Raw genomic sequence first — 54,265 nt, 5'->3', positions numbered from 1 at the left:
TGAACTTTTGTTTTGCCACGTGATATCGCTGCAGGATCAGGAGTGTGGTGATCTGATCCTGACTACGGCCAAAAGTTCGATTTATTCAACAAAGCCGGTTGCTGAACAACTTCGGCAGATCGACATGTTATCGCATAACATCATTTTGGAACCGGTAGGGCGTAACACCGCTCCGGCGATAGCCTTGGCCGCACTGAATGCCATTGCCCAGGGCAATGACCCTATCATGTTGGTGTTGGCGGCCGACCACATTATCAATGATGTCGAAGCATTCCATCGTGCCATTGACCTGGCACTGCCACATGCGGCTGCAAAGAGTTTGGTCACTTTTGGTATCGTCCCCACCGGGCCTGAAACGGGTTACGGGTATATTCAACGTGGGGAATGTAAGAATGGATCGGTGGCTGCGCCTGTTCAACGGTTTGTAGAGAAGCCTGACAGCGAGACGGCACAAAGCTATATCGAGACTGGTGAATACTACTGGAATAGCGGCATGTTCATGTTTCGTGCCAAGCGCTATCTGGAAGAGCTGGAAAAATTCCGCCCAGATATCCTTGCGGCTTGCCGTGATGCGCTTGATAACACCGAATGCGATAAAAACTTTATCAATGTTGATCGCGATGCGTTTTCTGCCTGCCCGGATGACTCGGTTGACTATGCGGTAATGGAGAAGACTCACGATGCGGTGGTCATTCCTCTAGATGCTGGTTGGAGTGACGTCGGATCTTGGTCGGCGTTGTGGGAAGTAAGCAAGAAAGACTCGGCGGGTAATGCGCTAACCGGGGATACTTTCCTCTATGACTCCCGTGACTGCTACATCAACACTGACGAGAAGCTTGTCGCTGCTGTAGGTGTTGAAAACCTGGTGATTGTTAACACCAAAGATGCCGTTCTGGTAGTAGATAGATCCAAGGTTCAGGATGTTAAAAAGATTGTTGAACATCTGAAGAAGAACAAGCGTAGTGAATACCGTCGGCATCGTGAGGTGTATCGTCCATGGGGGCGCAGCGATATTTTGGTTGCCGAAAAACGCTTTAATGTGAATCGTATTATTGTGAATCCGGGAGAGGCCTTCTCTCTGCAAATGCATCATCATCGCGCAGAGCACTGGGTCGTTCTTTCAGGCACAGCAAAGGTAACAACCGGAGATAAAACGTTCTTGCTTACTGAAAATCAGTCAACGTTCATTCCTATCGGGATCATTCACCGTTTAGAAAACCCAGGGAATATCCCCTTGGAGCTGATCGAAATCCAATCAGGCTCTTATTTAGGGGATGATGACATTATCCGTATTAAAGATCATTACGGTCGTTGCTAATTCTTGAGGTTTTAATGAGTACCTTAACTTGTTTTAAAGCATATGATATTCGTGGGCAGCTTGGTGAAGAGCTGAATGAAGACATTGCCTACCGTATCGGTCGCGCTTATGGCGAATACCTGAAACCTCAGCGCGTGATTGTGGGTGGGGACATACGCCTGACGAGCGAGGCGCTCAAGCTGGCTTTGGCTAATGGGCTTCAGGATGCCGGTGCCGATGTATACGATATTGGCATGAGTGGAACAGAAGAAGTGTATTTCGCCACTTTCCATCTGGGTATGGATGGTGGTATTGAGGTTACGGCTAGCCATAACCCAATGAATTACAATGGAATGAAGTTAGTTAAAGCCAATGCTCAACCGATTAGCGGTGATACGGGGCTATTGACGATTAAGCAACTGGCGGAAGATAACAACTTCGCACCGGTTGATGAAAGCCAGCGCGGCAGCTACCAGACTCTTTCTATCCTGGAAGAGTATGTGGACCATTTGCTGAGCTATATTGATGCGGCTGAGTTGAAGCCTATGAAGCTGGTCATCAACTCCGGTAATGGCGCGGCTGGCCACGTTATCGATGAGATTGAGCGTCGATTCAAGCGCGATAATATCCCGGTATCTTTCGTCAAGGTCCACCACCAACCTGATGGCCATTTCCCTAATGGCATTCCTAACCCGCTATTGCCAGAATGCCGAGCCGACACAGCTAAAGCGGTAGTTGATCATCGGGCAGATATGGGTATCGCTTTCGACGGCGATTTTGACCGTTGTTTCCTGTTTGATGAAAAAGCAACCTTCATTGAGGGCTACTACATCGTTGGACTGCTTGCTGAAGCCTTCCTTCAGACTAACCCAGGTGCCAAGATCATTCACGATCCTCGTCTATCCTGGAACACGATTGATATTGTCAATCAAGCTGGCGGTGTACCGGTTATGTCGAAAACCGGGCATGCCTTTATCAAAGAACGCATGCGTAAAGAAGACGCTATCTACGGTGGCGAGATGAGCGCACATCATTACTTCCGTGATTTCGCTTATTGCGACAGCGGTATGATCCCATGGCTTTTGGTCGCCAGCCTGCTCTCAGCCAAAGGCAAAGCTCTGAGTCAATTGGTGAAGGATCGCATGTGTGCTTATCCGGCATCTGGCGAGATTAACCGCAAGCTTCTTGATGCCAAAACTGCCATTGAGTGCGTCTTGAACGTCTATAAAAATGATGCTCTGGTTTTCGATATGACTGATGGCATTAGTCTTGAGTTTGATGAATGGCGTTTTAATTTACGCACCTCAAATACTGAGCCTGTCGTGCGTTTGAACGTTGAATCAAAGGGGAACGTTGAACTGATGCAGCAGAAAACTAAAGAGATTCTGGCACTCTTAGGCGGAGAGTAACAATGAAAGAGATGTTATTAGCCATCTACGGTTATCGGGGTTTCATTTGGAGCAGTATTAAACGGGACTTTCAGTCCCGTTATCAGACCAGCATGCTGGGTGCGCTATGGTTGGTATTGCAGCCGTTGGCCATGATTTTGGTTTATACGCTGGTGTTCTCCGAGGTGATGAAAGCCAGGATGCCTGATAATTCAGGGCCTTTTGCTTACAGTATTTATCTTTGTTCTGGGGTGCTGACATGGGGGTTATTTACTGAGATTCTGGATAAGAGTCAAAGTGTATTTATCACTAATGCCAATTTAATCAAAAAACTCAGTTTCCCTAAAATATGTTTGCCGGTTATTGTTACTGCATCTGCTATTTTAAATTTCTGCATCATATTCAGCTTGTTTTTGATCTTCCTTATTTTTACTGGCAACTTCCCAGGCGTCTTATTTTTTTCCGTGTTGCCGGTTTTGGCATTGCAAGTCCTGTTCACCGTTGGACTGGGGATGACATTGGGGGTGATGAACGTTTTCTTCCGCGACGTCGGGCAGTTCGTTGGTGTATTGTTGCAATTCTGGTTCTGGTTTACACCTATCGTTTACGTCTTGAATTCGCTGCCGGAATGGGCAAGAAAATCACTGATGTACAACCCAATGGCTCGGGTAATGCAGTCATACCAATCGATATTTGCCTATCATCAGCAACCTAACTGGTACTCTTTATGGCCGGTGTTGGTACTGGCCATAATATTTTGCGCGTTTGGTATGAGACTGTTCAGGAAGCATGCTGCAGATATGGTGGACGAGTTATAATGAGTTATATCAAAGTACATAATGTTGGCAAGGCATACAAGCAGTACTCGTCTAAAACCGGGCGACTGCTTGAATGGATTTCGCCATTTAATACCGTCAAACATAAACTGAAATGGATCCTGCAGGATATAAGTTTTAACGTTGACCCTGGCGAAGCGTTGGGGATTATTGGTATCAACGGCGCGGGTAAAAGCACATTATTGAAATTGATTACCGGCACTGCCAAACCAACCTGTGGTGACATTGCTCTTTCTGGCCGTGTTGCCGCATTGCTGGAACTTGGTATGGGCTTCCACTCTGATTTTACTGGTCGCCAAAATGTTTATATGTCCGGGCAATTGCTGGGTATTCCCGTCGAAAAGATTACGGAACTGATGCCGGAAATCGAGGAGTTTGCTGAAATCGGCGATTATATCGATCAGCCAGTCCGGGTTTATTCAAGCGGCATGCAGGTGCGGCTGGCATTCAGCGTAGCAACAGCGATCCGACCGGATATTCTGATTGTCGATGAAGCATTGTCTGTTGGTGACGCCTATTTCCAGCATAAAAGTTTCGAACGTATACGCGAGTTTCGCAAGTTAGGCACCACGCTTCTGTTGGTTTCTCACGATAAGCAAGCAATCCAAAGTATATGCGACAGGGCTATTTTGCTCAATAAGGGCAGGATAGAAATGGAAGGCGAGCCTGAATCCGTAATGGATTATTATAATGCGCTGCTCGCCGACAAACAGAATTTGTCCATTCGTCAGGTTGAAACAAACGGAAAGTTACAGACCCGTTCCGGCTCTGGTGAAGCGAGTATTATTGATATTTGTCTGCTGAACGATGAGGGTGAAAGCATCGAGGTGGTAACGGTAGGGCAGCCTGTTAATCTGCAGGTGAAAGTTCATATCAATGAGGCCCTTCCTGAGCTGGTCGTGGGGTATATGATTAAAGACCGACTAGGGCAGCCGGTTTTTGGTACCAATACCCATCACCTGGGACAGCCGTTGTTTGAGCTGAAAGCGAAAGGCTCAAGAACCTTTTCATTTGCTTTCTCAGCCAATTTGGGTGTTGGATCCTACTCGGTTGCGGTAGCTTTACATACAGCTGGAACTCACGTTGGCAAAAATTACGAATGGCGCGATTTAGCGGTTGTTTTCAACGTGGTGAATTCAGACGAGAAAGATTTTATTGGAGTTGCCTGGTTGCCTCCTAAGTTGGAGATTTTTGAATGAGTGATGATTTCTACAGAGTTTTTGAGGAAGAACACCGAGGTAGCGTACAGGACATCAAACAACGCTTATCCGTGTACCTCCCTTTCATCACGGCGTTGGCAAAAATTTACCCTTCAGCTGAGGTTGCTGATGTTGGCTGTGGGCGTGGAGAGTGGCTCGAAACCTTAAGGGATAATGCTATTCCGGCCATGGGGGTCGATCTCGATGATGGCATGCTCGAACGTGCCTTGCAGATTGGCTTGAATGTGAAGAAGATGGATTGTCTGGCCTTTCTCCAACAGCAGGCAGATGCCAGCCTGCTGGCCATCACCGGTTTTCATATTGCCGAACATCTGCCCTTTGAGGTTTTACAATCACTGGTCAAAGAGGCTCTGCGGGTGCTTAAACCTGGCGGCCTGCTGATTCTTGAGACGCCAAATCCAGAAAACGTGAGCGTTGGAACCTGTTCTTTTTACATGGATCCCACCCACAACCATCCGCTGCCCCCCGCACTTCTTGAGTTCATTCCGAACTATTATGGCTTTCTGAGAACTAAAATACTGCGCTTGCAGGAAAAAGCCGGATTGAGGGACTCAAATTCGTCGGTTTATTTGGTCGACGTGCTGAAAGGGGTTAGCCCAGATTATAGCCTGATAGCCCAAAAAGAGGCCGAGAAGTCAGTTGTCCGCGAGTTAGATCCCTATTTCGAAAAAGAATATGGGGTTACTCTCGATGGCTTGAGCGATCGCTATGACCAGCGATTGAATAGTCAGTTTAAGCGAATGGACAAGGTGCAGCGCGCACAGGAAGCGAAACTTCACGACGTGGGCAACCAATTGGAGCGTTTCCAGCGCCAGTGGGAGAAATCGCATCAGGAACTGATGGCGGTTCATGCTCACAATCAAAGCCTGCAGCAACAACTCATTGATGTGCATGCCAGTAATTCTTGGCGCGTGACCTACCCATTGCGGTGGGTTTCAGGTCAGTTACAGGCTGTTCGAGATGAAGGTATTAAAGCTCGGGGCCGCAAGGCGGTCAAAAAAGTTTTGAGGAAAACGATCAATACGGCCCTCAGTCTTTTCCATGAGCATCCAAAGTTCAAAGGCTTTGTGCTCTCCAGCGCTAGAAAGCTGGGCGTTTATCGGTTACTACAATCTGTTTTCCGACGCGTTTTGAATTCCGCGCCTAACTATCACGCCGATCTTATGGCGAATGAACGTCATGTTGTTTATCAGGATAATATGACGAGCAGAGCTATTGATATGTATGAACAGTTAAAGACCGCAAATAATAAGAAGCACGGAGAGTCATAATGCGCATTGTTATTGACCTGCAAGGGGCACAAACAGAAAGCCGCTTTCGTGGGATTGGTCGTTATACTATTTCGATCGCTAAGGCGATTATCCGCAACAACAGCCAACACGAAATTTTTATTGCTTTGTCCTCATTATTCCCGGAAACGATTGCTGACCTGAAGGCACAGTTTAGTCGCCTAGTTCCGGCTGAAAATATCGTGGTTTGGTATGCGCCTGGCCCCGTTCGAGCGATGGAGAGGCACAATGCCTGGCGGGGCGAATGCGCTGAATATGTTCGCGAAGCCTTTTTACACAATCTTGCGCCCGATATTGTTTTCATCACCAGCTTGTTTGAAGGGCATGTGGATAATGCGGTGTCCTCGATCGCCAAATTCACCCCTAAAACAAAAGTGGCGGTGTTGCATCATGATCTGATCCCATTGGTGCAATCGGACGTTTACCTTCAAGATGAAGTTTATAAAGAGTACTACCTAAAGAAAATCAATTGGCTGAAGAAAGCGGACCTGTTGCTTACCAACTCGGATTACACCTCTGCCGAGGTGATGGAGTGGTTGGATATCCCCGCAGACAAGGTGTGCACGATTTCTGCTGCGACAGAAGAGCATTTTGTTATCAGCGAGGCATCTGATAATGAATTCACCGCTTTAAAACAACGATACGACATTACCCGTGATGTCGTGTTGTATGCTCCGGGCGGTTTCGATGCTCGTAAAAACTTCAAACGTCTGATTGAAGCTTACAGCAAGTTAACGCCGGAATTGCGTGAAAAAAACCAGTTGGTCATTGTCAGCAAGCTGTCTGACAGCGATCGCAGTTACCTGAGATCGATTGCTCATAACGTTCAACTACGTGAAGACGAGATGATCCTGACCGGATATGTATCGGAACAGGATTTGGTCGTTTTTTATCAGTTGGCCAAGCTGTTTGTTTTCGCTTCGCTACATGAGGGGTTTGGCCTGCCGATTTTAGAGGCGATGACGTGCGGAGCGGCGACTATCGGCTCTAACGTAACCAGCATCCCAGAAGTGATCGGCTACGCAGATGCACTGTTTGATCCTTATTCGGTGGAGTCTATTAAAGAGAAGCTTCATCAGGCTTTGAGTGATGAGATTTTCCTCAACAAGCTGAAGCAGCACGCCATGGTTCAGGCCAGCAAGTTCTCGTGGGACAAGGCGGGAATTAGTGCCTTGAACCGTTTTGAACAGCTGGTTTCCGATACCGGGGACGTGGTGGCAGGGGGGGTATCATCATCACAATTGATCGCCGCCATTTCCAAGATCAAATGTCGCGAAGAACCCACAGATAACGATTTGCGTTCAACCGCCGAGGCGATGGATCGAAATGCCAAACGGTTGGAACTACAGGGTATCGACCTAGCTGCGTTGTCCTGGCGTGTAGAAGGGCCTTATGACAGCTCCTACAGTTTGGCTCTGGTGAATAGAGAATTCGCGCGTGCGCTCAATCGGGAGAATGTTGGGGTTCTGCTTCATTCGACGGAAGGGCCGGGCGACTTTGCCCCCAGTGAAACCTTCCTGAATGATGAGAACAATGCGGATCTGAAGGAATATCATCAACGGGTTCAGCAACGGGGCGATAGGTCGGTTAACGTATTGAGCCGCAATCTTTATCCGCCACGCGTCAGTGATATGAAGGCCGATGTGAAGCTCTTGCATTGCTATGCCTGGGAAGAAAGTGGTTTTCCACAAGGTTGGATCAACAACTTCAACCGCGAGCTGGATGCGATCCTTTGTACTTCCGAGCATGTGCGTAAAGTATTGATTGATAATGGTACCAAGGTTCCCGTGTTTAATGTAGGGAACGGTTGTGAGCATTGGGAGCGCATTCAGTCCGCGAAGCAACCGCAGCTGAACGCCAAAACATTCAGGTTCCTACATGTTTCTTCGTGCTTCCCGCGCAAGGGGGTTCAGGCGATGTTAGTGGCCTATGGGGCCGCTTTCACCGCCAAGGATGACGTTTCCCTGATTATTAAAACCTTCGCTAATCCGCACAACGAAGTGCAGGCTTGGCTGAAGGAGGCTCAGAAGCAGCATGTCAACTATCCTGACGTCATTATCATCGAACAGGATATGCCAGAGCAGGAACTGAAGGCGCTCTACGAGTATTGTGACGTGTTGGTGGCACCAAGTTGTGCCGAAGGGTTTGGCTTGCCGATTGCTGAGGCCATGCTGAGTGGCTTGCCGGCGATCACCACCGACTGGAGTGGGCAGCTTGATTTTTGTACGCAAGAAAACTCGTGGCTGGTTGATTACCGCTTTGAGCGTGCAAAGACTCACTTTGGCTTGTTCTCTTCGTCTTGGGTCAGCGTTGATGTCGAAAATCTGGCAGAGGCAATGCAACAGGCCGCTGCTACCGACAAGGCGCAGTTATCTGCTATGGCGTCAAAAGGCCGCGAACTTATTCTCCGTCAGTTTACTTGGGACGATGTCGCACGACGATCGACTGCGGCTGTCGGCGCGTTGCGTAAGCATTTTGACGTCTCGCAAGAGGGGGCTCGCATTGGCTGGCTCTCGACCTGGAATACCAAATGCGGTATTGCTACTTACTCGCAACATCTGGTGGCTGACATGCCCAGCGATCAGATCGTGATTTTTGCGCCGACAGCAAATGATCTGGTTCATGCGGATGAAAACAATGTTTTGAGGAACTGGGTGGTTGGTAAAGAGAACAACTATCTTGATACTCTGGATGCGCAGATCGAAGCTCTACGCTTGAATACTCTCGTTATCCAGTTTAACTACGGGTTCTTTAACCACCGCGAGCTATCGGCCTTTATCGAAAGGCACCATCAGGCGGGCCGGGTTATCGTTATGGCCATGCATTCTACGGTCGATCCGTTGGAAAAAGAACCGCACTGGAACTTCCGGTTGTCAGAAATGACCGACGCGCTGAAAATGTGTGATCGTTTGTTGGTGCACTCTATTACCGATATTAACCGCTTGAAACAGCTGGGTCTGGTCGATAATGTGACCCTATTCCCGCACGGGGTGATTAATTATCCCGCTAAGGAGCCGGTGGCTGCCAAACGCAATGCGCTGCCACTGGTAGCTAGTTATGGTTTCTGCTTGCCGCATAAAGGGTTGCAAGAGCTGATCGAAGCGGTGGCCCACCTTAAAAAGGTGGGTAAACCTATCCGATTAAGGTTGGTTAATGCAGAATATCCTGTCAGTGACTCTGCCGCATTAGTGCGCGAGCTTAAAGCGACGGCGGCCAACCTGAAGGTTGAAGATCTGGTCGAGATGCATAACGATTTTCTTGATGACAAAGAAAGTTTGCGTCTGCTCTCTGATGCCGATCTGCTGGTATTCGCTTATCAAAACACCGGTGAGTCAGCCAGTGGCGCGGTGCGGTACGGCATGGCGACGCATAAGCCCGTGGCAGTTACGCCACTAGCCATCTTTGACGATCTTGGCGATGCCGTCTTCAAATTTAAGGGAACTTCGGTAGCGGATGTTGCCGAGGGCATTTCTGAAATTATTTCTGATATCGCTAAAAACTCGGCGTGTGCAGTTGAAACGCAGCGACGTGCTAATGCATGGTGCGAACAGCATGATTATCATGCCGTTGCCAGAAGGCTTGAAAATATGTGTACGGGTTTGTTAAGAGCCAAGCTCTTTAAGTAGCTTCTTGGTTTTAGCCCCCTTCAATGCAGCAGGTGCAGTTTTGCCCTGCTGCATTGAACCTATTATGCTGAAAGCATAAATATTCCATGGAATATGACTCTAGATGAAAATAATTCTTTCTGTTGAGCCAATCAAATTTCCGCTGACTGGCATAGGGCGTTATACCTATGAGCTGGCGAAGGGTTTGCAAAGCAGCAACGAAATTGAAGAGCTTCATTTTTTTTCCGGCACTCACTTTTTATCAGGTATTCCCACAGCAAAAAATACCTCCGATGGGAGTCACCGGTTAAAAAATATTGTGCAGAGCAACTCGTTGGCGATTGAAGCCTATAGGTTGCTGATGCCACGGCTCAAAAAGAAGGCACTGCGTGGCTATGAGCGTTGCATTTTCCATGGCCCTAACTTTTTTCTCCCTCCTTTTGAGGGCCCCTCCGTTGCAACATTTCACGATCTGTCTCCCTTCAAATGGGAGCACTGCTTTGATCCCAAAAGGAACCGTTTTACCAAGAAAGAGATGTTAGGCGCATTATCTCGGGCCAATGGTCTCATAACGGTATCGAACTATATTCGTAATGAGATCCATGAGTATTTTGACTATCCGCTTGAAAAAATTCACACGGTCCATCTGGCAAGTTCTCCCGACTTTTATCCGCGCAAGGCCGAGCAGGTATCCAGTGTTTTAAACAAATTTGGCTTAGGCTATAAAGCCTTCACCTTATTTGTTGGTACCATTGAGCCGAGAAAAAATATCCTTTCCTTAATCCATGCCTATAGAAGCCTTCCTAGAGAGTTGCGCACTCGCTATCCGTTAGTTCTCTCAGGCTATAAGGGATGGCGCAATGATGACATCATGCAGGAAATCGAACGAGGACAGCGTGAGGGCTGGCTTAACTATCTGGGTTTTGCCGCTGCAGAGGAATTACCGCTGTTGTACTCAGCCGCCAGCCTATTTGTTTTTCCTTCGCACTATGAAGGTTTCGGGCTCCCGGTTTTGGAAGCGATGAGTTCAGGTACCCCGGTAATCTGTTCTAACAGCTCCTCTTTGCCGGAGGTCGTGGGCGATGCGGCGATGACCCATGCCCCAGAGGATATCGGTTTATTAACGGAGCTTATCACCAGAGGCCTGACTGATGAGCAGTGGCGCAAAGAGGCTGTCGAACTAGGATTGTCAAATGCAACAACGTTTTCCTGGCAAAGTTGCACTCGCCAAACTTTAGACGTTTATCAAAAACTGGCCAATAATGATTAAAGTACTCCATTTCTATAAAACGTATTATCCAGACTCTTTCGGTGGCATTGAGCAAGTGATATATCAACTTGCTGAAGGTAGCGTCGAGAAAGGCGTATCGACAGATGTTCTGTCCGTGACGCCTGCGGGTAAGGATAGCTGCGAAGTTATTTCACAGCATACCGCCCATAAGGTCAGACAAGATTTTAGCATCGCGTCTAACCCTTTCTCGTTTCGCGTGATAAAGAAGTTTAAAGAGCTCAGCGAACAAGCGGATATCATTCACTACCATTTTCCATGGCCTTACATGGACCTCGTGCACTTCCTCGCTGGGGTTAAGAAGCCGACGGTAGTAAGTTATCACTCGGATATAATTAGACAAAAAAACCTTCTGCGGCTTTATAAACCGTTGATGCATCTTTTTTTGCGCAAAATAGATTGCATTGTAGCGACGTCACCGAACTATGTGGCCACCAGTGATGTATTGGAAACCTTTAAAGACAAGGTCACCGTAATCCCGATTGGCTTGAATAAAGCGACCTATCCCATACCGGAACAGAGTCGACTTGATAAATGGCAACGGCAGATCGGTCAGCCGTTCTTCCTGTTTATCGGTACGCTGCGCTACTACAAAGGTTTGCATATCCTGCTTGAGGCAGCCATTGGCTCAGACTATCCGATCGTGATTGTGGGCGCCGGGCCGATAGAAAGTGAATTACGTGAGCAGGCCCAAAATTTGGGACTGAAAAACGTTCATTTTCTTGGTGCGTTGCCGGATGAGGATAAAACGGCATTATTGATGCTGTGCTATGGCATTGTTTTTCCTTCGCATCTGCGTTCAGAGGCGTTTGGCATATCGCTGCTGGAGGGCGCCATGTACCGAAAACCGATGATTTCCAGTGAAATCGGTACCGGCACTACTTTCATCAATATCGATAACCAGACCGGGTTGGTGATCCCTCCGTCGGATCCTTCGGCCTTGCGAAAAGCCATGGATAAGTTGTGGGCCAACCCTCAGTTGGCAGAGCAGTTCGGCAATAAGGCGTATGAACGCTACGAGGAAATGTTTACTTCCAAGCAAATGGTTGATGAGTATACGAAAATCTACAGATCTCTGTTGGGTCGCCAATAAAGAGTTTGATTGAAGTAGGCCGGGCGGCGTCTTTTGGGTCTTAATGGATGCTTGTTTTGTGAACGCTGTCAGCCAGTTACTGAAAATTTAAACGAGATATGTGACCTATCGCACCAATCACTACCCAGCGAACACAATCCTGAGTTAACATGTTGGCCACATCAAAAACCTGTTGGCCAAGAGCCGTGATACAGGTGTCATCCTCAGACAGGAGTTCCTAATGTCCAAACAGCAAATCGGCGTTGTCGGCATGGCGGTGATGGGCCGCAATCTGGCTTTGAACATCGAAAGCCGTGGCTATACCGTTTCTATCTTTAACCGTTCAGGCGATAAGACTGACGAAGTTATTGCAGAGAACCCAGGCAAAAACCTGGTGCCGCACTACACCGTCGAAGAGTTTGTTGCATCGCTGGAAACACCGCGCCGCATTTTGCTGATGGTAAAAGCGGGCGAAGCTACGGACAAGACCATTGCCTCGCTGACTCCGCACCTGGATAAAGGCGATATCCTGATCGACGGTGGTAACACCTACTATCAGGATACTATCCGTCGTAACCGCGAGCTGTCTGCTCAGGGCTTCAACTTTATTGGCACCGGCGTTTCCGGTGGCGAAGAAGGAGCGCTGAAAGGGCCTTCAATCATGCCTGGTGGCCAGAAAGAAGCTTACGAGCTGGTGGCACCCATCCTGAAGAAAATCGCCGCTGTGGCCGAAGGTGAGCCATGCGTGGCCTATATCGGTGCTGACGGTGCTGGCCACTACGTGAAGATGGTGCACAACGGTATCGAATATGGCGACATGCAGCTGATCGCAGAAGCCTACTCCTTGCTGAAGCAGGCGCTGAATCTGAACAACGAGCAGTTGGCGGAAACCTTCGCCGAGTGGAACAAGGGCGAACTGAACAGCTACCTGATCGACATCACCAAAGACATCTTCACCAAGAAAGACGAAGAGGGTAAATACCTGGTTGATGTGATCCTCGATGAAGCGGCCAACAAAGGCACCGGCAAATGGACCAGCCAGAGCTCTCTGGATCTGGGCGAACCACTGTCATTGATCACCGAGTCTGTGTTTGCACGTTACCTGTCTTCTCTGAAAGACCAGCGCGTAGCGGCTTCTAAAGTCCTGACCGGCCCGAAAGTTGCGGCCTTCAGCGGTGAGAAAGCCGAGTTTGTCGAGAAAGTTCGTCGCGCTCTGTACCTGGGTAAAATCGTTTCCTATGCGCAGGGCTTCTCTCAGTTGAAAGCGGCTTCCAAGGAAAACAACTGGGATCTGAACTACGGCGAAATTGCCAAGATTTTCCGTGCCGGTTGTATCATCCGCGCTCAGTTCCTGCAGAAGATCACCGATGCCTACGCTGAGAATGCCGACATCGCCAACCTGCTGCTGGCACCTTACTTCAAGCAAATCGCCGATGAGTATCAGCAGGCGCTGCGTGATGTGGTTTCCTATGCGGTGCAGAACGGTATCCCAACGCCAACCTTCTCTGCGGCGATCGCGTACTACGACAGCTATCGCTCTGCGGTGCTGCCTGCCAACCTGATCCAGGCGCAACGTGACTACTTCGGTGCTCATACTTATAAGCGTACCGATAAAGAAGGCGTATTCCATACCGAATGGATGGAATAATCCCGCTCGTTGAACGATAAAAAAAGCCGCCGAGGTTAACGCCCGGCGGCTTTTTTATTGCCTGCAAAACAGGATTATTTCTTCTCGTGCCGTTCGCGCAGGCGGCCAATCACCTTACTCAAATCCAGCTCCTGATCCTGCAACAGCACCAGCAGGTGGTAAATCAGGTCAGAAGCTTCATTGGTCAGTTCTTCGCGATCGTTTACCGTGGCGGCCAGGGCAGTTTCTACGCCTTCCTCGCCAACCTTCTGTGCAATGCGCTTGGTTCCGCTGGCATACAGCTTGGCAGTGTACGAGCTATCCGGGCTGGCGGTTTTACGCGAAGCCAGCAATTGTTCAAGCTGGTATAGGAAGCCCCAGTCGCTGCTTGCCGGATGGAAGCAACTGTCGTTACCCAAATGGCAGGTTGGGCCAATCGGGTTGGCCAGGATCAGCAAGGTATCGTTATCGCAGTCTGGCGTAATGCTGACCACGTTAAGGAAGTTGCCTGAGCTTTCGCCTTTGGTCCACAGGCGCTGCTTGGTCCGTGAGAAAAACGTCACCTTGCCGGTTTGCTCGGTAACGTCCAGGGCGGCCTGATCCATATAGCCCAGCATTAATACTTCGCCGGAAACGGCATGTTGTACGATTGCCGGCATCAGGTTGTCGGTTTTTGCCCAATCCAGCTTAGCTTTCTGTTGTTCTGTTAACACACGCGTATCTCCACGCCTTTCTCTGCCAGGAACCGTTTCAGTTCGCCGATATTGATGATTTGCTTATGGAATACCGAAGCCGCCAGTGCGCCGTCAACGTCGGCATCGCGGAAGGCTTCCAGGAAGTGTTCCATGGTACCGGCACCGCCGGAGGCGATCAGCGGCACCTTGCACACCTCACGTACCCGCTTCAACTGTTCCAGATCGTAACCGTTGCGTACGCCGTCCTGGTTCATCATGTTGAGCACAATCTCCCCAGCGCCACGCTTTTGCACTTCCTGCACCCAATCGAGGGTTTGCCACTCGGTGACTCGGGTGCGGCTTTCATCCCCGGTATATTGGTTGACGTGGTATTTGCCGGTTGCGGCTTCATACCAGGTGTCGATCCCGACCACGATGCACTGTACGCCAAAGCGATCGGCCAGGCGGCTGATCAGCGTTGGGTCGGCCAGCGCAGGGGAGTTGATGGAGATCTTGTCCGCCCCAAAGGAGAGGATCTGGCTGGCGTCTTCGGCACTCTTGATGCCCCCGGCCACGCAGAACGGAATATCGATCACTTCCGCAACCCGTGAAACCCAGCTTTTGTCTACCACCCGTCCATCGCTGGAGGCGGTGATATCGTAAAAGACCAGTTCGTCGGCACCTTCCTGCGCGTAGCGCTGGGCCAGTGGCACGATGTCGCCAATGATTTCGTGGTTACGGAACTGCACGCCCTTGACCACTTGCCCGTCCTTGACGTCCAGACAAGGGATTATCCGTTTTGCCAGCATGCGATAGCCTCCTCAACGCTGAATTTACCGTCCAACAGGGCGCGCCCGACGATCACCCCTTCCACACCACTGCCACGCAGCTGGGCGATATCGTCCAGATTGCCGATGCCGCCAGAAGCCTGGAAGGCGATCTGCGGATAACGTTGGCACACTTCCTGATACAGCCCCACGTTGGAGCCTTTCAGCGTACCGTCGCGTGAGATATCGGTGCACAGCACATGTTTCAGGCCAAACGGCAGATATTGCTCAACCACCTGTTCCAGCGTGGCTTCCGAGTCTTCCTGCCAGCCGCTGATAGCCACGTTCTTACGGCCTGTGGCGTCGATGCGTACGTCCAGCGCCAGCACCATGGCATCGGCACCGTAGCGTTCAAACCAACCCTGTACCATCTCGGGCTGCTTGACTGCGGTGGAGCCGACGACCACACGCTTGGCTCCGGCTTCCAGCAGTGCCGCAACGTCTTGTTCGTTACGGATACCGCCGCCAACCTGTACCGGCACGCTTACCCCGGCCAGCAGTTTACGCAACAGTGGGATCTGACGAGCCGCCGGATCTTTGGCACCGGTCAAATCAACCAGGTGTAAAACTTGCGCCCCTTGCTGCTGATAGTCTTGCAGACGCAGCAGCGGATCGTTGCCGTAGTCGCGCTGTTGGCCGTAATCGCCCTGATGCAGGCGCACTACGTTACCGTCGATCAAATCCAAAGCGGGAATAATCATGCTGCCTACATCTCCAGAAAGTTCTTCAACAGTTGCGCCCCGGCGTTGCCAGATCGCTCTGGATGAAACTGCACGCCAAAGAAGTTGTCTTTTTGTACGGCGGCGGTGAAGGGCTCGCCGTAGTTCGCCTGAGCGATGGTGCTTGAGCATATCGGCATCGCATAACTGTGAACGAAGTAAAAGTAAGCACCATCCTCGATGCCGCGGAACAGATGATCGCCGGCCTGCGCCGTAACCTGGTTCCAGCCCATATGGGGCAAAGGCAGGCCAAAATCGGTCATCTGTGTTACCGGAGTATCGATAATCCCTAGCGTTTTGATACCCCCATTTTCTTCACTGCTGGCTGCCAGCAACTGCATACCCAGGCAGATCCCCAGCACTGGCTGGGTACAGGCCTTGATCAGATCGATCAGGTCGCGCTGTTCCAACTGGTCCATTGCCGCCTGTGCAGTACCCACACCAGGCAGGAACAGTTTGTCGGCTCGCAGCACGATTTCCGGATCGCGGCTCACCTGTGGCTGATAGCCCAGGCGCTGCACCGCATAGTTGACCGAGGCGAGGTTGGCGCAGCCGGTGTCCAGGATCACCACGTTCATCACAGCACTCCTTTCGAGCTGGGCAGCGTATTGCCCTCAACGCGGATCGCCTGGCGCAGCGTGCGGCCAAACACCTTGAACAGGCTTTCGACACGGTGATGGTCGTTTTTACCTTTGGTGCGCAGGTGCAGGGTGCAGCCCATGGTGTAAGACAGCGAGCGGAAGAAGTGCTCGATCATCTCGGTGCTGAGATCGCCTACGCGCTGATAGTTGAACTCGGCTTTATATTCCAGGTGTGGGCGGCCAGAGATATCCAGTGCGCAACGGGCCAGGCATTCATCCATCGGCAATACGAAGCCGAAACGTGCGATGCCGCGTTTGTCGCCCAAGGCTTTACTCAGAGCTTCGCCCAGCGCCAATCCGGTGTCTTCTACCGTGTGGTGATCGTCGATGTACAGATCGCCGTTCACCTGAATATCCATCCGGAAGCCGCCGTGGGTGGCAATCTGATCCAGCATGTGGTCGAAGAAGCCGACGCCGGTTTTGATCTTGCTGCCGCCTTCACGATCCAGCCAGACCTTGACGTCAATCTGCGTCTCTTTGGTCACGCGGTTGACGTGCGCATAGCGATCGCGTTTGGTCAACTGTTGGGTGATGGCCTGCCAGCCCAGCGCCTGGCGCTGATACAGCAGCCCCTGAATACCCATATTGGCCGCCAGTTGAATGTCGGTTTGGCGATCGCCAATCACATAGCTGTTGGCCACGTCTATCACGCCCGGCTCCAGATAGCCTTTGACCATGGCAACCTTCGGTTTACGACAGTCGCAATGGTCTTCCGGCTTGTGCGGGCAGATCAGGATATCGTCGAATTTGACGCCCTGGGAGCTGAGGATCTGCATCATCAGGTTGTGCGGCGGATCGAAGGTTTCCTGCGGGAAGCTGGCGGTGCCCAGGCCGTCCTGATTGGTGATCATCACCAATGTGAAACCGGCTTGCTGCAAGGCCAGCAGGGCAGGGATCACCTCTGGCTCCAGCGCCAGTTTATCCAGGCGGTCGACCTGGAAATCTTCCGGGGGTTCAGCAATCAGCGTGCCGTCACGGTCAATAAAGAGATATTTTTGGCTCACGTTGGCTCCTATGCGCCGGGCAGAGTATTGAGTGCGTCAACGACGCGCTGGCATTCGTTACGGGTGCCGATGGTGATCCGCAGGCAACCGGACAGGCCAGGCTGTTTATTTTGGTCTCGCAAGATAATGCCCTGATCCCATAAGGTTTTAAAGACATGACTTGAGGCGGTAAAGCGAACCAGCAGGTAATTGCTGTCACTGGTGAAGACCTGCTCCACGCAGGCGCAGTCTTGTAACGCCTGCTGAAGCCAACTGCGGTTGGCGGCAATCTCGGTGACGCGCTGGCGCATAACGCGGATCCCCTCGGTGCTCAGCGCCTGGGCGGCGATGTCGGCCACCGGGGTCGAGAGCGGATACGGGGCAATCACTTTCAGCAGCAGGGCTATCACTTCCTCATTGGCCAGGGTGAAGCCGCAGCGCAGGCCAGCCAGGGCGAAGGCTTTGGACAGCGTGCGCAATACTACCAGGTGCGGGTAATCATTCAGCCAGCTAGCAACCGAGGCCTGCGGACAGAACTCGATATAAGCTTCATCGATGGCGACGATCGCTTTGCCTTTGGCCAGTTCCAGCAGGTTACGCAGATCGTTGGGATCGAGCAGGTTGCCAGTCGGGTTATTCGGGCTGCAGGCGTAGATCAGTTTGACGTTATCCAGGCTGGCAGCAATTGCAGGTAGATCGAGCTGCCAATCTTCTTTGGCGGCGACCGTGCGGCGCTCTACGTTAAAAGTCTCGGCGCTGACGGCGTACATGCCGTAAGTCGGTGGGCAAAACAGGATGGCGTCTTTACCTGGCTCGCAAAAAGCACGGATCAGCAGTTCGATACCTTCATCTGCGCCACGGCTGACCAACACCTGGTCTTTATTCACCCCGGCGTAGGCGGCGTAGCGCTCAATCACCAGTGCAGGTTGGCATTCCGGGTAGCGGTTAAAGGTCTGGGCGGTCAGTTGAAACTCTGGCGCAACCGGGTATTCGTTGGCATTCAACCAGACGTCACCTTTGCCACCAAGGCGGCGTGCCGACTGATACGGGGTCAGCTCGCGCACGTTTTTGCGTGCTAATTCTTCGATGCTCATGCTTGCTCCTTCAGTGCGGCGACGCGTAGGGTCACGGCGTTTTTGTGGGCGACCAACTGTTCGGCGGCTGCCAGGATCTCAATGGTTGGGGCCAGGGTCATAAAGCCTTGCGGCGTCAGTTCCTGTACCGTCATGCGCTTTTGGAAATCCGCCAGCCCCAGGCTAGAGCAGGTGGCGGTATAACCATAGGTTGGCAGCACGTGGTTGGTGCCGGAAGCATAATCACCGGCGGACTCCGGCGACCAGTCACCGAGGAACACCGAACCAGCGCTGGTAATGCTGTCCACCAGATCGCGCGCGCTGCGGGTCTGAATAATCAGGTGCTCTGGGCCGTACTGGTTGCTGATGGCGACACACTCGGCCAAATCCTTCGCCACAATCAGGCGGCTGCTGGCCAAAGCCTGGCGGGCGGTTTCTGCCCGTGGCAGCTGTGCCAGCTGTTGCTCAACCGCTACGGCGACCGCTTCGGCCATCGCGGCGTCTGGGGTTAACAGAATGACCTGTGAATCCGGGCCATGTTCGGCCTGAGACAGCAGATCGGAAGCGACAAACGCCGGGGTTGCGCCGCTGTCTGCAATCACCAGCACCTCGGAAGGGCCTGCGGGCATATCGATGGCCGCACCGTCCAGCCGTTGGCTGATCTGACGTTTGGCTTCGGTGACAAAGGCGTTGCCCGGCCCGAAGATTTTCGCTACCCGTGGCACCGAATCCGTGCCAAACGCCATGGCGGCAATCGCCTGCGCGCCACCGACCTGGAATACTTCCTGAACGCCACAGAGTTTGGCGGCATACAGGATCTCATCGGCGATCGGCGGTGGGGAACACAGCACCACGCGGCGGCAACCGGCAATGCGTGCCGGGGTAGCCAACATCAATACCGTGGAGAACAGCGGTGCGGAACCGCCAGGGATATACAGACCCACCGAATCGATTGGGCGGGTCACCTGCTGGCAACGCACGCCGGGCAGGGTTTCAACGTCTACCGCTGGCAGCTGTTGTGCATTGTGGAAGGTTTCCACGTTGGCGACGGCTACGGCCATCGCCTGTTTGATCTCGTCACCCAGACGGGCGCAGGCTTGATCAATCTGCTCTGCCGTTACGCGTAATGCTGCGACTTCGGTTTTATCAAACTTGGCGCTGTACTCACGTAGCGCGCTGTCACCGTTGGCCTTCACGTTATCGAGGATCTCGCGCACCGTACGGGTGATGCTGTCCGAAGCCGAAATGGCCGGGCGCATCAGCAACTCCGCGCGCTGTTCCGCGCTGCAATTGCCCCAATTGACGACGGTATTGAAGTTTGGCATGGCGTTACTCCATCATCTTCTCAATTGGCAGGACCAGAATGGAGCTGGCACCCAGGGCTTTGAGCTTTTCCATGGTTTCCCAGAACAGGGTCTCACTGCTGACCATGTGCATCGCTACGCGGTTCTGAGAGCCTGCCAGCGGCAGAATGGTCGGGCGTTCTGCTCCCGGCAGCAGCGCGACGATTTCGTCCAGGCGTTCGCTTGGCGCGTGCAGCATGATGTATTTGGATTCGCGCGCCTGGATCACGCCTTGGATGCGGGTCATCAGGCGGTCAATCAACTGTTGTTTGGCTTCCGGCATTTCGCCGTCACGCTGGATCAGGCAGGCTTTCGAGCGGTAAATCACTTCCACTTCACGCAGGCCGTTGGCTTCCAGGGTGGCACCGGTAGACACCAGGTCACAGATAGCGTCTGCCAAGCCTGCGCGCGGAGCCACTTCCACCGAGCCGTTCAGCAGGCAGGATTTAAAACGAACGCCTTGTTTATCGAGGTATTGCTTGAGCAGGTGCGGGTAAGAGGTTGCGATGCGGGAGTCTTGCAGGCTTTGCGGGCCAGAGTATTCGCTATCCAGCGAGGTGGCCAGCGACAGGCGGCAACCCCCAAAATCCAGGCGGCGCAGCGTGAAGTAACGCGGGTCTTCGCCCTGAGCACGGCGGTTGAGCAGTTCCTCTTCCAGCACGTTCTCACCAATGATACCCAGATCCACCACGCCATCCATCACCAAGCCTGGGATATCGTCATCACGTACGCGCAGGATATCGATCGGCATATTCTCGGCGAAGGCAATCAGGCGTTGTTGCTGCAGGTTGATCTTGATGCCGCAGCGGGCCAGCAATTCCTGAGACTCTTCGCTCAGGCGGCCTGATTTCTGCATGGCGATACGTAAACGTGTTTTGTCCAACATGATAACCTCTGTTTAATCTGTAATTTTATGAATTTGTTATTAAAATTATTTTTCTGTCTGTCCGGAGCCAAAAAAAAACCCTCGGAAGATATCTTCCGAGGGCTCTTTCTTGCGTTTAGTTCGTTCTACGCGCCACTGGAAGATTCGAGAATCGTCTTCCAGCACACATCGCCTGAAAGACTAGTCAGGATGATGGTGATGATGGTGGTTGAACTGAACGCGAGTCATGTCATTTCTCTTTAAAATTGGGTCAGCCAGTGCTGAGGTGCTAATTAAGCTAAACTATCCGTTGTATAACTTGCAACCCTTTTTTGTGGTTATGAATTTAATTTATTGAAAGCGGCTGAGTTATTAGCCGTACGCGGCTTTACCCAACCTTAAGGTTAACCGATTGTAACCACCAGCGCGGTGGCGTAGCCTAGAGGAGTATCTCACTATCGCCTGCGGTGTGGCCGGTGGCCTTCCGCAACGGTGAAGTTGGGCTTGTTAGTCGATTCTTAGGGGCATACTGATGAAAAAAGTCGCCATTGTGGGTCTGGGTTGGTTAGGGATGCCGCTGGCTTTATCGTTAATGGGCCACGGGTATGAAGTGGTTGGCAGTAAAACTACGCCGGATGGGGTAGAAGCCGCGCGGATGAGTGGTATCGAATGTTATCGCCTGGAACTGACGCCGGAGCTGATTTGCGAAGCTCGCGATCTGGAACAGCTGTTGTACACGGATGCGTTGGTGATCACTCTGCCAGCCAGCCGTACCGTCGAAGGGAGCGCAAGCTACTTTGATGCCGTACGTATGCTGGTAGACAGCGCGATAGCGTTTGGCGTGCCGCATATTATCTTTACCAGCTCCACGTCGGTTTACGGTGAAACCACCGGTACCGTTCGGGAAGATTCGCCGCTCAAGCCGGTGACATCGGCTGGCCGAGTGCTGGAGGAGTTGGAGCTTTGGCTGCATCAATTGCCCAACACGTCGGTGGACGTTTTGCGCTTGGCAGGGCTGGTGGGTGGAGATCGTCATCCAGGCCGTTTCCTGGCGGGTAAGGTTGACGTCAAGGGCGGTTCGCACGGGGTCAATCTGGTGCATCAGGATGACGTGATTGCGGCCATCCAACTGCTGCTGAAGCTGCCGAAGGGCGGGCACACCTATAATCTTTGTGCGCCAGGCCATCCGCTCAAACGTGATTTCTACCCGGCGCTGGCCGAGCAACTGCATCTGCAACCTCCGCAGTTTGCGCAAGAAGATGAACAAGAAGGGCGGCTGGTGGACGGTAGCCGTATCTGTAACGAGCTGGGGTTTGAATATCAATACCCAGACCCGAATCGCATGCCGATCAGTTAACCAAATCAAACTGTCCCGCAGCTTGCGGGGCAGTGCTCCTCCAAAAATCTTGCTTATTTTTTTACTCTCCCAGTTTGATTATTAAACATGACTAAATTATAAGGAAATTAATTTTACGCATTGATATTGATAGTAATAATCTAAATCCTTCACATTCCCCCATTTAAGACTCATCATTTATATTTATCATTTGTGTAAAATTCGAGTTAATAGAAGTTTGAGTTTCTCTCCGCTATTTTCAAACTGTTGCGATAAGTATTAACATACGCTCGGTTTTTTCTAAAAGGTACCTATCCTCTCAAGCGTCTAATGGCAGTTTTTACATGAATTTTCTTAATAAAAAAAATACAGCGGTCTCACCTATCGCCATTTCTGCGCTGTTACCTTGCGCTCTGTGTATGGCGGTAAACGTACAAGCCAGCGATCGGGCAGTGGACCAATCTTCCATGGTGGTCACGGCCAAGCGCAGCGGTCTTTCAGAATTGAGTACTCCGGCAGCGGTTAGCGTGCTTAATGGCGATGAACTTCGTCAGGCCAGGCCGCAGATTAATATCTCCGAAGGGCTGGGCAGCGTGCCGGGGCTGCAAATCCAAAATCGTCAGAATTATGCGCAAGATTTGCAACTGTCAATCCGTGGGTTTGGCTCGCGCTCAATGTACGGCGTCCGCGGCGTACGCATTTATGTGGATGGTATTCCTGCCACCATGCCGGATGGCCAAGGGCAAACGTCGAATATCGATCTCAATTCAGTGGATAAGGTGGAGGTTTTGCGCGGGCCGTTTTCTGCGCTGTATGGCAACGCTTCCGGCGGCGTCATCAATGTAGAGACCGAAACCGGCCAACAGCCGAACAAGATTGAAGCGGGCATGTATAGCGGCAGTGACGGCACCTGGCGCTACGGCATGAAAGCCAGCGGTGCAACCGGCGATGGCACGCACGCCGGTGACGTGAACTACGCCGTCTCCACGACCCGTTTTACCACCGAAGGGTTCCGCGACCACAGTGGGGCACGCAAGAACCTGGGCAACGCGCGTTTGGGTGTGCGCATTGATGATGTCAGCACGCTGACGCTGTTGTTTAACTCGGTCGACATTAATGCCGACGATCCCGGTGGTTTAACCGAAGCTGAATGGCACGACAATCCGCGCCAGGCCCCAAGAGCAGATCAATACAACACGCGTAAAACCATCTCACAAACCCAGGCCGGGTTGCGCTATGAACGTCAGATGAGCGCCAATGACGATCTGAGCATCATGACTTACGCCGGTGAGCGGGAAACCACGCAGTATCAGTCAATACCAGTGGCCGTACAGCAGCGTAGTGAACAACATCCCGGCGGAGTGATCTCTCTGGCTCGTCATTACCAGGGAATCGATACTCGCTGGACTCATCGCGGTGAAATCGCCACCTTGCCGTTCAGCCTGACGGGTGGGCTCGACTACGAAACCATGAGCGAGCAGCGCAAAGGCTATGAGAACTTCACGGTAGTTAATGGCGTTAACGAATTGGGGACCAAGGGTAATCTTCGGCGGGATGAACGCAACCTGATGTGGAATGTGGATCCCTATCTGCAAACTTCCTGGAACCTGACCCAACGTTTGACGCTGGATGCCGGAGTGCGCTTCAGCACCGTCAATTTTGACTCCAACGATCGCTATATTACCGGCAGTAATGGCGATGACAGTGGTGATGCCCGCTATCACCAGTGGCTGCCAGTAGGCTCGCTCAACTATGCGTTGACCACGGCCTGGAACGTGTACGCTTCCGCCGGGCGTGGTTTTGAAACCCCTACCATCAATGAACTCTCTTATCGCCCCGGTGGCGTGGCGGGGCTCAATCTCGGTCTAAAACCTGCTACCAGCGATACCGTTGAATTAGGAAGCAAGACCCGTATCGGCAACGGCCTGTTCAGCGCGGCGCTGTTCCAAACCGATACCAAAAACGAAATTGTCGTCGATGAGAGCAGCAACGGGCGCACCAGCTATAAGAACGCGGGGCAAACCCGTCGCCGTGGGGTGGAGTTAGCGCTGGATCAACAGTTCAACTACGACTGGCGTCTGCAAATGGCCTGGACACTGCTGGATGCCACTTACCGCGATGATGTCTGCGGCGACAGCATCTGTTCTGCCGCAAAACAGGTGCCGAAGGGCAACCGCCTGCCGGGGATTGCCCGCAATATGGGATACGCCTCGCTGGCCTGGTCGCCGCCGCAAGGTTGGTTCGCCGGTGCTGAACTGCGCTATATGAGCGATATCCAGACCAACGATCAGAATTCACAGCAGGCACCGTCCTACACCGTGGCGGCGCTGAATACAGGTTATCGCTACCCGGTTGGGAACTGGCAATTTACCGTTTTTGGCCGGGTAGACAATCTGTTTGATCGCCAGTACGTCGGCTCGGTGATTGTCAACGAAGGCAATGGCCGCTATTTCGAACCCGCTCCAGGCAGAAACTGGGGTGGGGGCATGAGTGTTGCTTATTCATTTGAGTAGTAAGCAGGAGTACAGCGGGGAACCTAACCCCCGTTGAGTTGTTATCTTGGGATGGTTATTTATGACACCAGTGAGTGCGCCAAAATTTGCGCGTTGCTAGCGGTGGGAGAAAGTGAATATGGCAAAGACAGGCAATAAACGAAGTATAGGGAATTACTTGATGTGGCTGCTGGGGGGGCTGATGGGCGTCATCGGCCTCGCGCTGGCAATCGGCGGCGTTTACCTGGCTTCATTGGGAGGGAGCCTCTATTTTGGGTTGATGGGCGTGGTGATGCTGATCGCTGCGGTACTGGTGATCAAGCTCAAACCTGCAGGTATATGGGTGTATGCGCTGGCCTTTGTGTTCACCCTGATTTGGGCGTTGTGGGATGTTGGCCTGGATTTCTGGCCGTTGTTCTCACGCTTGTTTATGTTCGGCGTGCTGGCCTTCCTGGCCGCGTTGGCCTATCCATGGTTGAAGAAACGTGCCGGTCATCCGGTTCGCGGCTTCGTCAGCTATTCTTTGGCTGGGTTGCTGGCGGTTGCGTTGGTGGCTGGATTTGGTTACACCTTTGTGCCTACGCCACTGGTGGCGGCCAAGGAAGATATTCCGGTTAAACCTGTGGCTGCCGGTAGTGAGCAGAAAAACTGGGAACATTGGGGGAATACTACCCACGGTGACCGTTTTGCCGCGCTGGATCAGATCAACAAGTCTAACGTCAGCAAGCTGAAGGTGGCGTGGATTGCCCATACCGGCGATATTCCACAAAGCAACGGCTCTGGCGCTGAAGACCAGAATACCCCGTTGCAGATCGGCAACACCCTGTATGTCTGTACTGCTTACGGCAAAGTGCTGTCGTTGGAAGCCGATACCGGCAAAGAGTTGTGGTCCTACGATCCTAAAGCCTCTGCACCTAACTGGCAGCGTTGCCGTGGCCTGGGTTATTACGACAATGCGGCTCAGCCAGCCTCATCGCCAGTGGTTGCCGCTAGCGCTTCGGCACCGGCCATGTGCGAACGCCGTCTGTTCCTGCCAACCATCGATGCGCGTTTGATTGCCATTGATGCCGATACCGGCAAACCTTGCGCCGACTTCGGCGATAACGGTACTGTCGATCTGAAAGCGGGCATGGGCGAAGTTAAACCGGGTTATTACCAGCAAACCTCAACCCCATTGGTGGCGGGTAACCTGGTGGTGGTCGGTGGCCGCGTAGCGGATAACTTCTCTACCGGCGAACCTCCTGGTGTGGTACGTGCTTATGATGTGCATACTGGTGAACTTGCCTGGGCATGGGATCCGGGTAACCCGGCCATTACCAAGCTGCCACCAGCGGGTGAAACCTATACGCGCGGTACGCCGAACGTATGGTCCGCAATGTCCTACGACGCCAAACTGAATCTGATCTATCTGCCGACCGGTAACGCCACGCCTGACTTCTTTGGCGGCGAGCGTACCGAGCTGGATGATAAATACAGTTCTTCCATCGTGGCTGTTGATGCCACCAGCGGCAAAGTACGTTGGCATTTCCAAACCACGCACCATGACCTGTGGGACTTTGACCTGCCTTCCCAGCCGTTACTGTACGATCTGCCAGATGGCAAGGGGGGGACGACACCCGTGCTGGTGCAAACCAGTAAGCAGGGCATGATCTTTATGCTCAACCGTGAGAACGGTCAGCCAGTGGCGAAAGTAGAAGAACGTGAAGTACCGCAGGGCAATGTGCCTGGCGAACGTTACTCCAAAACCCAGCCGTTCTCGGTGGGAATGCCGAATATTGGCAACGAGACGCTGACCGAGTCCGACATGTGGGGCGCAACGCCGCTCGATCAACTGCTGTGCCGCATCGAGTTCAAAGGGATGCGTCACCAGGGCGTCTATACACCACCGGGTATCGACCGTGCTTTACAATATCCTGGCTCGTTGGGCGGGATGAACTGGGGCAGCGTCTCTGTGGATCCGAACAATGCCATCATGTTTGTTAACGATATGCGTTTGGGGCTGGCCAACTCGATGGTGCCACGCAGCAAGGTGCCGACCGGCGCCAGCGGCATCGAAATGGGTCTGGTTCCGATGGACGGTACGCCGTTCGGTGCGATCCGTGAACGCTTCCTCTCCCCACTGGGCATTCCATGCCAGAAGCCACCGTTTGGCACCATGTCAGCGGTAGACCTGAAGTCGGGCAAACTGGTGTGGCAGGTTCCGGTAGGTACGGTGCAGGATACGGGGCCGCTGGGCATTAAAATGCGTATGCCGATGGAAGTGGGCATGCCAACGCTGGGTGCGAGCTTGTCAACTCAATCCGGTCTGCTGTTCTTTGCTGGTACTCAGGATTTCTACCTGCGTGCCTTCGATACGGCAACCGGGAAAGAGATCTGGAAAGAGCGTCTGCCAGTGGGCAGCCAGTCCGGCCCAATGACCTTTGTATCGCCGAAGAACGGCAAGCAATACATTATCATCAGCGCTGGTGGTGCTCGTCAGGCCGCAGAGCGGGGTGACTATGTCATTGCTTATGCTCTGCCAGACGAAAAGTAACTAACTGGTAGTTCACCAATAAATAAAGGGGTTAGCACTGCTGCTAACCCCTTTATTGTTTTCCGCGGTAGTCGAAGTCAGACTTTTGAACCCCAGAGATCGTACTCGTCGGCGTTCTCAATCTTCACTTTGACGATATCGCCGACTTTGACATTGGCTTCACCGTTGAGGTAAACCGCGCCGTCGATTTCCGGTGCGTCCGCCATGCTGCGGCCAATGGCACCTTCCTCATCCACTTCGTCGATCAGCACCAGCACTTCGCGGCCAATCTTGTCTTGCAAGCGTTGGGCGGAGATTTGCTGCTGCAACTGCATAAAGCGATGGAAGCGTTCTTCCTTCACTTCTTCTGGTACCGGGTCGGCCAGTTCATTAGCGGCAGCACCCTCTACCGGGCTGAACTTGAAGCAGCCAACGCGATCCAGCTTGGCTTCGGTCAGGAAGTCGAGCAGCATCTGGAAGTCTTCTTCGGTTTCCCCAGGGAAGCCAACGATAAAGGTGGAGCGCAGCGTCAGCTCCGGGCAGATTTCGCGCCAGCGCTTGATGCGCTCCAGCGTGCGTTCAACCGCGCCAGGGCGTTTCATCAGCTTGAGGATTTTCGGGCTGGCGTGCTGCAGTGGAATATCCAGATAAGGCAGGATCTTGCCTGCTGCCATCAGCGGGATCACGTCATCCACGTGCGGGTAAGGGTAAACGTAGTGCAGACGCACCCAGGCACCCAGGCTGGAAAGCTGTTCACACAGGCTGACCATGCTGGTTTTTACCGGCTGGCCGTTCCAGAAACCGGTGCGATGTTTGACATCGACGCCGTAGGCCGAGGTGTCTTGTGAGATCACCAGCAGCTCTTTCACCCCAGATTCCACCAGGCGTTTGGCTTCATCCAGTACGGAACCGATCGGGCGGCTGTCCAGATCGCCACGCATCGATGGGATGATGCAGAAGGTGCAGCGATGGTTGCAGCCTTCGGAAATCTTCAGGTAGGCGTAGTGCTTTGGCGTCAGCTTCACGCCCTGCGCCGGGGTCAGGCTGGTAAAGGGGTTATGTTCCGGTTTCGGCACATATTGGTGAACGTGGGACAAAACCTGTTCGTAGCTGTGCGGCCCGGTAATTTCCAGGACCTTTGGATGCACCTCACGGATTTGGTTTTCCTTGGCACCGAGGCAGCCGGTCACAATCACCTTGCCATTCTCGTTCAAGGCTTCACCGATCGCTTCCAGTGACTCTTGAACGGCGCTGTCGATAAAGCCGCAGGTGTTCACGATCACCAGCTCGGCATCATCATAGCGGGGCACTACCTGGTAACCTTCGTTACGCAGTTCAGTCAGGATCCGTTCAGAATCAACCAGGTTTTTCGGGCATCCTAATGATAAAAATCCAATCTTAGCCATTTTTTTGTACTATACATTGCTCAGAATTGGGAGATTATACATATGCCACTGCTGTACAGCTATATCCGTTGGTCATCTGAACGACAGGCGAAGGGGACAACTCTTCAGCGTCAGATGACGAGTGCAAAGGAGTTTGCCTTAGCAAACGGGCTTGAGCTTGTTGAAATCATAGATCCCGGAGTCAGTGCTTTTCGAGGGAAAAACACGAAAACTGGAAGATTGGGTGATTTTATTGATGCTGTCAGAGAGGGCGTAATCCCTGATGATAGTTGGCTTTACGTGGAAAATTTAGACCGTCTTACGCGTCAGGATGTGACTACCGCACAAAAGTTATTCATTGAATTGCTAGATCTTGGGCTAACACTAGTTACGGGGATGGATAAGCGAGTGTATACGCTTGAATCCGTAAATCAGAACCCCACAGACCTGATGATCTCAATTCTCATGTTCAGCCGTGCCAATGAAGAGAGCAAAACTAAGCAAACTCGCACAGTGGGTAATGTAGAAGCTTTAGTCGAACGTCATAAGGAAGGCTTACCTGTCAATATCAAATCTTGTGGTAAGCACCCTTTCTGGATTGATGATAGTGGTTCTCAATATGAAGCAGTACGCCAGCATCCTGAGTACTGGAAAGTTGCACGTGAAGCGATTGATCAGTTCTTACAGGGGCATGGCATCTATAAAGTAAAACGCCACCTTGATGAAAAGTACCCAAATGGATTGAATGGTAAGGAATGGGACTATCAAGTACTAAAAAGAATGCGTGATAATAGAGCACTAATCGGTGAGCGTACTATTAAAATCGGTAATAGAGAGCATAAACTGATAGGGTACTATCCATCATTGTGTACAGAAGAAGTTGAGTTTCTGAAACTTCAGGAGCTCAAAAAGCAAAATGGATATAAATCTAAGAAGGATAAGCTTAACGACAATATTAATCTATTATCCGGCTTGACTTTAATGAGATGTAGTAAATGTGGCGGGACTATGACAGGATTCCTGAATAGGGGGAAACCACGTTATATATGTCTAAATGGTAGGCATTTACAGAAAGGGTGTGTCGGTTGGTCTGTAACTGCACCATTAGTTGATCAGTGCGTCATTACGGCACTAATGATGGGATATATTGATGATAGTCGTAAAAAAGGACAGGACACAACTGACTTAACCCATTTAATTGATCGTAAAAGTACTGAAATATTAGGGATTGATAATGTTATTAGAGATCTTACTTATACTATTGGGAGAGTTCCGAACGTTGAGCAGTTAGTGGATAGGTTGAATGCTCTTTCTTCGGAGAGAGAAATATTACTTAAAGAGGTTGATAAGCTCAAAACTCGTAAAACAATGATTGAAAGTAAAGGGTCATTTGAATTCACGATTATTGAATTCATGGGGTTGATTCAGTGGGGGGTTTTTGTTGATGTTACCAATGAGTCAAGAAATAAAATTAGAACAACTATCAATAATATCATCGAATATGTGATTATTGATAAGACTGATGGATGTATTACGATCAAAGTCAAATGTTTGGGCTCTGATGAGGTGTTTGTGTTCGGTGGTTATAATCGAAAACCGTTCTGGAAATTCGACGTAGAGACACATATAGATGAAGGTATTAAGTTGTTAGTTACGGATATGACTATTAATGAAAAGTTGCAAGGGGTCGCTGATTTGTACGGAAACGTTGTCGACGCATACAAGGCGTATTACGAGACAGTGAAGGGCATGATGGCAGTTGTGGGTTATCCAGAGCTCGAAGGAAGAGCATTTTGGCCTAATAGATAATGCTATAATAATTTATATAGATTTCTAAGTGTCTAAATACAAATAACAATAGTAACGAAAGGCCAGATACTGGAATGGCTGACCTTTCCAAACTAATCAGTATGGAGCGTGAAAGTGATTTATTTTACAGCTGTATTAGTTAAAATTAAGAATGCAGCGTGTATATTATCCACGCGAAAACTAATAAAAACGATCTAAGTACTGGGATATTACAGGCTAATATTAATTAACATATTTAATAGGGGTATTTATCATGGCGGGAAAGAAAAAAGTTTTCGACAATTCAGAACTAAAAAGCATTCTAAAAGGGTACTCATATCTAAACCAATTTACACCAGAAGGTATTCAAATTCTACAGGAAGCAATTGATGAGGAATTTGTAGGTACTACAAGTAAGTTTGGTGGAAAAAGAAAGGAAGTACTTAATTTAGTACTGACACTATCTAACATCGATTACACAACGGTAGATAACAAAATGAATATCAAACGTAAACTAAAGGGTGAGCCAACCATAAAGAAGTCTATGTTATATAATTACCGTAACATTGCTATCAGGGCATCAAAGAAATTACTTGAAGCGTATAACCATGGAGTGGTGATCATACATCAACTAAAAGGTAAGTCACGTACTCTATCAAGACAAGAAAAAGTAAAACTACGCAATATGATTAACAACAATGCGACATTGGACGCTATCCAAACCTTTATTAATGGCCTTTGATCATCTTTCCAACATTTTGGTGATAAAATTGTTGCTATGGAAAGATGATGGCTGTATATGGTTAAAAAACACACAATAATGGTTAAAAATGCCCCTAAAACCCGCATTTTACCGTGTATTTTCACCATCTTTCCAACTAATAATATAATATTACCATTTCATGGAAACATGAATTATTAAAAAGATTTTCATTATGAACTACGTCCAAATTCAGTCTTTGAGTGCCTACACTCCCTGTGGTCGTATAGTCACTGAAAAACAAAATTAAACCGATCCTTGCGTTTTTTCTCGCTTGTAGCTCGAACAACACGCAGGGATTTACTCGCTATCGCTCAGACAACTAACAGTGTTGCATGTACTACCAAAGTAATTAATCAAAGTCTTCTGAGTCGCCACGTACCCCCGTCACCGAATCCAACCCGCACACACCCTCCCTTGATGATGATGTTTACGACAAAACGCACAGGAAGTTCCCTTAACGCGATTTGCATAACTAACGCGTCTAGACCTACAAAGCCCCGCAAAATGCCGTAGTGACGCTATGAAAGCGTCTGATAGGGTGTTCAGCAAGTGCTCCTTGTATTGAAATCAGATACATAGCCTGCTTCATGTCTTACGAATCCCCTTGAGCGATTTTACCTATTGATTTGTATTAAATTAATAGATTTTGATAGTCTGTAGCGATCAATTTACCTATTATTGATCGTTAATATCGATCGTTGTTGGGTGTGCATGTTACTCTTGAGTACCTGAACACGGATAGCCTTAAGTCCGTACTTTTGGCCTGAAAGAAGCTAACGGGAGTGATAAAACTGTGAGAGTTGTACAACTGATAATCTATGGACTTTGGGGAGTCTTCCTTTGTCTGGCTGGGATTGAAAAATTTGGTGATTTCTTCGCAATTGGTACTGGTTTCTGGTCAGTCATCATGCTTACGGTCGCTGGAGTGTGCCAACTATTGGCAAGTACTCTCGCGATAGGTTGGGCAGTACTGGCATTGGGAACTATGAGGTCTAAGTATCTACCCTATAAATTCGTTAACAATTATACGGTGCCAGTACTGATTTTTGGGCTTGCTATTGTGGCAAGTGCGGCCCGATCCTCAAGCGATGAATCTAGAGCACAAAAACTTGGATTTAAAGACGGCAAAGAGTTTGCCATCGCTCGCAAAAATAACATTACGAATGTTGCAGATTACGCCAAATTTGCGGAAGAACAACGCATCAAAGCAGCAGAAAAGACGGCTCAGGATGCTGTATTTGCCTTGGAAAAAGAACAGAAAGCGAAAGAAGAAGAGGCTAAATGTCTTGATGATGCTGAATGTTATTCTTCAAAACATCACAGGGGGGATTATATCTGTAAGGTTGCCGTTGAAAACTCAGCACGGTATCAGTTCAAGTGGACTGATGGAGTAATTGAACCTAAATTCTCTTCATACAGCTGGTACGATAAAGATAAGAAATTAGTTACTCTTTATGGGCATAGAGCACAGGCTCAAAATGGTTTTGGTGCTTTTAAAAATATACAGTACTCCTGTACGTTCAATGCTGACACTGGTGAAGTATTAAGTACTAACCTTCAATAAGGAATGTTTAAATGAAAAAGAATTCTATAGCGGCAATTTTATTTTGTTGTTCTGTTTCGTCAATAGCCGCAGTACCTGACGGGAAAACTGAAAAGCCCTTTGTTATTGGTAATGAAGTTATTTGCTTGAAAGAAATTCAGAAGCAAATCACTCCCTATCTCAATTCATTTGAACAAGAACGAGGAGTTAAGTACAAGTACAATGTTAAATCGGGTTTATCGTACAAAGATAGTATCGGGTTGAGAGTACAGATTAACCGTGTCGATTCAGGGCTGAATGTGCGGGTTGCTGATCTGGATTACTACTGGCTACAGGAACGCGGCAGTATGTGCGAACCAGCGTACATGGTACTTGATCGCTTTAGTTGAATGTAAGTTGAGAGGCCATTAATTTGGCCTCAGTTAAGACTAATTTTCACCAATGATGGATATCTGCTTATTGTAGAATGCAGAAAGTTTCTTTTCTTTGTCTTTATCAATGCTCCTGACAAAAGATAATATACCCTTTATAATTTCATGTTTGTTTAAAACTTCATTTCTTACTAAATCGTAAATTCTTTTTCTGTAGACGCAATAATCTTTTTTACTAATGGTGATTCTAGGTGTGACGGTTAACCCTGTAACTTCTCTGCGAACTTTGGGGCCTAGGAATTTTTCTTTTTTTGAGTTTATAGTAAAACCTTCATCACAAATTATTTCTTTTATTAAATAAGATGACTTTTGTAAGATTAGTATTTTGTTTCCAGATATGCAAAGATCATCAGCATACCGTGTATATGTTAAAGCACGCTTTTTACAATACGTAGATAAACGGTGGTCAAGTCTTAAACAAACAAGATTAGATAAGGCTGGTGATGTTGGGGCACCTTGAGGTAAATATCCCTCTTTAGTGCAAAATGATGTAAGAATAAATGCTATGTTGTTATTGTAACCAATGTTTTTAAATAAAGTATATACATGAGATGCTTGTACATTGCTAAAGAAATCCTTGAAATCAAGATTCAGTATGTATTGATTTCCTTCATGAGGTTTTGCATTATCAAGTATCGATTTTTTTCTTACAAAGCCTTTTGCGTAAACGGAAGGTGATAACTTATCTAAGATGTATCTTAGCACCCAGCGTTGTATTGCTTTTAATTCTTTGACAGGGCTTTCAATGTATCTAATCCCACCGGATTTTTTTTTCATTTCAATGCGATGATAGTATCTATGATTACTGAAGCTAAATTTTGAAATAACCTCTTTCGGGAGCCTCATGAATTGAGATAAATCGTCCGCATTCTCAAGAATTGGAAGGGATAAAAGTTGTTGGGTGTACTTTCCTTGATGAGTATTCATTTTAATTTCATCATAGTAGAGGTTCATTATCTGGCTTTAAAAAGTGTGTGCTAGTTTTTAACGACTAAAGCTGCAATGCTTGATGTACGAGTCCCCCAAGTCACGGTGGGCGGGAGTTGGGGGACTCGATCATCAAGCTATCTCTGTGATGAACTGCGGGAACGGAGAGACTCTCCATCCTCTGTGAACTTAACTAGCGGACTAGGTAAGTCACCAGCTTAAAAACTAGCACACGCCATAATTCTATGCTGAATCTTAATCAGTGTCTAGCATATTGTTTATTCATGATTTTTGCTCTTAATTCAGTAAGCGATGATTTCAAGTAGAAACTATTAATTATTGAATTGTAACCGATTTGAGTTATAGTAAATAATCCCTCTTGTTGGTTAATCATTCCTGCTCTTATGAGGGAGTGTGTTGCAGCTTTACACGCAACATTATCTCGATTGTCAAACTTTCTCTCCATGATCAATTCCATGGTCTTGTATACCGAGCGTAAATTCAAATCATCGAATAGATAGATTAAAAGAAGAACATGTTTTGAATATAATAATATGTTATCTAGTTCTTTTTTCTTTCTGCCACTTGGAAGAGTTTTCTTAATCTTCCCAAGTACTACCTTTACATGTTCGGAATTCTTTTCATCGAAGTTTTTGGGAATATCATATATTTCACCACCATGGGATCTGACAAGCCTTATAGGGCCATGATTTATAAAGCTTTTTCCTGATTTAAATTCTCCCATTCTCATCACAAGCATTTTGTTTGCTAAGGTTTTATCCATAGAAAATGCACCTAGTTCAGCGAAAGAACCAGGGCTTTCAGGTATAAGAACTATAAGATCAACAGAGTTTGCAAGTTGAGTTTCTAGGGATAGCAAACTATTCTTTCCCTGACCTTCGAGGAGGTCTTCAAACAAATCCTCTGGATAAGTTAGAGTTATACCCTTCTCTTGGGAAAGAAAAGTTGAGAATTTATACCGAAGACTTTTTTTGTCAGATTTATCTTTCCCACATAAGAAGATTGTTTTTTTGGAATCATCAAATCCATTAATCAATAGATTTCTAATTTCATCGATAGTTTGATGAATATGCAGATCTGGGAATCTGTTGACGATGCTATCTCTGGGAAGTTTCATGTTTGTTCCTAACATTGGCACCTCTCGTAAGTAACCCCATACCTTATTATAAAAACAGCATGACTGCATCATAAATCTCTTAGCTCACCAGTGTGCAATAGTATCTAAAACATATGTATATCAGGGAGATATGCTTCATTATCCAAGATAAGTATTACAGCTTGTCGTGGCGTTAGAATTTCAGGTCGTTTAGAGGGAGAAAAATCAAAACTCAGCTCATCTGTTTTTTGACAAAAAAGTTTAAGTAATCTTTTACTCAGGAAAAAGTACAGTCAGTTTTTTTCTGCACGATTTGAAATCTCATTCGTCTGATCATGTTTAGCCCCGCCGACCAAATGTCGCGTACTCAGATCTCTGTATCGGCCTTTTCACTAACCCGGCATCGACTAAAAAATGAACGATCAAAATCTCTTTTGGGTACTCCCAAACGATACTCCTCTTTTGCGTCTCACTTAGTATCATTTAGATATTGATTGAAATTAAATGATACTGTATCATTGAGTTAATTTAAATGATACTAATCGGTAGTGAGGGCAGAAAAATGATTTTTGGTTATGCGAGAGTCTCAACGAAGGATCAGAATCTTGAGCGTCAGTTGGCAGTACTGGAACCTGTTTGTGACAAAATCGTTACAGAGAAAGAATCAGGTAAGTCCACCAGCGAAAGACCTGAATTGTTGAACCTGCTTTCACACCTCCGTGAAGGTGATACCCTCATTACGCATTCCATTGATCGCCTCGCACGTAATACCCGCGATTTGTTGGAGATGATTGATAATCTCGTTGAGCGTGGGATCACTGTTCAGTTTCTTGCAAACTCAATGAGCTTCGACAACTCCCCACAATCCCGCCTAATCCTAACCATGATGGGAGCCGTTGCAGAATTTGAGCGAGGCATGATCGCATCACGCCGCAACGAGGGGATTGCTCTTGCCAAAGAAGCCCGGAAGTACAAGGGCAAGCAAAAGAACAAGGAACTTCATAGCAAAATTATCGATATGTTACAGGCTGGGAAGAACACTCCCGACGAGATCGCGAAGTTGTGTGATTGCGGTCGGGCTACAGTGTTCCGCGTGAAGAAAGAAATGCTTGCCAGTACTGTCAGTATTGGAGACTGATATAGCGGAAGGGAGGTTAAAACACATACTTTCCGACCGGAACTCGTTGAATCCTTTCGATATCAATATGTTGTTTTATAGCGAGTTTTAAATTAAAACAGAATTATACTCATGGCAATATTAAGAAATTTATGAAAATGACAAAAAAATTACTATTCCATCTGAAAGAAGTTTGTATCCTAATCCTGTTATTCATTTCACGAATGATAATGATATCCTATTGAATATTATTAAAAAAGAGTTTGTACTTAAGAACTACTCCGTGGATGCAATTGGTGCTTTTTTCACTTCCGAAATGATTTCATGGGATTTAATCATTGATGCAGGATGTACAGGACGTTGCATTGAACTTTGTGCGGGAATAGGGCTGCTATCATTCGAACAGTACCAAAGTACGACCAGAACAAATTACATGTGTAGAACTGAATCCCGAATACGTCATGATTGTGCAAGGGGTACTTCCAGACGCTGAATGGATCTTTGGTGATGCTCTCCAGTACTCCACCAATGAACGATACGATGTTGTCTATGCACATACACCATTCGGTAAGATCAATACCTCAGAGGCCATTACAGGTCGTTATAGGGTAGGGAATTTGAGTATAAGGTGATTGAACATGCAAGTACCATTGGGCCAATTACTACAAGTTCTATTGATTATGGCTGATGGAAACTTAAAAAGCCCCAACTGGGGCTTTTTAATTAACCTATATTATGAACTCTATGATACTAAAAGTAAGTTTCATGCCATAAGTTTTCAAAATCACCTTCAGCATCAAAAGAAGATGGCAGAACTTTTTTGAGCCGCATATCGATCCAATTTAAATAGATCTCACGCTCAGGTGGTTCACCATATTCAAGATGTTCATCTGAGTTAGATATTATCGCTGTACCAATTGCGTGTACTGGCGTTTGGAAAGAATCGAATAATGTTTGAAGTTTTTCTATTTGCAATCTCTCCATATTATACATATCAACTTCACGCTCTTTAACATCCATAGTGTAATGAAGAGAATCATCAATTTCCATTATTGTGAAAAAGTGTGGAATGTCAATTTCACCTAACCTTCCATATGTAGTATTAGATAGATCTATTTCCCATAATTGCAAGGTTGCAGTTTCTAAAATCCCACGAGGGGTACTATATGTTCCTAAAACAAATTTAGATGTTCTTTGAGTCACATGAATAGAACGGAAATTGCGTAGAGATAATGATCCCATATATTCAAGATCTGCGAATTCATGTTTGAATTGTCTTGCTATATTGAAATCGTTTTTTAATATAACAATGTTTTCATAATGGAATGCGGCACGCTTAGACCAGTTATAGCTACCAGTTATAACTATAGCGTCATCTATAATGCAAAACTTATGGTGCATAAAAAAACGTGAAATTGGATTCTTAATTACTATAATATGCTCTAAAAACTCTTCCGATAATTCATTTAAATGCCTGTTATTGTAGATATCATCATTACATAAAATTTTAACACTAACACCACTACGACTTTTTTGGAGGAGTAAATCCTCAAATGACTTTAAGTTAATCCATGCTACACAGATCCTTATATTTTCCTTGGCTGAATGTAACTCTTTTCTAATTTGATATTCTATATCCTTAAAGTAACACTTGTTCTCTATTTTGTAATACATGATTCCCTCCTTTTAAAAGTCGAACATATAATAAATGGTAATAAATAGCAACTTGAAAATTCGTGAGATAAAAATGACCAAACTCTATCAGTGGAACCGTGAGAATGTTATGGACGCACTACGCAACATAGACGTTAAAGAAAAAAGAGATAAAAATCGGCTTGAAAATATCATAGAAGAAACTGCATTAACTGAAATTGAACTAGCAGAGTAAGAAGAAACTGTGATCAGTACTGAATGCGATGAGATAGTGCTCACTGTATATCTTCATCAAACAAAACATCAATGCGTTCTATTTAAAATAGAATCTATCTTGAATTTTTTCGCAATGACTAATACTAAAGAACTATGCGATAGTAATAAAATGAAATAGATAAAAACTATATGATTTGGGTAAAATTGATTTTGAACAACTATATTGGAATCGTCGTGATCCAAGTACCTATGGGGCAACCGCTACAGATACTTTTGATTATGGTTGGTGGAGGCTAATAGAAAGCCCCTTATGGGGCTTTTTTTATTGTTGTAATTATTGTAATTGTTTCATTATTTTCGTTAAATATCGAATGGCTTTCTTTTTCTATTCTTCTTACTTTAGATTTTGTTCCATGCTTATGCTTCAAGTAAGCAGATGCAATCATTCCTAATACAAGTAAAATTAAAGTTCCAATAATAGTCACTTGTTCTCGTAGCTCTAAACTACTTTCATCTACTTTACATACTAATGATATAATTGATGTGATTGCTACAGCAATGCTGAATACTAATAATAAATCTACAGGTGGCTTATTGGGCCTTTCAAAAGATGTGATATTTCTAATAAAATCAAAACCAGATAGAATTGTAAGTATTAAAGCTATTACTGTTAGGTATATGTTTACATTGAATTGATTTGCCGCAAAAAAGTAAAGTAAAGCAAAAACAATTGATAATAATAAAGTTGCAATGAATGGAATGTTTTTTAAAGGAGACTTTTTCATAAATACCCAAAAATTTTTAAAAGGGGTATTTTATTGCAAGAGTTACAAAAAATGAATCTACGAATCATAATAGGGTGATGGAGTTAGTGCATTCTGATAAGCAGCTAACACAGGATGATAAGGAATTATTTTTCAAAAATTACAAAGGTGATGGTATCGGTAGACTCAGCTACTACCAGTACTTAAGGAACAAACCCACTCACATCACGTGTGTTGAGCTAAATCCAGAGTATGTACTTATAGGGAAGAGGGGATTACCAGAGGCAGAATGGATTACAGGTGATGCACTTCAGTACACTCCAGACAGTTTCTATCGTGTTGCATATGGTAATACACCATCAGCAAGATCAACACATCACAGGGGTATACAGGTCGTTATTCGGGGTCAGAATTTGAGTACAAGGTGATAGATCACGCCGGTAAGTCTGCATCTATGTGGGTCTGGGTAGTACCCCAAAGTTCAGCGGGATTTGTGTACTCAGGTGCTCAGTACTACGACCGTAGAGAAACGCCAAAGTACGTTAAGTTTCACAACCAGGCCGGGTACACACTTCAACCCGGTGTAGGTATTGATACATCGATCTATAGGGATGATTGGGACTGAACAAAGGTCATCTGTGAGTATGTGATTGTCTATTATGACTGTACAACTTTATGAAATTAGTGTGTTCTGATTCTGTTTTAGGACGGAGTTCATTAGTTTATTTCTTGATTCTTTGGGCAACCTAGTGAGACAAAGCCGACACGGGGGGCTTTTGGGGTCATAGTTTGTGACATAGCTCAATCCAAAATAGAAACGGGCGGATTTTACACTTGGGCAACGGGAAATTACACCGTTATATGTTGGCGGCGTAAACAAAAACGGCCCAGACTGATGACAAAGCCAGACGGGCGCATGCGGCGCCCTACGTAACGTAGCCAGCAGTAGTCTTGGCCCTAGCAGTATAGGCCGTTTTGATGGCGATCTATAACCAGCCGGAACGCTTGAGTTTTTGGTACAGGAAGAAGCAACCGGCGACGGTGACGCCCAGCGTGGTGTGGTAAGCCCAGGGGAACTTCAATTCGGGCATATCGGCGAAGTTCATGCCGTACAGGCTGAAGATCACCGTTGGAATGGCCAGGATCGCCCCCCAGCCAGCCAATCGCTTAACCACTTCGTTTTGCTTGACGGTCACCAATGCCAAATTGACGTGCATGGCGTTGGTCAGCATTTCGCGCATATCATCTATCGTGCTGGCGACCTGCCGGGTATGGTCTTGCACATCGCGAACGTAGGCCCGCAGCTCTTTAGGGATCACATCCTCATGCAGATGGATCAGCTGATTGCAGATCTCATCCATCGGCAGGGCGGCATTACGCAGGCCGAGCAGGTGGCGGCGCAGGCTGTAGACGTTTTCGATGGCGGTTTCGTCAAACTCCGACCTGAACATGTTGGACTCGATGTCTTCGATCATCGCTTCGAACTTGCCGACGATATGGCGATAGTTGTCGACGATAAAATCCAATACCGAATACAGCGCAAAGCCAGGCCCGTGGCACAGTTGTTTGGGGTTTTCCTCTGCCTTGGCGCGGATAGGGGCATAGCTGGAAGAAGCGCCGTGGCGCACGCTGATCAGGAAGTTTTTACCAACGAAAAAGTGGGTCTCACCGTATTCGACTTCTTCTTTCATCCACTGTGCGGTTTTCACCACGATGAACAGCGAGTCACCGTAGGTTTCTATTTTTGGCCGTTGGTGGGCGCAAAGGGCATCTTCGATCGCCAGATCGTGCAGGCTGAACTCCTCTTGGATCTTACGCATAAACGCGTCTTCCGGTTGCCACAAGCCCAGCCAGATAAAGGTGTCCGGCTCCTTGACCACTTCACTGATATCCTCAATCGTCACGTCCGTCAGCCGTTTACCGGCCTTGTACGCCACGCAGTTGATGACCATTGCCTGGGTTTCCATTGCGTTACCTGTCAGTCTGTGAGGGTTTTGGTGAAGAAATAGCGTTCATGTTCTACCGGCGCATTGTGCAATGTCATTTGCAATTGGTAACCTTGTTTTTCGTAGAAAGGACGAGCCTGAAAACTGAAAGTATCTACACGCGCATATTTGCAGCCATCCGCCATTGCCTGCTGTTCTGCTTTCTTGATGAGCTTACTGCCTACACCTTCGCCGCGTAATGTCTTAGAAACCCATAACAAATCGATGCTTAACCAGCGGCCTACGGTGCTGCCCGTTAACCCGGCGAGTTTATTCCCCTGATCATCCAGGACAAAAACCCCAATGTTTTTGTTCAGGATATCGCCGACAAATTGGCGGTTAAAAGTCTTCAAATGATTGCGAATCTCTTCGGTATCTTCTGGCTGTAGTGCGTCTGTTACGGTGATTTTCATGGTGCCTCCTGGATGGTTCAACTAACTTAAGCACAGTAAAGGAAAAATGCAACATATTGAAATTTAGATTAAAGCACGAACTTTACCGTCTGGGCTAAACTCATTGAACTCTACCAATTTAAGGAGAAGACATGTTGCGGCCTTTTTTGATTGCGGGTTGGTTGCTGTTCGGCAATGGCCTGCTGCATGCGGCACCGGTAGTGACCGAATTACAGGACAGCCTTGAGCATCCCTGGTCGCTGGCCTTCTTGCCGAGCGATAGCGGTATCCTGATAACGGAGCGCCCTGGCCGTTTGCGGTTATGGCAGCCGTCTGCCGGGCTTTCCTCACCGATTACCGGTGTGCCAGACGTGTATGCGCAGGGGCAAGGAGGATTACTTGACGTGGTGCTGGCTGCGGATTTTGTCACTAGCCGCCGGGTTTACCTTAGCTTTGCTGAAGCAGGGGATGCCGATAAAGCTGGCACTGCTGTTGGTTATGGGCGCCTGAGTGCAGACAATAAACAGCTGGAAGATTTTCGTGTGATTTTTCGCCAACAGCCCAAGTTGTCTACCGGCAACCATTTTGGCTCTAAACTCGCCTTTGATCGCCAGGGCTATCTGTTTATTACCTTGGGTGAAAACAACCAACGGGCGACGGCACAGGAAACGGACAAACTGCAAGGCAAGATTGTTCGGCTAACGGCGGAGGGCAAGGTACCTGCCGATAATCCGCTGGTTGGCCAACAGGGCAAGCGACCGGAGATTTGGTCTTATGGCCATCGTAATCCGCAAGGATTGGCGCTGAACCCCTGGAGTGGGGTGATTTGGGAGCATGAGCACGGCCCACGCGGCGGTGATGAAATCAATATTCCTCTGCCGGGCAAAAACTATGGCTGGCCGATAGCGACCTATGGAATTAATTATTCAGGGCTAGCTATCCCTGAGGCTAAAGGCCAAGTTGTACCAGGGACCGAACAGCCATTGCATTATTGGAAAGTTTCTCCGGGGGTCAGTGGGATGGCCTTTTACGACAGCCAGCGATTCCCCGAATGGCAGCACTCTCTGTTTATTGGCGCATTGGCACAACGGGACCTGATCCGTTTGACGCTGGACGGCGACAAAATAGTGGCAGAAGAGCGGCTATTGGGCGATCGCAATGAGCGTATTCGCGACGTGCGCGTCGGGCCGGATGGTTACCTTTATCTGCTGACTGATGACAGTAATGGGAAACTGCTGCGGGTTGGGCACGATTAGTGCCCAGTTAGATTAGTTTGAGATCGGCGGCGGTGAGTACCTGGTCGGAATTCAGTGAGAAAATCCGTTTTACCGTGTCATCACACAGAGGATGCGGGTCTGCATATACTGAGTGATATCCTTTGGGAAAACTTGCAACGGTAATTTCCTGCAGGATCCGCTGCTCGACCTGGCTTACGCCGCCTTCCAGCATTTCCATTGCATGGATCACTATGTCATGACGTAAATGGCGGCGCTTAAGCTGATTGAGAAAGCCAGGGAAAAACTCTGGTACCAGATTATACAGGCAGTATTCGGCAATAAAAAACTGGCCAACCAGCAGCCGTTGAGTGCTGAAAGGGCCAACTCTAGAGGCGGTCTTCTGAGTGTCGAGGCTTTTCAATGTCAGGTGGTTACGGCGTACCTGTAAATAAAACAATGACATGCTTTTGCGTCCCTGCGTTGTAAGAAGCGCCCCATCTGGGGCACCTTGGTAATCAAGTGAGTGGTATCATCACCGCGTGCTGGTAAGCAGGGCGTGCGCATAACCGCTGATACCAGCGTTCCATATGCGGGCTGGGCTGACGTTCGTTCGGCATGGAAAACCAGGCGTAAACAAAGCTGCCGAGTGGAATATCGCCGATGCCGAATTCTTGGCCTGAGAGGAAAGGCTGCTCAGCCAATGTGCGTTCGACGATAGCAAAGTGTTGCTCCAGTTCAGCAATGCCAGCCTCAATCAGGGCCATATCACGCTTTTCGGGCGGAGTGCGAACCATGCCCCAGAACACGTTGCGGAAAGGGCCGGTGATGGTTGAGGTATTCCAGTCCATCCATTTTTCTGCCGCAGCGCGAGCCTGGAGATCCTGAGGGTAAAATGGCGTCTGGCCGAACTTGGCCGCCAGATAACGCACGATGGTATTAGATTCCCACAGCACGAAATCCCCATCCTGCAACAGCGGTACCAGGCCGTTGGGGTTAAGCGATCGGTAAGGTTCTTCGTTAACCTTGCCGTAGGCACCACCGGCGTTGATATGGGTGTAATTCAGCCCTAACTCAGCGGCACACCAGCGCACTTTCTTGACGTTGTTAGAATTTTCACGGCCCCAAATGGTCAGCACAAAGCACCTCCTCATCGACGGATAAAAGTAACCCCCATACCTACGCTACAAAGCCGTTTTTGTCACCTTGAAATCAGCGTTCCCAGTGGCAGACCTCCCAACCGTGCAGCTCTGCCAACGCGCCAAGGTCGTTATTAGGGTTAATGACAGTGGCGCTGTCGACGTATTCCAGCATGGCCTTATCGTTAATGGAGTCGCTATAGCCGTGGCTATGGGCAAATTGCAGTTCAGGGTGTTGCTGCAACCACTGTTGCAGACGGATGACCTTACCCTGCTGGTAGGTGATGGTGCCGTAGGTATTGCCGGTAAAACGGCCCTCTGCTACCTCGACACCGATAGCCAGCGCTCCATCAGCGCCCAGTTGCTCGGCGATGGGGGCAACCAGGTGTTCGCCGGTTGCTGAAATCACCAGAATGCAGTCGCCGCGTTCGCGATGCCATTGCATGCGTTCGCGTGCCGCGGGGTAGACGCGGGGCAGGATATCCCGGCGAATATAGCGCTGCACCCAACCGGCGACGGTTTGGGTACTCAGGCCCACCAGCGGAACCAGCGTTGCCTGCATATAATCTTCCATCGACAGCTGGCCCTGATAATAGGATTGCATCAACAACTGCTCTTGGCGTTCCAACTCTGCCGGGGCGAACCCTTCGGCCACCAGCCAGCGAACCCACAGGCTGGCGCTGTCATCATCAATCAGGGTTTCATCCAGGTCGAACAGGGCTAAATCCATCAATATTTCTCCGGCAAGGAATGCTGCGGGCTACAGGATAACGGATACGCGCGGCTGCGAGCCAGTTGCCGCGGTGAAATGCGCAGAGCATAAGTAATTTTGATGACAGTGCGGCGACGGTTTGTTGAAGGTTTACTTAACCTGCGCATAGCCTGATTTCCAGCCAATTTCTCTGCGATAACGTACAGTTATGTAAAAATGCAGAAAAATCAGCCTAAACCCTGCAAAAATAAGAGCAATCTAATAAACTCACAACGAGGGCACTTTCGGTGCCGCGTTGGCTCAAATGGGAGCCGCTGGGTATTTCGCGGTTGGCAGCGCGGCCTCGTGCCACTCTCGCTGGTTGGCTGAAAACGTGAACATGTTTGAAAGTTAACGCTATTTCAATGGTTTGAATGGACACTCTGGCGACGTCATGATGAAAAATAACCGTTCCACTTCTCTTGGTAAATTGGCCCTCAGTGTAGGTGTCATGTTGTTGGTTGTGCCTACCGTACAGGCAGCAGAGGCTCCGGCCGCACCACAGGTCGATGCGAAAGCCTATGTATTGATGGATTACGACAGTGGCAAGATCCTGGCAGAAGGCAACGCGGATACCCGCCTGGATCCCGCGAGCCTGACTAAAATCATGTCCAGCTACGTGATTGGCCAGGCGATGAAAGCCGGTAAAATCAAACCGGACGATCTCGTCACCGTGGGTAAAGATGCTTGGGCAACCGGCAACCCGGTGCTGCGGGGGTCTTCTTTGATGTTTATCAAACCCGGCGATCAGGTGCCGGTATCGGAACTCAATAAAGGCATCGTCATCCAGTCAGGTAACGACGCCAGCATCGCCTTGGCGGATTTCGTGGCCGGTAGCCAGGATTCGTTCGTTGGCTTGATGAACAATTATGGCAAGTCCCTCGGCCTGCAAAATACTCACTTCCTGACTGTGCATGGTCTGGATGCCGAAGGGCAGTACAGCACCGCGCGCGATATGGCGTTGCTGAGCCAGGCGCTGATCCGCGACGTGCCGGATGAGTACGCGTTGCATAAAGAAAAAGAGTTCACCTTCAACAAGATCCGCCAGATAAACCGTAACCGCCTGCTGTGGAGCACCAACCTGAATGTGGATGGTATCAAAACCGGTTACACCGGCGGGGCCGGGCATAACCTGGTCGCCTCGGCCACCGACGGCCCAATGCGCCTGATTTCGGTGGTACTGGGGGCTCCGAGTGACCGTGTGCGCTTTAGCGAAAGCGAGAAGTTGCTGACCTGGGGCTTCCGCTTCTATGAAACCGCAACGCCGATCAAGGCTGATAAAGCCTTTGTGACGCAGAAAGTGTGGTTTGGCGACGTGGGTGAAGTGCCGCTGGGCGTGGCGAAGGATGCCGCCGTCACTATTCCCAAGGGGCAGATGAAAAACCTGAAGGCCAGCTACAAGCTTAATCAACCGACGCTGGAAGCGCCGCTGGCGAAAAATCAGGTGGTAGGTACCATCGATTTCCAACTGGATGGCAAAACTATCGAACAGCACCCGCTGGTGGTGATGCAGGAAGTGAAGGAAGGGAACTTCTTTAGCCGCATGTGGGACTTTGTGATGATGAAGCTGACTCAGTGGTTTGGCGGTATTTTCGGTTAATCTTTGTTTGATAAGGGGCCAACAGTGGCCCCTTCTGCCAGATCAATTACACGCCACGACCTTGATGGCCAACCCGCCCTGTGATGTCTCACGGTATTTGGAATTCATGTCCTTGCCGGTTTCGTACATGGTTTCGATCACCTTATCCAGGCAAACGCGCGGCTCGCTGGTGCGACGCAGTGCCATACGTGCGGCGTTGACCGCCTTCACGGCAGAAATCGCGTTACGTTCGATACAAGGCACCTGAACCTGTCCGGCCAGTGGATCGCAGGTCAGCCCAAGATGGTGCTCCATGGCAATCTCTGCGGCGATACAAACCTGTGCCGGGCTGCCGCCCATCAGCTCCGCCAGACCAGCTGCCGCCATGGAGCAGGCCACGCCGACTTCCCCTTGGCAGCCCACTTCAGCGCCGGAGATTGAAGCATTCATCTTGTACAGCGTGCCGATCACACCGGCAGCCAGGAAGTAACGGCTGTAGGAGTTGGTGTTCACCGGGCGGATAAACTGGTCGTAATACGCCAGTACCGCAGGAATGATACCGCATGCCCCGTTGGTGGGGGCCGTTACCACTCGGCCACCCGCAGCGTTCTCTTCGTTGACCGCGAACGCGAACATATTGATCCAATCAACTACGTTCATCGGGTCAATATTGTTCTTGTCACCGGTTACCAGAATGCGGCGCAGGGCGGCGGCACGGCGCTGTACCTTCATCGGGCCAGGGAGCAACCCTTCGGTATTCATACCGCGTTCGATACCGGCACGCATCACCTGCCAGACGTCGGCAAAGTGCGCTTCGATCTCTGCTTTGCTGCGTAATGCCAGTTCGTTCTGCATCACCAACCCGGAAAGTGAAAGCCCGGTATCTTTGCAATGCTGCTGCAAATCCAGCGCGGAACGATAAGGGTAGGGGACCGCAACGCTATTGTTGGCCGATTGGCCGAAGTTTTCTTCATCAACGATAAATCCGCCGCCGATGGAGTAATAGGTTTTGCTGTGAAGTAACCGATCGCCAGCATAGGCGCTGATCGACATGCCGTTTTCGTGCAGCGGCAGGTTAGTGCTGTGGAAGTTCATGCCACCAAGCTGTGGAAAATCGACCTCGTGCACACCCTTTGCCAACAACAGGCGGCCCCGCTGCTCTACATCACGAATAAAGCCGGCGATGCTGTCGATGTCCACGTCATGGGGCAGATTGCCCGCCAGGCCCATAATAATCGCGATGTCGGTATGGTGCCCTTTACCCGTCAGTGACAGTGAGCCGTAGACGTCAACCGCCACCCGCGTTGTATCGTGGAGTTGCCCGGCGGCCTGCAAATCATCAATAAACTGTTTACCGGCTTTCATCGGGCCGACGGTGTGGGAACTGGAAGGGCCGATGCCAATTTTGAAAATATCGAAAACGCTGACCATAGTCTCGCTTCCTTCTTGAAGTTAATTCCCTCAGCCTGCCGTTTAGGGGGCATATGGGTAATGCTTGAGTTCGCGGCGGGGTAGGAGGGGGAGATTCGAGATAGCCGGTGCCATAGGGCACCGGCTGAGCGCTATTAACCGAACAGTGTGTACAGGATGGCAGAGATGGCAATCAGGCCCATCACGACCACAAATACGTTGCTGATGTGGCCGCTGTACTTGCGCATGGCAGGCACTTTACGGATCGCATACATCGGCATCAGGAACAGCAGCATCGCGATGATTGGGCCACCCAGGTTCTCGATCATGCCCAGAATGCTTGGGTTCAGTGTGGCAACGATCCAGGTGGTCACCAGCATGAAGATGGCAGTGATGCGGTTCAGCTTGTGGGTGGTGATGGTTTTACCACGGCTTCTCATCGATTTGGCAATCATGCCGTTAAAGCCTTCACGAGCACCGAGGTAGTGACCCAGGAAGGATTTGGTGATGGCGATGAAGGCGATGACTGGTGCGATGTACTCGATCACCGGGTTGTTAAAGTGGTTAGCCAGGTAAGACAGGATGGAGATGTTTTGCGCTTTGGCTTCGGCCAGATCCGCCGGGGACAGGCTCAGCACACAGCTGAAAACAAAGAACATTACGGTCAGCACCATCATGATGTGTGCGTAGCCCAGGATGCGGGAACATTTCTTCTCAGCGTCCACGCCGTACTCTTCGCGTTTTGCGACTGCAAAGGCGGAGATGATCGGTGAGTGGTTGAACGAGAACACCATAACCGGGATTGCCAGCCACAGGGTGATCACCAGGCCGTGGCCCAAGCTGCCGCCAGAACCGGCCAGTGAGACGTTTTCGAAGATGGCACTGCTCCAGTTAGGGATCAGATATAGCGCCAGCAGCATCAGCACCGCAACAAACGGGAATACCAGGATACTCATGGTCTTCACGATCGCCTGCTCACCGAAACGCACGATGCCCATCAGGCCAACGATCAGGATCAGCGACAGGATGGCACGTGGTGGCGAGGCCATACCCAACTGGTGGGTGATGAAGCTGTCCACGGTGTTGGTGATCGCGACGCTATAAACCAGCAGGATTGGGTAAATGGCGAAGAAGTAGAGCAGGGTAATCAGTTTACCCGCGCTGATGCCAAAGTGTTCTTCTACCACTTCGGTGATGTCTTCACCTGGGTTTTTACCAGACAAAACGAAACGGCACAGGCCACGGTGGGCGAAGAAGGTCATCGGGAAGGCGATGATGGCCATGATGATCAGCGGGATTAAACCGCCGATACCGGCGTTGATTGGCAAGAACAAGACACCAGCGCCGATGGCGGTGCCGTAGAGGCCCAACATCCACATGGTATCTGATTTACGCCAGGCCGTGCTGGAACCTGAGGCTGCAGAGGCGATAGTGCCGGTCTGTGTAGTGTCCATAAATATCTCCGAGGTGAACACGATAATTTAAAATAAAAAGAAAAACTTAAGTTTAAAATCCGCTGGTGAAATAAGTGGCTGTCTCACCAGTGGTAAAATCAGTTGTTTCAACTAGAGGATGAATTGCGCCTCTGAATTGTTTATCAGGCTAATGATGTTGCTAACCTGTCCAAATGGTTTCTGCTGTTAACGGGGTCAACGCCGATGTTTCTGTCGGAGGAGCAACTGCCCACCGATTTTGTTGGCGGCAAGATAACGATTTACAGCAGAAACAACCGTGATCTTGCTCCCAAATGCGTGATGTGTGCGGTTAAAGGCTTTTATTGTAAATTTTCATGCAAATGTTGCGTGTTTGTGCGAAACATCATGCTGCAACCGCTCTCACTAATCCCACAACCTTTATCCGGTTTGTATGATGTTTAGCCGGATAAAAACCTGTCTTGTGTGGCAGGGCGAGCAATATATTTTATGTGCTGGTTTGGATCTAGCTAAAAAGCCGGATTTAGCTGTTTTAGTGATATAGATCACGTTTGGTTAGTGAGAGGAAAAAGCTTATCTGATTGTTTTTACACTTATTTACTGATTTTGATTGTCGGTGTGGCTGGAAGCGGATGACCGTAATACGACGATTTTAATCATCATATGAATAAAGGTAAACTCTGATAATTTGATTAAAAATAGTCGATAATTTTTTGCCAAAAGGCGGCTTAACGAGGCCGGTGGAAGAAGTGAACCATTTTATCTGGGTGAGATTTGATGCAAATTACTGCAATAATGTTCTGTGGGAAATAATAACGCTGGCAAGTTGTTGCAATCCATTAACCTGCAATTATCGGCCATTAGGATTATTTTAAGTTTAATTGCTTAAAAAAAAGCCTGAGTTTAACGAGAAATTGGCAACCGCGTCCCTCAGGTAACACCAGGGACACGGCATAAAATCGGCAGTGAGGCCAAGATCAGAAACGCAAAGTGACCGCGTGTTGGTTGAAAAAGTCGATGAATTCAGGGTCAGGCTGGCGATCGGTGATGACTTTGTCGAACAATGCCAGCGGCCCGATGCAGGCAGGCTTGGTTTGGGCAAATTTGCTGTGGTCGGCGACCAGGATTTTTTGCTGCGCCTTGTCCAACGCTTTGTGTTTCATCGCCAGTTCATCAAGATTGAAGCAGGTTGCGCCATGCTGCAAAGTGATACCTGCCGCGGAGATAAAGGCCACGTTAGGGCAGATGTGGTCCAACTCGTTATGTTGGCCAACAGCGGTGAAAATGTAGTTGCTCGGTTTGAATTCGCCGCCGCACAGGATCACCTTGCAGTTGGGCTTGTCCTGCAGCGCCAGAAAGGTGTTGAGTGAGTGGCAGATAGCGGTAAAGGGGAGTTCATCGGCAATGGCGTCGATAATGGCCGGGGTGGTGGTGCCACAGTCAAAGAACACCGTGTCGTTTTCGTTGACCAGCGGTGCCGCCAACATGCCAATACGGCGCTTTTCCGCCACCTGCTTGGCTTTCTGATCGGAGACAAAATAATTGGTGACTCCGTTGATACGCGGATCGGCTACGACATAACCCCCAAGCAAGACCACCGCCGCAGGTTCGGCACTGAGATCGCGCCGGATGGTCATTTCCGAGACGCCGAGCAGTGCGGCTGCTTCTTTTAAGTGGATCTTGTCAGAACGCTTTAGAGCCTGAACTAGCCGGTTGATACGTTCGTCGCGCCGGGTTTCCATCAGTTTTTCCTACAGGTTTATACCCCAAGTTTCTCAAGTGTGGCCGAAAGGGATAAAGGAGCCAAAAGTTTCTTTCGTTCGCTCCAACACAATAATGCGGAGAAGTGCAGACCCAGTTCGCACTGAGGGCACAACCCCGCATTAGATGTCGCTATACCTAGATAGAGCTAGCGAAAATCAGTAGCTACCGGTGGCCGCCGCATCGCCAGAAACGATCGCAACGCCCGAGCTGGTGCCGATACGTGTTGCACCGGCGGCAATCATTTTCCCAGCGGTAGCGCGATCGCGCACTGCGCCAGAGGCTTTGACGCCCATCTCGCTGCCTACGGTAGCACGCATCAGTTTGACGTGGTCTTCACGAGCGCCGCCAGTGCTGAAACCGGTAGAGGTTTTAACGAAAGCGACATCCAGTTCACGACACATTTCACAAACCACAACGATTTGTTCATCGTTGAGCAGACAGGTTTCCAATATTACCTTCAACGGGATAGCCGCGCAAACTTCACGCACCGCGGCGATATCGGCCTTCACTTCGTCATTCAGGCCGCTTTTCAGCCAACCGACGTTGATCACCATGTCGATTTCCTGGGCGCCAGCGGCAATGGCAGCTTTGGCTTCGAAAGCCTTGGAGACGGTCAAACCAGCCCCCAGAGGGAAGCCGATAACCGAGCATACTTTAACGTTGCTTTCCTGCAACAGGTGAGCGGCCAACGGGACATAACCCGAGTTAACGCAAACGGCATAGAAATTATGCTGACGCGCTTCTTCGCACAGTTGGTTGATCTGGCTTTCCGTGGTGTCCATAGCCAGCAGGGTATGGTCGATATAGCGAGCGTAATCAATCTGTTCAGTAGTCATGGTAATTCCTCAGTGGGTGTAATAACGCTTTTGGATGTTAGTGATGTTATAATCCTAACATTGTCACATCGCGATTGGTAGCTGTATTAACACTAATTTTTGAGTCATAAGCGGAATTGATGAGCACCATCTGCCACAGAATGTGCTGGTAAATGTTATTTAAATAACATAGATTACACCTTGACCAATTCGTTCACGGTGCAACGACTGCCCCCTGAGGAAAGAAGATGAAGACGATCATTAATCTGAGCCCTGGATTGTTCGGCACACAGCCGAATGAAGTGTATTGCGGCGCTGGTTTTACGGTGACCGCGTTTATGTTTCCTGGTGATATCGCCGCGTTAGCGCTGCAAAACCAGCGGGGTACCTTAACGTTGTTGCCCTACCAGGATTTGATGATTTGGGATGCGGTGTTTGACGGCCAGTCTCTCAAAGCAAAAGCCAGCCGGTCGCAGCCTCGACGCAATGATGCCCGTGGCTGTTTTGCCTCTCACCAAGGCTTGCCAGCTAATTATGGTGCGGTGATTGATGTCTGGCTGGAGGTAGAAGAAGAAGCGATCGCTGTACGAGCCATCACTGCCGATGGCCCTTGCCGCATCCAACCGGCCGTTCAGCTAGCCGCCAACAGCACACAGTTCAGTATTGAAATGGTGATCAACAACCTGGCCGAGCAGGCCCAGCCATTGAGTTATATGTGCCATATGAACTATGCCTGTGAAGAGGGTGCCGTTTTCCGCCAAAATCTGCCGGGCTGTGCGCTCAATATCCGTGATAATCCACTACGGGTCATTTGCTCTGACGACCTCTCGCTGTATGTCGATCAGGCCGAGTTCTTTATGCTGGCGCCATGCGGCAGAAGATATGTAACCCGTTTTGCCACCCGCCAATTCAGCTATGCCGTCTTACAGCGGCCACGAGCCAACTCGCGGGCGACGGCGTTTGTCCAGCCGGCCAGTTGCAGCCCAGAGGTTACAGCGATACCAATGGCAGTGATGTTAAAAGCGGGGGAGATGCGGGAGTTCCGCGTGACGACCGGTATGCTATAGCTGGCGGGGGGCAAGCCCCCCCGCGGGCAGGTATTACTCCTTCACCCATCCTTTACGGATCGGGAAGGCGAACAGGAAATGGTACAGGCGCGTCAGACGTTGGGCGATGGCATCACCAAACAGGTTCCACACCAATTGGGCAAACAGACACCCCACACAGCCTAGCAGGAAACCGCCCACCATATCCAGCGGCCAGTGCACACCAAGGAATACGCGGGACCAGGCAATGGCGACTGCCGCGACCATCAGCAAAATACCTGACCAGGCACGATGCCAGCACAGGAAGGCCAGGGCGAAGGTGAAGATAGCGGTGCCATGATCGCTGGGGAAAGAACTATCTGGTGCATGCGCCAGGAAGGTATAGCCGATACCGGTGACAAAAGGGCGTTCATGGGGCAACAGCGCACCGATAGCGGCCGAAGCACACATGGCAAATAACAGGGCAATGGTCGTTTTGGCTACCACTTCTCGCTGTGCTACCAGTTGGCTATGTGCCCCCCAGAACCACAGGCCGACAATCAGCAGTGGGATAATGGCGATCAGATCCCGTGCGATGAAGGTGGCAAGATCGATCAACCATTCCGGGCTGGCCGGAGTGGCATTGATCCAGGCGAAAAGAAGATAGTTCAACTGCTCCATTAAGTATTACCTCGTCTTACGGCGAAAATAGCCGCTAATACACCAATAAACAGCCACCTGGCTGAACCAAACCCACCACCCGGCCCACAGGTTATGGGAAAGAAAATGTGCGCCCCGCATGATCTGGCCAAAACCCATAAGCATGCCGAGCGTGATGCCGCCCAGCCAGCACCAGTAAGCCAGGCGCGGGCGTTGCGGATAAAACAGAAAGAACAGTGCCATCACGGCGAAGCCGCTGGAGGCGTGCCCTCCGGGGAAGCAACGGCCAGGCCCCGGGAACGCTGGCGTGGTGCCAAACAGGGGGAATGACATCGCTTTGCCACCGTACTCCAGCAGATCCCAAGGGCATGAGTGTGCACTGGTGGCCTTCAGGATCCCCACCACCAACGGCCCAATGCCGATCAACAGCATGGTGACGATTAGCCGCGCGTTACGGCGATAAATTCCCCAAAACAGCGCCAGTACCGCTCCGGCGATCACCGAAATCTTTAACAACCTATGGTTGATCAGATCCAGCCAGTAGTTGTTCTGCCACGGAAAACGCTGGCTGGCGGCGTCATACCAATAATTACTGACCGCCCAATCCAGTTGTTCATTGCGTGACAGCCAGATAAACAACAGTGCAGCCACCATCAGCCCAAAGGCTTGCCAACGGTAAAAGGATGTGGGCAAGGAGTAAAGGGCGTCAGTCTGAATTTGGCTAGCCGTTGAGGATTGATTTAATGACGATTGTTTGGCGTTTGATGGGTTCACACGAAGGCTCATAGGCGGTAACGGATCGGGCTACTGTAATCATCCCGTCTTAAGAAAACCTTAATGGATGGCAAGTGGCTTGGGGGCGATATCCAGATTTGGCCTATAATTTAACGGCGCAAAGTATGCTAGCGTAGTTGGGTATTTAGGTTATGAATTGTAAGGATAAAAAATGAACAAGCTTTCTATGGTAGTGACCAGCCTGCTGATGGCCGCGTCTGTCAGCGCCGTTGCTGCAACCACCGCAAGTACTGACGATCTCAATATGCAGCCATTGGAAAAAGTAGCACCGTTCCCGAAAGCAGAGCCGGGCATGAGCCGGCAGGTCATTTATTTACCCAAGCAGGAGAATGAAGAAAACTTTAAGGTTGAGCTGCTGATTGGCCAAACGCTGGAAGTGGATTGCAACCGCCACATGATGGGCGGCAACCTGGAGAGTAAAACGCTGGCCGGTTGGGGTTACAACTATTTTGTACTGCCGAAGCTTTCGGCTCCGGCCTCTACCATGATGGCTTGCCCAGATAATACCAAGC

The 54,265-nt window shown here is 49.5% G+C and carries 47 protein-coding genes and 1 other annotated feature (1 of these 48 only partly in view); of the genes, 22 read left to right on the top strand and 25 right to left on the bottom strand.

What is annotated here, in order from left to right; genetic code table 11:
- Positions 1 to 52 precede the first annotated feature (52 nt).
- From A6U95_RS17650 to gndA, 9 genes are all read left to right on the top strand, one after another.
- Positions 53 to 1,318: a mannose-1-phosphate guanylyltransferase/mannose-6-phosphate isomerase gene (locus A6U95_RS17650; protein ID WP_065685434.1), complete on the top strand. Its 1,266-nt coding sequence runs from the start codon at positions 53 to 55 to the stop codon at positions 1,316 to 1,318.
- Positions 1,319 to 1,332: 14 nt separating this feature from the next.
- Positions 1,333 to 2,706, top strand: a complete 1,374-nt coding sequence (gene cpsG / locus A6U95_RS17645) for a phosphomannomutase CpsG (RefSeq protein ID WP_065685402.1) — start codon at positions 1,333 to 1,335, stop codon at positions 2,704 to 2,706.
- Positions 2,707 to 2,708: 2 nt separating this feature from the next.
- Positions 2,709 to 3,503 carry an ABC transporter permease gene (locus tag A6U95_RS17640; protein WP_083196405.1) on the top strand — a complete coding sequence of 265 codons (795 nt, stop codon included), beginning with the start codon at positions 2,709 to 2,711 and terminating at the stop codon, positions 3,501 to 3,503.
- Complete coding sequence (locus A6U95_RS17635; protein WP_065685401.1) at positions 3,503 to 4,720, top strand: ABC transporter ATP-binding protein; 1,218 nt, start codon at positions 3,503 to 3,505, stop codon at positions 4,718 to 4,720. Before A6U95_RS17640 ends, A6U95_RS17635 begins: the two co-directional genes overlap by 1 nt.
- Positions 4,717 to 6,012 (top strand): class I SAM-dependent methyltransferase, encoded by a 1,296-nt coding sequence (locus A6U95_RS17630; RefSeq protein WP_065685400.1) that lies wholly within the window; start codon positions 4,717 to 4,719, stop codon positions 6,010 to 6,012. Before A6U95_RS17635 ends, A6U95_RS17630 begins: the two co-directional genes overlap by 4 nt.
- Positions 6,012 to 9,656 carry a glycosyltransferase gene (locus A6U95_RS17625; protein ID WP_065685399.1) on the top strand — a complete coding sequence of 1,215 codons (3,645 nt, stop codon included), beginning with the start codon at positions 6,012 to 6,014 and terminating at the stop codon, positions 9,654 to 9,656. The genes A6U95_RS17630 and A6U95_RS17625 overlap by 1 nt, the downstream gene beginning before the upstream one ends.
- Before the next feature lie 103 nt (positions 9,657 to 9,759).
- Entirely contained in the window at positions 9,760 to 10,905 is a 1,146-nt protein-coding gene (locus A6U95_RS17620; protein WP_065685398.1) for a glycosyltransferase family 1 protein, read from the top strand.
- Positions 10,898 to 12,016 (top strand): glycosyltransferase family 4 protein, encoded by a 1,119-nt coding sequence (locus A6U95_RS17615; RefSeq protein WP_065685397.1) that lies wholly within the window; start codon positions 10,898 to 10,900, stop codon positions 12,014 to 12,016. Before A6U95_RS17620 ends, A6U95_RS17615 begins: the two co-directional genes overlap by 8 nt.
- Before the next feature lie 220 nt (positions 12,017 to 12,236).
- Positions 12,237 to 13,643: an NADP-dependent phosphogluconate dehydrogenase gene (gene gndA / locus A6U95_RS17610; protein ID WP_065685396.1), complete on the top strand. Its 1,407-nt coding sequence runs from the start codon at positions 12,237 to 12,239 to the stop codon at positions 13,641 to 13,643.
- A gap of 74 nt (positions 13,644 to 13,717) precedes the next feature.
- Here gndA and hisIE read toward each other — a convergent pair whose 3' ends face one another.
- From hisIE to hisL, 9 genes are all read right to left on the bottom strand, one after another.
- Entirely contained in the window at positions 13,718 to 14,335 is a 618-nt protein-coding gene (gene hisIE, locus A6U95_RS17605) for a bifunctional phosphoribosyl-AMP cyclohydrolase/phosphoribosyl-ATP diphosphatase HisIE (RefSeq protein WP_021805010.1), read from the bottom strand.
- Complete coding sequence (gene hisF / locus A6U95_RS17600; protein WP_021179972.1) at positions 14,329 to 15,105, bottom strand: imidazole glycerol phosphate synthase subunit HisF; 777 nt, start codon at positions 15,103 to 15,105, stop codon at positions 14,329 to 14,331. Before hisF ends, hisIE begins: the two co-directional genes overlap by 7 nt.
- Complete coding sequence (gene hisA, locus A6U95_RS17595; protein ID WP_065685395.1) at positions 15,087 to 15,824, bottom strand: 1-(5-phosphoribosyl)-5-[(5-phosphoribosylamino)methylideneamino]imidazole-4-carboxamide isomerase; 738 nt, start codon at positions 15,822 to 15,824, stop codon at positions 15,087 to 15,089. The genes hisF and hisA overlap by 19 nt, the downstream gene beginning before the upstream one ends.
- A gap of 5 nt (positions 15,825 to 15,829) precedes the next feature.
- Positions 15,830 to 16,420: an imidazole glycerol phosphate synthase subunit HisH gene (gene hisH, locus A6U95_RS17590; protein ID WP_021179970.1), complete on the bottom strand. Its 591-nt coding sequence runs from the start codon at positions 16,418 to 16,420 to the stop codon at positions 15,830 to 15,832.
- Positions 16,420 to 17,487, bottom strand: a complete 1,068-nt coding sequence (gene hisB, locus A6U95_RS17585) for a bifunctional histidinol-phosphatase/imidazoleglycerol-phosphate dehydratase HisB (RefSeq protein ID WP_065685394.1) — start codon at positions 17,485 to 17,487, stop codon at positions 16,420 to 16,422. The genes hisH and hisB overlap by 1 nt, the downstream gene beginning before the upstream one ends.
- 8 nt (positions 17,488 to 17,495) lie before the next feature.
- Positions 17,496 to 18,560 (bottom strand): histidinol-phosphate transaminase, encoded by a 1,065-nt coding sequence (gene hisC, locus A6U95_RS17580; RefSeq protein ID WP_065685393.1) that lies wholly within the window; start codon positions 18,558 to 18,560, stop codon positions 17,496 to 17,498.
- A complete protein-coding gene (hisD, locus tag A6U95_RS17575) occupies positions 18,557 to 19,864 on the bottom strand; it encodes a histidinol dehydrogenase (RefSeq protein WP_065685392.1) in 1,308 nt (435 codons plus the stop codon). The genes hisC and hisD overlap by 4 nt, the downstream gene beginning before the upstream one ends.
- 4 nt (positions 19,865 to 19,868) lie before the next feature.
- Positions 19,869 to 20,768 carry an ATP phosphoribosyltransferase gene (gene hisG, locus A6U95_RS17570; RefSeq protein WP_021179966.1) on the bottom strand — a complete coding sequence of 300 codons (900 nt, stop codon included), beginning with the start codon at positions 20,766 to 20,768 and terminating at the stop codon, positions 19,869 to 19,871.
- A 69-nt stretch (positions 20,769 to 20,837) separates the two neighbouring features.
- Positions 20,838 to 20,973 (bottom strand) — a sequence feature (His leader region).
- Entirely contained in the window at positions 20,949 to 20,996 is a 48-nt protein-coding gene (gene hisL, locus A6U95_RS30745; protein ID WP_100396937.1) for a his operon leader peptide, read from the bottom strand. It overlaps the preceding feature by 25 nt.
- Positions 20,997 to 21,279: 283 nt before the next feature.
- On the opposite strand from hisL, the gene A6U95_RS17560 reads away from it, so the two are divergent.
- The 3 genes from A6U95_RS17560 to A6U95_RS17550 all read left to right on the top strand — a co-directional run bounded on the left by A6U95_RS17560 (position 21,280) and on the right by A6U95_RS17550 (position 27,108).
- Positions 21,280 to 22,104, top strand: coding sequence for an SDR family oxidoreductase (locus tag A6U95_RS17560; RefSeq protein WP_065685391.1), 825 nt, complete (start codon positions 21,280 to 21,282; stop codon positions 22,102 to 22,104).
- Positions 22,105 to 22,427: 323 nt separating this feature from the next.
- Positions 22,428 to 24,596: a TonB-dependent receptor PqqU gene (pqqU, locus tag A6U95_RS17555; protein ID WP_065685390.1), complete on the top strand. Its 2,169-nt coding sequence runs from the start codon at positions 22,428 to 22,430 to the stop codon at positions 24,594 to 24,596.
- A gap of 118 nt (positions 24,597 to 24,714) precedes the next feature.
- Positions 24,715 to 27,108 carry a glucose/quinate/shikimate family membrane-bound PQQ-dependent dehydrogenase gene (locus A6U95_RS17550; protein ID WP_024528611.1) on the top strand — a complete coding sequence of 798 codons (2,394 nt, stop codon included), beginning with the start codon at positions 24,715 to 24,717 and terminating at the stop codon, positions 27,106 to 27,108.
- 77 nt (positions 27,109 to 27,185) lie between these two features.
- On the opposite strand, the gene rimO is transcribed toward A6U95_RS17550, so the two are convergent.
- On the bottom strand, positions 27,186 to 28,493 hold the full coding sequence (rimO, locus tag A6U95_RS17545; protein ID WP_065685389.1) for a 30S ribosomal protein S12 methylthiotransferase RimO: 1,308 nt from the start codon (positions 28,491 to 28,493) through the stop codon (positions 27,186 to 27,188).
- A 42-nt stretch (positions 28,494 to 28,535) separates the two neighbouring features.
- On the opposite strand from rimO, the gene A6U95_RS17540 reads away from it, so the two are divergent.
- From A6U95_RS17540 to A6U95_RS17525, 4 genes are all read left to right on the top strand, one after another.
- Positions 28,536 to 30,281 carry a recombinase family protein gene (locus tag A6U95_RS17540; protein WP_065685388.1) on the top strand — a complete coding sequence of 582 codons (1,746 nt, stop codon included), beginning with the start codon at positions 28,536 to 28,538 and terminating at the stop codon, positions 30,279 to 30,281.
- A gap of 253 nt (positions 30,282 to 30,534) precedes the next feature.
- Complete coding sequence (locus A6U95_RS17535; protein WP_065685387.1) at positions 30,535 to 31,002, top strand: hypothetical protein; 468 nt, start codon at positions 30,535 to 30,537, stop codon at positions 31,000 to 31,002.
- Between the two features lie 814 nt (positions 31,003 to 31,816).
- On the top strand, positions 31,817 to 32,587 hold the full coding sequence (locus A6U95_RS17530; RefSeq protein ID WP_065685386.1) for a hypothetical protein: 771 nt from the start codon (positions 31,817 to 31,819) through the stop codon (positions 32,585 to 32,587).
- Positions 32,588 to 32,598: 11 nt separating this feature from the next.
- The gene (locus tag A6U95_RS17525) at positions 32,599 to 32,955 is read left to right on the top strand and encodes a hypothetical protein (protein WP_065685385.1); all 357 of its coding nucleotides are present in this window, start codon (positions 32,599 to 32,601) and stop codon (positions 32,953 to 32,955) included.
- Between the two features lie 39 nt (positions 32,956 to 32,994).
- On the opposite strand, the gene A6U95_RS17520 is transcribed toward A6U95_RS17525, so the two are convergent.
- The gene (locus A6U95_RS17520) at positions 32,995 to 33,924 is read right to left on the bottom strand and encodes a retron St85 family RNA-directed DNA polymerase (RefSeq protein WP_065685432.1); all 930 of its coding nucleotides are present in this window, start codon (positions 33,922 to 33,924) and stop codon (positions 32,995 to 32,997) included.
- A 259-nt stretch (positions 33,925 to 34,183) separates the two neighbouring features.
- A complete protein-coding gene (locus A6U95_RS17515) occupies positions 34,184 to 35,062 on the bottom strand; it encodes a retron St85 family effector protein (RefSeq protein ID WP_065685384.1) in 879 nt (292 codons plus the stop codon).
- Between the two features lie 541 nt (positions 35,063 to 35,603).
- On the opposite strand from A6U95_RS17515, the gene A6U95_RS17510 reads away from it, so the two are divergent.
- The gene (locus A6U95_RS17510) at positions 35,604 to 36,179 is read left to right on the top strand and encodes a recombinase family protein (RefSeq protein ID WP_065685431.1); all 576 of its coding nucleotides are present in this window, start codon (positions 35,604 to 35,606) and stop codon (positions 36,177 to 36,179) included.
- Between the two features lie 729 nt (positions 36,180 to 36,908).
- On the opposite strand, the gene A6U95_RS17505 is transcribed toward A6U95_RS17510, so the two are convergent.
- Complete coding sequence (locus A6U95_RS17505) at positions 36,909 to 37,832, bottom strand: phospholipase D-like domain-containing protein (RefSeq protein WP_065685383.1); 924 nt, start codon at positions 37,830 to 37,832, stop codon at positions 36,909 to 36,911.
- A 73-nt stretch (positions 37,833 to 37,905) separates the two neighbouring features.
- On the opposite strand from A6U95_RS17505, the gene A6U95_RS31090 reads away from it, so the two are divergent.
- The gene (locus A6U95_RS31090; RefSeq protein ID WP_158006224.1) at positions 37,906 to 38,046 is read left to right on the top strand and encodes a hypothetical protein; all 141 of its coding nucleotides are present in this window, start codon (positions 37,906 to 37,908) and stop codon (positions 38,044 to 38,046) included.
- Positions 38,047 to 38,335: 289 nt separating this feature from the next.
- Here the strand turns inward: A6U95_RS31090 and A6U95_RS30740 are convergent, their stop codons facing one another.
- From A6U95_RS30740 to A6U95_RS17490, 3 genes are all read right to left on the bottom strand, one after another.
- Positions 38,336 to 38,812, bottom strand: coding sequence for a phosphate-starvation-inducible PsiE family protein (locus A6U95_RS30740; protein ID WP_139102393.1), 477 nt, complete (start codon positions 38,810 to 38,812; stop codon positions 38,336 to 38,338).
- Between the two features lie 965 nt (positions 38,813 to 39,777).
- Complete coding sequence (locus A6U95_RS17495) at positions 39,778 to 40,758, bottom strand: magnesium and cobalt transport protein CorA (RefSeq protein WP_065685381.1); 981 nt, start codon at positions 40,756 to 40,758, stop codon at positions 39,778 to 39,780.
- Between the two features lie 11 nt (positions 40,759 to 40,769).
- Positions 40,770 to 41,189 (bottom strand): GNAT family N-acetyltransferase, encoded by a 420-nt coding sequence (locus A6U95_RS17490; protein ID WP_065685380.1) that lies wholly within the window; start codon positions 41,187 to 41,189, stop codon positions 40,770 to 40,772.
- A 131-nt stretch (positions 41,190 to 41,320) separates the two neighbouring features.
- On the opposite strand from A6U95_RS17490, the gene A6U95_RS17485 reads away from it, so the two are divergent.
- The gene (locus tag A6U95_RS17485) at positions 41,321 to 42,424 is read left to right on the top strand and encodes a PQQ-dependent sugar dehydrogenase (protein ID WP_065685379.1); all 1,104 of its coding nucleotides are present in this window, start codon (positions 41,321 to 41,323) and stop codon (positions 42,422 to 42,424) included.
- Between the two features lie 7 nt (positions 42,425 to 42,431).
- Here A6U95_RS17485 and A6U95_RS17480 read toward each other — a convergent pair whose 3' ends face one another.
- The 3 genes from A6U95_RS17480 to A6U95_RS17470 all read right to left on the bottom strand — a co-directional run bounded on the left by A6U95_RS17480 (position 42,432) and on the right by A6U95_RS17470 (position 44,251).
- A complete protein-coding gene (locus A6U95_RS17480) occupies positions 42,432 to 42,848 on the bottom strand; it encodes a YjaA family stress response protein (protein ID WP_065685378.1) in 417 nt (138 codons plus the stop codon).
- 52 nt (positions 42,849 to 42,900) lie between these two features.
- Positions 42,901 to 43,521 (bottom strand): glutathione S-transferase, encoded by a 621-nt coding sequence (locus tag A6U95_RS17475; protein WP_065685377.1) that lies wholly within the window; start codon positions 43,519 to 43,521, stop codon positions 42,901 to 42,903.
- Positions 43,522 to 43,594: 73 nt separating this feature from the next.
- Positions 43,595 to 44,251: an HAD family hydrolase gene (locus A6U95_RS17470; RefSeq protein WP_065685376.1), complete on the bottom strand. Its 657-nt coding sequence runs from the start codon at positions 44,249 to 44,251 to the stop codon at positions 43,595 to 43,597.
- Positions 44,252 to 44,666: 415 nt separating this feature from the next.
- On the opposite strand from A6U95_RS17470, the gene A6U95_RS17465 reads away from it, so the two are divergent.
- Positions 44,667 to 45,872, top strand: coding sequence for a serine hydrolase (locus A6U95_RS17465; RefSeq protein WP_065685375.1), 1,206 nt, complete (start codon positions 44,667 to 44,669; stop codon positions 45,870 to 45,872).
- A 42-nt stretch (positions 45,873 to 45,914) separates the two neighbouring features.
- Here the strand turns inward: A6U95_RS17465 and A6U95_RS17460 are convergent, their stop codons facing one another.
- From A6U95_RS17460 to deoC, 4 genes are all read right to left on the bottom strand, one after another.
- On the bottom strand, positions 45,915 to 47,282 hold the full coding sequence (locus A6U95_RS17460) for an L-serine ammonia-lyase (RefSeq protein WP_065685374.1): 1,368 nt from the start codon (positions 47,280 to 47,282) through the stop codon (positions 45,915 to 45,917).
- Between the two features lie 134 nt (positions 47,283 to 47,416).
- Positions 47,417 to 48,715 carry an HAAAP family serine/threonine permease gene (locus A6U95_RS17455; RefSeq protein ID WP_065685373.1) on the bottom strand — a complete coding sequence of 433 codons (1,299 nt, stop codon included), beginning with the start codon at positions 48,713 to 48,715 and terminating at the stop codon, positions 47,417 to 47,419.
- Between the two features lie 956 nt (positions 48,716 to 49,671).
- Positions 49,672 to 50,436 carry a DNA-binding transcriptional repressor DeoR gene (gene deoR / locus A6U95_RS17450; RefSeq protein WP_065685372.1) on the bottom strand — a complete coding sequence of 255 codons (765 nt, stop codon included), beginning with the start codon at positions 50,434 to 50,436 and terminating at the stop codon, positions 49,672 to 49,674.
- Positions 50,437 to 50,613: 177 nt separating this feature from the next.
- Complete coding sequence (gene deoC, locus A6U95_RS17445) at positions 50,614 to 51,294, bottom strand: deoxyribose-phosphate aldolase (RefSeq protein WP_065685371.1); 681 nt, start codon at positions 51,292 to 51,294, stop codon at positions 50,614 to 50,616.
- Between the two features lie 227 nt (positions 51,295 to 51,521).
- On the opposite strand from deoC, the gene A6U95_RS17440 reads away from it, so the two are divergent.
- The gene (locus A6U95_RS17440; RefSeq protein ID WP_065685370.1) at positions 51,522 to 52,340 is read left to right on the top strand and encodes a hypothetical protein; all 819 of its coding nucleotides are present in this window, start codon (positions 51,522 to 51,524) and stop codon (positions 52,338 to 52,340) included.
- Between the two features lie 33 nt (positions 52,341 to 52,373).
- Here the strand turns inward: A6U95_RS17440 and ybjG are convergent, their stop codons facing one another.
- Both ybjG and A6U95_RS17430 read right to left on the bottom strand, forming a co-directional pair.
- Positions 52,374 to 52,979 (bottom strand): undecaprenyl-diphosphate phosphatase, encoded by a 606-nt coding sequence (gene ybjG, locus A6U95_RS17435; protein ID WP_065685369.1) that lies wholly within the window; start codon positions 52,977 to 52,979, stop codon positions 52,374 to 52,376.
- Between the two features lie 6 nt (positions 52,980 to 52,985).
- Positions 52,986 to 53,744, bottom strand: a complete 759-nt coding sequence (locus tag A6U95_RS17430; RefSeq protein ID WP_139102392.1) for a phosphatase PAP2 family protein — start codon at positions 53,742 to 53,744, stop codon at positions 52,986 to 52,988.
- A 160-nt stretch (positions 53,745 to 53,904) separates the two neighbouring features.
- On the opposite strand from A6U95_RS17430, the gene eco reads away from it, so the two are divergent.
- Positions 53,905 to 54,265, top strand: the 5' portion of a protein-coding gene (eco, locus tag A6U95_RS17425) for a serine protease inhibitor ecotin (protein WP_065685368.1). It continues 152 nt past the right edge of the window; only the first 361 of its 513 coding nucleotides appear in the window; it begins with the start codon at positions 53,905 to 53,907; its stop codon lies off the right edge, out of view.

The organism is Serratia sp. 14-2641 (assembly GCF_001692375.1).
GTDB classification, from domain to species: domain Bacteria; phylum Pseudomonadota; class Gammaproteobacteria; order Enterobacterales; family Enterobacteriaceae; genus Chania; species Chania fonticola_C.
This window is presented reverse-complemented; position numbering and strand designations above follow the sequence as displayed.

What these genes read in the sequence shown, in the direction of transcription:
- cpsG (WP_065685402.1), top strand. Translation starts at nt 1,333, where the DNA reads ATGAGTACCTTAACTTGTTTTAAAGCATATGATATTCGTGGGCAGCTT.
- A6U95_RS17640 (WP_083196405.1), top strand. Translation starts at nt 2,709, where the DNA reads ATGAAAGAGATGTTATTAGCCATCTACGGTTATCGGGGTTTCATTTGG.
- A6U95_RS17635 (WP_065685401.1), top strand. Translation starts at nt 3,503, where the DNA reads ATGAGTTATATCAAAGTACATAATGTTGGCAAGGCATACAAGCAGTAC.
- A6U95_RS17630 (WP_065685400.1), top strand. Translation starts at nt 4,717, where the DNA reads ATGAGTGATGATTTCTACAGAGTTTTTGAGGAAGAACACCGAGGTAGC.
- A6U95_RS17625 (WP_065685399.1), top strand. Translation starts at nt 6,012, where the DNA reads ATGCGCATTGTTATTGACCTGCAAGGGGCACAAACAGAAAGCCGCTTT.
- A6U95_RS17620 (WP_065685398.1), top strand. Translation starts at nt 9,760, where the DNA reads ATGAAAATAATTCTTTCTGTTGAGCCAATCAAATTTCCGCTGACTGGC.
- A6U95_RS17615 (WP_065685397.1), top strand. Translation starts at nt 10,898, where the DNA reads ATGATTAAAGTACTCCATTTCTATAAAACGTATTATCCAGACTCTTTC.
- gndA (WP_065685396.1), top strand. Translation starts at nt 12,237, where the DNA reads ATGTCCAAACAGCAAATCGGCGTTGTCGGCATGGCGGTGATGGGCCGC.
- hisF (WP_021179972.1), bottom strand. Translation starts at nt 15,105, where the DNA reads ATGCTGGCAAAACGGATAATCCCTTGTCTGGACGTCAAGGACGGGCAA.
- hisA (WP_065685395.1), bottom strand. Translation starts at nt 15,824, where the DNA reads ATGATTATTCCCGCTTTGGATTTGATCGACGGTAACGTAGTGCGCCTG.
- hisH (WP_021179970.1), bottom strand. Translation starts at nt 16,420, where the DNA reads ATGAACGTGGTGATCCTGGACACCGGCTGCGCCAACCTCGCCTCGGTC.
- hisC (WP_065685393.1), bottom strand. Translation starts at nt 18,560, where the DNA reads ATGAGCATCGAAGAATTAGCACGCAAAAACGTGCGCGAGCTGACCCCG.
- hisD (WP_065685392.1), bottom strand. Translation starts at nt 19,864, where the DNA reads ATGCCAAACTTCAATACCGTCGTCAATTGGGGCAATTGCAGCGCGGAA.
- hisG (WP_021179966.1), bottom strand. Translation starts at nt 20,768, where the DNA reads ATGTTGGACAAAACACGTTTACGTATCGCCATGCAGAAATCAGGCCGC.
- A6U95_RS17560 (WP_065685391.1), top strand. Translation starts at nt 21,280, where the DNA reads ATGAAAAAAGTCGCCATTGTGGGTCTGGGTTGGTTAGGGATGCCGCTG.
- pqqU (WP_065685390.1), top strand. Translation starts at nt 22,428, where the DNA reads ATGAATTTTCTTAATAAAAAAAATACAGCGGTCTCACCTATCGCCATT.
- A6U95_RS17550 (WP_024528611.1), top strand. Translation starts at nt 24,715, where the DNA reads ATGGCAAAGACAGGCAATAAACGAAGTATAGGGAATTACTTGATGTGG.
- rimO (WP_065685389.1), bottom strand. Translation starts at nt 28,493, where the DNA reads ATGGCTAAGATTGGATTTTTATCATTAGGATGCCCGAAAAACCTGGTT.
- A6U95_RS17540 (WP_065685388.1), top strand. Translation starts at nt 28,536, where the DNA reads ATGCCACTGCTGTACAGCTATATCCGTTGGTCATCTGAACGACAGGCG.
- A6U95_RS17535 (WP_065685387.1), top strand. Translation starts at nt 30,535, where the DNA reads ATGGCGGGAAAGAAAAAAGTTTTCGACAATTCAGAACTAAAAAGCATT.
- A6U95_RS17525 (WP_065685385.1), top strand. Translation starts at nt 32,599, where the DNA reads ATGAAAAAGAATTCTATAGCGGCAATTTTATTTTGTTGTTCTGTTTCG.
- A6U95_RS17520 (WP_065685432.1), bottom strand. Translation starts at nt 33,924, where the DNA reads ATGAATACTCATCAAGGAAAGTACACCCAACAACTTTTATCCCTTCCA.
- A6U95_RS17515 (WP_065685384.1), bottom strand. Translation starts at nt 35,062, where the DNA reads ATGAAACTTCCCAGAGATAGCATCGTCAACAGATTCCCAGATCTGCAT.
- A6U95_RS17510 (WP_065685431.1), top strand. Translation starts at nt 35,604, where the DNA reads ATGATTTTTGGTTATGCGAGAGTCTCAACGAAGGATCAGAATCTTGAG.
- A6U95_RS17505 (WP_065685383.1), bottom strand. Translation starts at nt 37,832, where the DNA reads ATGTATTACAAAATAGAGAACAAGTGTTACTTTAAGGATATAGAATAT.
- A6U95_RS31090 (WP_158006224.1), top strand. Translation starts at nt 37,906, where the DNA reads ATGACCAAACTCTATCAGTGGAACCGTGAGAATGTTATGGACGCACTA.
- A6U95_RS30740 (WP_139102393.1), bottom strand. Translation starts at nt 38,812, where the DNA reads ATGAAAAAGTCTCCTTTAAAAAACATTCCATTCATTGCAACTTTATTA.
- A6U95_RS17495 (WP_065685381.1), bottom strand. Translation starts at nt 40,758, where the DNA reads ATGGAAACCCAGGCAATGGTCATCAACTGCGTGGCGTACAAGGCCGGT.
- A6U95_RS17490 (WP_065685380.1), bottom strand. Translation starts at nt 41,189, where the DNA reads ATGAAAATCACCGTAACAGACGCACTACAGCCAGAAGATACCGAAGAG.
- A6U95_RS17485 (WP_065685379.1), top strand. Translation starts at nt 41,321, where the DNA reads ATGTTGCGGCCTTTTTTGATTGCGGGTTGGTTGCTGTTCGGCAATGGC.
- A6U95_RS17480 (WP_065685378.1), bottom strand. Translation starts at nt 42,848, where the DNA reads ATGTCATTGTTTTATTTACAGGTACGCCGTAACCACCTGACATTGAAA.
- A6U95_RS17470 (WP_065685376.1), bottom strand. Translation starts at nt 44,251, where the DNA reads ATGGATTTAGCCCTGTTCGACCTGGATGAAACCCTGATTGATGATGAC.
- A6U95_RS17465 (WP_065685375.1), top strand. Translation starts at nt 44,667, where the DNA reads ATGATGAAAAATAACCGTTCCACTTCTCTTGGTAAATTGGCCCTCAGT.
- A6U95_RS17460 (WP_065685374.1), bottom strand. Translation starts at nt 47,282, where the DNA reads ATGGTCAGCGTTTTCGATATTTTCAAAATTGGCATCGGCCCTTCCAGT.
- A6U95_RS17455 (WP_065685373.1), bottom strand. Translation starts at nt 48,715, where the DNA reads ATGGACACTACACAGACCGGCACTATCGCCTCTGCAGCCTCAGGTTCC.
- deoR (WP_065685372.1), bottom strand. Translation starts at nt 50,436, where the DNA reads ATGGAAACCCGGCGCGACGAACGTATCAACCGGCTAGTTCAGGCTCTA.
- deoC (WP_065685371.1), bottom strand. Translation starts at nt 51,294, where the DNA reads ATGACTACTGAACAGATTGATTACGCTCGCTATATCGACCATACCCTG.
- A6U95_RS17440 (WP_065685370.1), top strand. Translation starts at nt 51,522, where the DNA reads ATGAAGACGATCATTAATCTGAGCCCTGGATTGTTCGGCACACAGCCG.
- ybjG (WP_065685369.1), bottom strand. Translation starts at nt 52,979, where the DNA reads ATGGAGCAGTTGAACTATCTTCTTTTCGCCTGGATCAATGCCACTCCG.
- A6U95_RS17430 (WP_139102392.1), bottom strand. Translation starts at nt 53,744, where the DNA reads ATGAGCCTTCGTGTGAACCCATCAAACGCCAAACAATCGTCATTAAAT.